General features: G+C 64.9%; 54 protein-coding genes (2 of these 54 cut by a window edge). 19 read left to right on the plus strand and 35 right to left on the minus strand.

All coding sequences use genetic code 11. The annotated features are described in order from the left end of the window. Positions 1–712, plus strand: the 3' portion of a protein-coding gene (locus AB4037_RS11955; RefSeq protein WP_441771657.1) for a hydantoinase/oxoprolinase family protein. 401 nt of this gene lie to the left of the window's left edge; the window shows 712 of its 1,113 coding nt (coding positions 402–1,113); the start codon falls outside the window, past its left edge; its stop codon occupies positions 710–712. 93 nt (positions 713–805) lie between these two features. Here AB4037_RS11955 and AB4037_RS11960 read toward each other — a convergent pair whose 3' ends face one another. From AB4037_RS11960 to AB4037_RS11985, 6 genes are all read right to left on the minus strand, one after another. Beyond that, positions 806–1,381 carry a DUF447 domain-containing protein gene (locus AB4037_RS11960; RefSeq protein ID WP_441771658.1) on the minus strand — a complete coding sequence of 192 codons (576 nt, stop codon included), beginning with the start codon at positions 1,379–1,381 and terminating at the stop codon, positions 806–808. A 2-nt stretch (positions 1,382–1,383) separates the two neighbouring features. Then, the gene (locus tag AB4037_RS11965; protein WP_441771659.1) at positions 1,384–2,778 is read right to left on the minus strand and encodes a DUF6513 domain-containing protein; all 1,395 of its coding nucleotides are present in this window, start codon (positions 2,776–2,778) and stop codon (positions 1,384–1,386) included. After that, positions 2,757–3,314, minus strand: a complete 558-nt coding sequence (locus AB4037_RS11970; RefSeq protein ID WP_441771660.1) for a flavoprotein — start codon at positions 3,312–3,314, stop codon at positions 2,757–2,759. Before AB4037_RS11970 ends, AB4037_RS11965 begins: the two co-directional genes overlap by 22 nt. Continuing rightward, positions 3,311–3,910 carry an amino acid kinase family protein gene (locus AB4037_RS11975; protein ID WP_441771661.1) on the minus strand — a complete coding sequence of 200 codons (600 nt, stop codon included), beginning with the start codon at positions 3,908–3,910 and terminating at the stop codon, positions 3,311–3,313. The genes AB4037_RS11970 and AB4037_RS11975 overlap by 4 nt, the downstream gene beginning before the upstream one ends. After that, entirely contained in the window at positions 3,907–4,605 is a 699-nt protein-coding gene (locus AB4037_RS11980; RefSeq protein WP_441771662.1) for a (5-formylfuran-3-yl)methyl phosphate synthase, read from the minus strand. Before AB4037_RS11980 ends, AB4037_RS11975 begins: the two co-directional genes overlap by 4 nt. Positions 4,606–4,672: 67 nt before the next feature. Continuing rightward, on the minus strand, positions 4,673–5,161 hold the full coding sequence (locus tag AB4037_RS11985; RefSeq protein WP_441771663.1) for a DUF2380 domain-containing protein: 489 nt from the start codon (positions 5,159–5,161) through the stop codon (positions 4,673–4,675). A 295-nt stretch (positions 5,162–5,456) separates the two neighbouring features. On the opposite strand from AB4037_RS11985, the gene AB4037_RS11990 reads away from it, so the two are divergent. The 9 genes from AB4037_RS11990 to AB4037_RS12030 all read left to right on the plus strand — a co-directional run bounded on the left by AB4037_RS11990 (position 5,457) and on the right by AB4037_RS12030 (position 12,677). Then, the gene (locus AB4037_RS11990; protein ID WP_441771664.1) at positions 5,457–6,668 is read left to right on the plus strand and encodes an ABC transporter substrate-binding protein; all 1,212 of its coding nucleotides are present in this window, start codon (positions 5,457–5,459) and stop codon (positions 6,666–6,668) included. Positions 6,669–6,721: 53 nt separating this feature from the next. Further along, positions 6,722–7,696, plus strand: coding sequence for a YVTN family beta-propeller repeat protein (locus tag AB4037_RS11995; protein WP_434960058.1), 975 nt, complete (start codon positions 6,722–6,724; stop codon positions 7,694–7,696). Between the two features lie 59 nt (positions 7,697–7,755). Continuing rightward, on the plus strand, positions 7,756–8,244 hold the full coding sequence (locus AB4037_RS12000) for an SRPBCC family protein (RefSeq protein ID WP_434960059.1): 489 nt from the start codon (positions 7,756–7,758) through the stop codon (positions 8,242–8,244). Between the two features lie 67 nt (positions 8,245–8,311). After that, positions 8,312–9,055, plus strand: coding sequence for an ABC transporter ATP-binding protein (locus AB4037_RS12005; protein WP_441771702.1), 744 nt, complete (start codon positions 8,312–8,314; stop codon positions 9,053–9,055). Further along, positions 9,055–9,900: an ABC transporter permease gene (locus AB4037_RS12010; RefSeq protein WP_434960060.1), complete on the plus strand. Its 846-nt coding sequence runs from the start codon at positions 9,055–9,057 to the stop codon at positions 9,898–9,900. The genes AB4037_RS12005 and AB4037_RS12010 overlap by 1 nt, the downstream gene beginning before the upstream one ends. 32 nt (positions 9,901–9,932) lie before the next feature. Beyond that, on the plus strand, positions 9,933–10,559 hold the full coding sequence (locus tag AB4037_RS12015) for a hypothetical protein (protein ID WP_434960061.1): 627 nt from the start codon (positions 9,933–9,935) through the stop codon (positions 10,557–10,559). A 173-nt stretch (positions 10,560–10,732) separates the two neighbouring features. Beyond that, the gene (locus AB4037_RS12020) at positions 10,733–10,999 is read left to right on the plus strand and encodes a CPCC family cysteine-rich protein (RefSeq protein ID WP_434960062.1); all 267 of its coding nucleotides are present in this window, start codon (positions 10,733–10,735) and stop codon (positions 10,997–10,999) included. Positions 11,000–11,192: 193 nt separating this feature from the next. After that, on the plus strand, positions 11,193–12,080 hold the full coding sequence (gene yghX, locus AB4037_RS12025) for a YghX family hydrolase (protein WP_441771665.1): 888 nt from the start codon (positions 11,193–11,195) through the stop codon (positions 12,078–12,080). Positions 12,081–12,371: 291 nt separating this feature from the next. Further along, the gene (locus AB4037_RS12030) at positions 12,372–12,677 is read left to right on the plus strand and encodes a hypothetical protein (RefSeq protein ID WP_434960064.1); all 306 of its coding nucleotides are present in this window, start codon (positions 12,372–12,374) and stop codon (positions 12,675–12,677) included. A gap of 178 nt (positions 12,678–12,855) precedes the next feature. On the opposite strand, the gene AB4037_RS12035 is transcribed toward AB4037_RS12030, so the two are convergent. The 11 genes from AB4037_RS12035 to AB4037_RS12085 all read right to left on the minus strand — a co-directional run bounded on the left by AB4037_RS12035 (position 12,856) and on the right by AB4037_RS12085 (position 26,031). After that, positions 12,856–13,671: an IclR family transcriptional regulator gene (locus AB4037_RS12035; RefSeq protein WP_434960065.1), complete on the minus strand. Its 816-nt coding sequence runs from the start codon at positions 13,669–13,671 to the stop codon at positions 12,856–12,858. Between the two features lie 235 nt (positions 13,672–13,906). Continuing rightward, positions 13,907–15,106, minus strand: coding sequence for an aminotransferase class V-fold PLP-dependent enzyme (locus tag AB4037_RS12040; protein WP_441771666.1), 1,200 nt, complete (start codon positions 15,104–15,106; stop codon positions 13,907–13,909). Between the two features lie 35 nt (positions 15,107–15,141). Then, the gene (locus AB4037_RS12045; RefSeq protein WP_434960067.1) at positions 15,142–15,633 is read right to left on the minus strand and encodes a RidA family protein; all 492 of its coding nucleotides are present in this window, start codon (positions 15,631–15,633) and stop codon (positions 15,142–15,144) included. A gap of 33 nt (positions 15,634–15,666) precedes the next feature. Then, positions 15,667–16,659 carry an ABC transporter ATP-binding protein gene (locus tag AB4037_RS12050; RefSeq protein ID WP_441771667.1) on the minus strand — a complete coding sequence of 331 codons (993 nt, stop codon included), beginning with the start codon at positions 16,657–16,659 and terminating at the stop codon, positions 15,667–15,669. Next, positions 16,656–17,675 carry an ABC transporter ATP-binding protein gene (locus AB4037_RS12055; protein WP_434960069.1) on the minus strand — a complete coding sequence of 340 codons (1,020 nt, stop codon included), beginning with the start codon at positions 17,673–17,675 and terminating at the stop codon, positions 16,656–16,658. The genes AB4037_RS12050 and AB4037_RS12055 overlap by 4 nt, the downstream gene beginning before the upstream one ends. Next, complete coding sequence (locus AB4037_RS12060) at positions 17,672–18,898, minus strand: amidohydrolase/deacetylase family metallohydrolase (protein WP_441771668.1); 1,227 nt, start codon at positions 18,896–18,898, stop codon at positions 17,672–17,674. The genes AB4037_RS12055 and AB4037_RS12060 overlap by 4 nt, the downstream gene beginning before the upstream one ends. A gap of 3 nt (positions 18,899–18,901) precedes the next feature. Next, complete coding sequence (locus AB4037_RS12065) at positions 18,902–19,765, minus strand: ABC transporter permease (RefSeq protein WP_441771669.1); 864 nt, start codon at positions 19,763–19,765, stop codon at positions 18,902–18,904. Continuing rightward, positions 19,765–20,706 (minus strand): ABC transporter permease, encoded by a 942-nt coding sequence (locus AB4037_RS12070; RefSeq protein WP_441771670.1) that lies wholly within the window; start codon positions 20,704–20,706, stop codon positions 19,765–19,767. The genes AB4037_RS12065 and AB4037_RS12070 overlap by 1 nt, the downstream gene beginning before the upstream one ends. Before the next feature lie 167 nt (positions 20,707–20,873). Then, positions 20,874–22,406: an ABC transporter substrate-binding protein gene (locus AB4037_RS12075; protein WP_434961317.1), complete on the minus strand. Its 1,533-nt coding sequence runs from the start codon at positions 22,404–22,406 to the stop codon at positions 20,874–20,876. Positions 22,407–22,531: 125 nt separating this feature from the next. Further along, positions 22,532–24,151 (minus strand): serine hydrolase domain-containing protein, encoded by a 1,620-nt coding sequence (locus AB4037_RS12080; protein ID WP_441771671.1) that lies wholly within the window; start codon positions 24,149–24,151, stop codon positions 22,532–22,534. A 344-nt stretch (positions 24,152–24,495) separates the two neighbouring features. Then, positions 24,496–26,031 (minus strand): ABC transporter substrate-binding protein, encoded by a 1,536-nt coding sequence (locus AB4037_RS12085; RefSeq protein ID WP_441771672.1) that lies wholly within the window; start codon positions 26,029–26,031, stop codon positions 24,496–24,498. A 330-nt stretch (positions 26,032–26,361) separates the two neighbouring features. Between AB4037_RS12085 and AB4037_RS12090 the strand changes: the two genes are divergently transcribed. Further along, the gene (locus tag AB4037_RS12090; RefSeq protein WP_441771673.1) at positions 26,362–27,123 is read left to right on the plus strand and encodes a potassium channel family protein; all 762 of its coding nucleotides are present in this window, start codon (positions 26,362–26,364) and stop codon (positions 27,121–27,123) included. A gap of 6 nt (positions 27,124–27,129) precedes the next feature. Here AB4037_RS12090 and AB4037_RS12095 read toward each other — a convergent pair whose 3' ends face one another. From AB4037_RS12095 to AB4037_RS12115, 5 genes are read right to left on the minus strand one after another with little or no spacing between them, the layout of a single operon-like run. Next, positions 27,130–28,131: a carbohydrate kinase family protein gene (locus AB4037_RS12095; protein WP_441771674.1), complete on the minus strand. Its 1,002-nt coding sequence runs from the start codon at positions 28,129–28,131 to the stop codon at positions 27,130–27,132. Positions 28,132–28,171: 40 nt separating this feature from the next. Beyond that, on the minus strand, positions 28,172–29,371 hold the full coding sequence (locus AB4037_RS12100; RefSeq protein WP_441771675.1) for a trans-sulfuration enzyme family protein: 1,200 nt from the start codon (positions 29,369–29,371) through the stop codon (positions 28,172–28,174). A gap of 19 nt (positions 29,372–29,390) precedes the next feature. After that, positions 29,391–30,227, minus strand: a complete 837-nt coding sequence (locus AB4037_RS12105; protein WP_441771676.1) for a carbohydrate ABC transporter permease — start codon at positions 30,225–30,227, stop codon at positions 29,391–29,393. 2 nt (positions 30,228–30,229) lie between these two features. Continuing rightward, the gene (locus tag AB4037_RS12110) at positions 30,230–31,144 is read right to left on the minus strand and encodes a carbohydrate ABC transporter permease (protein WP_441771677.1); all 915 of its coding nucleotides are present in this window, start codon (positions 31,142–31,144) and stop codon (positions 30,230–30,232) included. 31 nt (positions 31,145–31,175) lie between these two features. Next, positions 31,176–32,426 carry an ABC transporter substrate-binding protein gene (locus tag AB4037_RS12115; RefSeq protein ID WP_441771678.1) on the minus strand — a complete coding sequence of 417 codons (1,251 nt, stop codon included), beginning with the start codon at positions 32,424–32,426 and terminating at the stop codon, positions 31,176–31,178. A gap of 142 nt (positions 32,427–32,568) precedes the next feature. Here AB4037_RS12115 and AB4037_RS12120 point away from each other — a divergent pair, with 142 nt between their 5' ends. Then, positions 32,569–33,435 (plus strand): MurR/RpiR family transcriptional regulator, encoded by an 867-nt coding sequence (locus AB4037_RS12120; RefSeq protein ID WP_441771679.1) that lies wholly within the window; start codon positions 32,569–32,571, stop codon positions 33,433–33,435. Between the two features lie 12 nt (positions 33,436–33,447). Beyond that, entirely contained in the window at positions 33,448–34,131 is a 684-nt protein-coding gene (locus AB4037_RS12125; RefSeq protein ID WP_441771680.1) for a phosphoribosylanthranilate isomerase, read from the plus strand. A 7-nt stretch (positions 34,132–34,138) separates the two neighbouring features. On the opposite strand, the gene fhuF is transcribed toward AB4037_RS12125, so the two are convergent. From fhuF to AB4037_RS12180, 11 genes are all read right to left on the minus strand, one after another. Further along, complete coding sequence (gene fhuF, locus AB4037_RS12130; RefSeq protein ID WP_441771681.1) at positions 34,139–34,837, minus strand: siderophore-iron reductase FhuF; 699 nt, start codon at positions 34,835–34,837, stop codon at positions 34,139–34,141. After that, the gene (fhuB, locus tag AB4037_RS12135; protein ID WP_441771682.1) at positions 34,834–36,819 is read right to left on the minus strand and encodes a Fe(3+)-hydroxamate ABC transporter permease FhuB; all 1,986 of its coding nucleotides are present in this window, start codon (positions 36,817–36,819) and stop codon (positions 34,834–34,836) included. The genes fhuF and fhuB (AB4037_RS12135) overlap by 4 nt, the downstream gene beginning before the upstream one ends. Then, on the minus strand, positions 36,812–37,720 hold the full coding sequence (locus tag AB4037_RS12140; protein ID WP_441771683.1) for an ABC transporter substrate-binding protein: 909 nt from the start codon (positions 37,718–37,720) through the stop codon (positions 36,812–36,814). The genes fhuB (AB4037_RS12135) and AB4037_RS12140 overlap by 8 nt, the downstream gene beginning before the upstream one ends. Next, positions 37,714–40,146: a TonB-dependent siderophore receptor gene (locus tag AB4037_RS12145; RefSeq protein ID WP_441771684.1), complete on the minus strand. Its 2,433-nt coding sequence runs from the start codon at positions 40,144–40,146 to the stop codon at positions 37,714–37,716. Before AB4037_RS12145 ends, AB4037_RS12140 begins: the two co-directional genes overlap by 7 nt. A 185-nt stretch (positions 40,147–40,331) precedes the next feature. Beyond that, positions 40,332–40,721 carry a type II toxin-antitoxin system VapC family toxin gene (locus AB4037_RS12150; protein WP_441771703.1) on the minus strand — a complete coding sequence of 130 codons (390 nt, stop codon included), beginning with the start codon at positions 40,719–40,721 and terminating at the stop codon, positions 40,332–40,334. Between the two features lie 14 nt (positions 40,722–40,735). Beyond that, the gene (locus AB4037_RS12155; protein ID WP_434960087.1) at positions 40,736–41,014 is read right to left on the minus strand and encodes an antitoxin; all 279 of its coding nucleotides are present in this window, start codon (positions 41,012–41,014) and stop codon (positions 40,736–40,738) included. A gap of 97 nt (positions 41,015–41,111) precedes the next feature. Beyond that, positions 41,112–42,098 (minus strand): FecR family protein, encoded by a 987-nt coding sequence (locus AB4037_RS12160; RefSeq protein ID WP_441771685.1) that lies wholly within the window; start codon positions 42,096–42,098, stop codon positions 41,112–41,114. A gap of 156 nt (positions 42,099–42,254) precedes the next feature. Further along, positions 42,255–42,767, minus strand: coding sequence for an RNA polymerase sigma factor (locus AB4037_RS12165; protein ID WP_441771686.1), 513 nt, complete (start codon positions 42,765–42,767; stop codon positions 42,255–42,257). Between the two features lie 352 nt (positions 42,768–43,119). Continuing rightward, positions 43,120–44,838, minus strand: a complete 1,719-nt coding sequence (locus tag AB4037_RS12170) for an ABC transporter ATP-binding protein (protein WP_434960090.1) — start codon at positions 44,836–44,838, stop codon at positions 43,120–43,122. A 274-nt stretch (positions 44,839–45,112) separates the two neighbouring features. Then, positions 45,113–47,095 (minus strand): Fe(3+)-hydroxamate ABC transporter permease FhuB, encoded by a 1,983-nt coding sequence (fhuB, locus tag AB4037_RS12175; protein ID WP_441771687.1) that lies wholly within the window; start codon positions 47,093–47,095, stop codon positions 45,113–45,115. After that, complete coding sequence (locus AB4037_RS12180; protein WP_441771688.1) at positions 47,082–48,008, minus strand: ABC transporter substrate-binding protein; 927 nt, start codon at positions 48,006–48,008, stop codon at positions 47,082–47,084. Before AB4037_RS12180 ends, fhuB (AB4037_RS12175) begins: the two co-directional genes overlap by 14 nt. A gap of 314 nt (positions 48,009–48,322) precedes the next feature. On the opposite strand from AB4037_RS12180, the gene AB4037_RS12185 reads away from it, so the two are divergent. The 5 genes from AB4037_RS12185 to AB4037_RS12205 are packed head-to-tail and all read left to right on the plus strand — an operon-like array spanning position 48,323 to position 53,607. Next, positions 48,323–50,527, plus strand: a complete 2,205-nt coding sequence (locus tag AB4037_RS12185) for a TonB-dependent siderophore receptor (protein ID WP_441771689.1) — start codon at positions 48,323–48,325, stop codon at positions 50,525–50,527. After that, positions 50,521–51,399: a tonB-system energizer ExbB gene (gene exbB, locus AB4037_RS12190; protein ID WP_441771690.1), complete on the plus strand. Its 879-nt coding sequence runs from the start codon at positions 50,521–50,523 to the stop codon at positions 51,397–51,399. The genes AB4037_RS12185 and exbB overlap by 7 nt, the downstream gene beginning before the upstream one ends. Before the next feature lie 4 nt (positions 51,400–51,403). Continuing rightward, positions 51,404–51,859: a TonB system transport protein ExbD gene (exbD, locus tag AB4037_RS12195; protein ID WP_441771691.1), complete on the plus strand. Its 456-nt coding sequence runs from the start codon at positions 51,404–51,406 to the stop codon at positions 51,857–51,859. Next, positions 51,856–52,767 carry a TonB family protein gene (locus AB4037_RS12200; protein ID WP_441771692.1) on the plus strand — a complete coding sequence of 304 codons (912 nt, stop codon included), beginning with the start codon at positions 51,856–51,858 and terminating at the stop codon, positions 52,765–52,767. The genes exbD and AB4037_RS12200 overlap by 4 nt, the downstream gene beginning before the upstream one ends. A gap of 9 nt (positions 52,768–52,776) precedes the next feature. Further along, positions 52,777–53,607, plus strand: coding sequence for an ATP-binding cassette domain-containing protein (locus AB4037_RS12205; RefSeq protein ID WP_441771704.1), 831 nt, complete (start codon positions 52,777–52,779; stop codon positions 53,605–53,607). 19 nt (positions 53,608–53,626) lie between these two features. On the opposite strand, the gene speB is transcribed toward AB4037_RS12205, so the two are convergent. Continuing rightward, positions 53,627–54,595: an agmatinase gene (speB, locus tag AB4037_RS12210; protein ID WP_441771693.1), complete on the minus strand. Its 969-nt coding sequence runs from the start codon at positions 54,593–54,595 to the stop codon at positions 53,627–53,629. A 51-nt stretch (positions 54,596–54,646) separates the two neighbouring features. Further along, complete coding sequence (locus tag AB4037_RS12215; protein WP_434960099.1) at positions 54,647–56,011, minus strand: MFS transporter; 1,365 nt, start codon at positions 56,009–56,011, stop codon at positions 54,647–54,649. 215 nt (positions 56,012–56,226) lie between these two features. Between AB4037_RS12215 and AB4037_RS12220 the strand changes: the two genes are divergently transcribed. Beyond that, positions 56,227–56,393, plus strand: partial view of a LysR family transcriptional regulator gene (locus AB4037_RS12220; RefSeq protein ID WP_441771694.1) — the 5' end (the start) only. The gene runs 742 nt beyond the window's last position; only the first 167 of its 909 coding nucleotides appear in the window; it begins with the start codon at positions 56,227–56,229; its stop codon lies off the right edge, out of view.

Here is a 56,393-nt window from a genome sequence, read left to right on the forward strand (position 1 = left end):
GACAGCCGCCTTCGTCGCCTCCCGCCTGCCGAATGCCCTGCTGGTCGATATCGGATCCACCACCTCCGACCTCATCCCGATCGAGGAAGGGAGTGTTGCGGGCCTTGGCTACACCGACGCCGAGAGGCTGGCGTCGGGCGAGCTGGTCTATGCCGGCGTGGTGCGTACGCCCCTGATGTCGCTCGCCGACAGACTGCCCTTCCAGGGGCAGGATGTCACGCTGGTCGCCGAGCATTTCGCCACCATTGCCGATGTCCATCGCCTGCTCGGCACCTTGCCCGAGGAGGCCGACCAGCACGACACGGCCGATGGCCGCGACAAGAGCCTCGCCTCCACGCGCACCCGGCTGGCACGCGTTGTCGGCCAGGATGCGGGCGATGCGCCCGATCATGTCTGGAGCGAGCTTGCAGCCCATTTCGCCGAGCTGCAGCTGCGCCGCCTGCACGACGCCGCCGCCCGCATCCTGTCGCGCCGAAAAGGGGAGGCGCGCCCGCCTCTGGTGGGTTGCGGGGTTGGCCGCTTCGTGGCGCAGGCGCTGGCGACCCGCATGGGCCTGGCCTATCACGATCTTGCCGATCTGGTGCCGAGCTCTGACGGATCGAAGAGCTACTGGGCCTCCTCCTGCGCGCCGGCAGTGTCGCTCGCACTGCTCGCCGCCGAACAGACTGTCATCCCCGGCGAGCGAAGCGAAGGAAGGGGATCCAGAAGCTGAAAGACTCCACGCGCGGGCCCTGGATCCCCTTCCCTCGCCACGATGTGGCTCGCCGGGGATGACAGAGCCAGTCTGGGTCCGGGGGACCGCACCTCAGCCGGACGAGCCAGCCGGTTTCAGCCCGGCCAGGATCTTTGCCTCGATCCACTGCCAGGCTTCCAGTTCGGCTTGGCCGGCCGTCTTGCTGATGGCGATGCGCAGATAATCCATCTCTGTGCGGATCTTGTCGGGGCTGAGCATATGCAGCCTCGTCGACAGGATGGCGGCTTCCAGCACGGCCGCCTGGGCCCGGTTGTAACCGCGGAAGGGTTGATGCACGGCCTGGTGGACGACGCGGCAGCGAAAGCGCGGCCTGACCTCGTCGGCAACCACCTCCTCGACTGCGAGCTCCATATGGGCGAAGGCCTCGGCCAGCCTCACGCCCTCGATCCGCTCGCAGGGGCAGGTCGTCCACTCGCGCCGGCCGGTAACGCAGCCGGCGATCACCCTGATGTCGACCGGAGCGGCGGCGGCGAGGAAAGGATGGCGCTCCAGATTGGCGATGGTCGGCGAGGGGCGGAAGGGGGCGACGACATAATGTTCGCCGTCCTCGATCAGGCCGAAGGGCACCAGATGCGCGCTGCCATCGGCATTGAGCGTGGTCACGATGGTTTCGAGAATGCGCGGCATCGTTATTTTTCCTTGCGGCCGGCCAGCGTATGACCCGGTGCCTTGAAGCCGGTGGCGTCCTCGCTCGGCCTGTCTGCGGCGCAGCCGAAGTCGAGCGGCTCGTCCTGGGCGTAACGCTTGCCGAGCCGCCAGGCGGTCTCGGCCTTGGCCAGTTCCGTGCCGAGATAGAAGGCGTGGGCCGCATCGTCGGTGACGCCGAGCTGCGGATAGAAGGCCAGGGCCTCCGTGCCGTGGGCATGGATGGCGCGGTTATAGGTGTGGATGCCGTCATCACTGACTTCGATGCGGAAATTGGCATCGCGCACGGCCTGCGCATTCTGCTGTACCTGCTCCGGGGAGCTCACCACCGGCCGCTTGTCGTGCAAGGCGAGCAGGGCCGAGCCATAGCCCTTGGGCAGGGATCCGTCGGCCTTGGCCGCGAACATCACCCGACGCGCGGCGTCGTGCTCCTGCAGCGTGCGGCGGGTGTGGGCGCTCACCTGGACCACCAACACCTGGCGGATGGCGAGCTCCGAGCAGATCCCCATCAGCAAGGCGGTCAGGCCCAGGCTGTCGGCTTCGGTCAGCTCGGTCAGATTGCCGGTCCCCATCAGGATCTCGGCTTGCGGCTTCAGGCGTCGGAACTCGACATAGCGCGCAAGGGAAGCCGCAAAGCCGAAATGGATGGGATCGAGCACGGGATCGGCGATATAGGGCCGGCCGGCCTGCTCCATGCGATCGACCGCCCGCAGCAGCGAGGCGAGATCGCTGGGCTCCACCGGCACCAGCACCGGGATCGCCTGCGTCCCCAAAGCGAGATCGAGCGTGTGCTCGTTGAGGCTCAGCAGGAAATCGGCGCCGGCCTCGGCGCCGCGCCTGAGTTCGGTGGGCGAAGCGCTGTCGACGCTGACCCTGAAACCATACTGCTTGAGCAATCTTATGCTGTCTTCGAGATGCGGGAAGGGCGTATCTGGAAGCGCGCCGAGATCGATGACGTCGGCGCCCTTGGCCGCCATGGCGCGCGCGCGTTCCAGCAATTGCCCGGGCGAAAGCTGCGAGGCCTCGACGATCTCGGAAAAGATGGTGACGTCGTGGTGCGAAAGATCGGGCGGATGGCCGCCCCTGCCGAGAAAAGCCGGCAGGTCGGCGATCTCGTCGGGGCCGCGGTCCACGGGAAGCCCGAAATGGGCGGAGAGGGCCGCAAGATCGGCCCGGCAGCGGCCGGGCAGCAGCACGCGGGTGATGCCCTCGGGCAGGGTGATGCGCCGGCGGATGATCTCCTCCGTCATCAGGGCGGCGACCTTGACTCCGGCATCGAGGATCGTCCAGTCGAAGGAAGCCGGACCCAGTGCGGTCAGCGTGCGCTCGAGCCTGACACGGCTGAGATGGCCGGTGATCAGGGCGAGGTGTTCACGCATTTCAGCCTTTCCAGCACAGCCTGGCGCAGGCTCTCATAGGTTTCGACCACCGTCGTCGCCTCGAACTCCTTGAGCCTTTCGACATTGTCGAGGTCGATGCGCCTTGGATAGACCTTGACCATGCCGGAGGGAGCCTGCGTCTCCATTTCAGGTGCGGTGTCGCAGGCAAACACGATCGAGGGAATGCGGCATTTGCCGGCCTGCGCATAGACATTGGTGGCGAGTGTATCGGAAATGCCGAAAACACATTTGGCCACGGTGTTCGAGGTCGCCGGCGCCACCACCAGCGTATGGTAATCGCCATGGTAGAAGGCGCCGACCGGGGCGGCGCTCGCCGTGGTGTCCTTGATCAGCCGCGTGCCCTTGGGCAGCGCGTCGAACTGCTTGCGATACATGCGGATCACCTCGGCCGCGGCCCGGGTGACGAAGAGATCGCAGTCACCCACCTCGCGGATCAGTTCCAGGCATTCGGTGAAGTAATGGCCGGAACCGGTGAGGGCCCAGGCAAGGCGTGGCTGCGGTGAACGCCGGCTCATGAGGCCTCGCAGGGAATGGAGAACAGCGCAGCAAGCCTGTCGTCGCTGGAAGGACCAGCCACCATGATGGAGCCGGCAAACCGGGCCGCGTAGCGGGGAAAATGGGCGTCGACGACATCGGCCGCAGCCAGGGCGGCGGGTGTCGAATCGGCTGGCGCGTCGATGGACTTGAGCAGGACGAGCCTGTCGGCGCCCAGTTCGGCAGCCAGCCAGGCAGCCAGGCTGTCCGACGTCACCTCCCAGCTCTCGGTGATGTCCGGATGCCCCGCGCGCAGCTCGGCAGGATGCCAGATCGGGAGCTTGCCCTGCCGGAGGGCGGCGGTGACTCCGGCCCTGTCCCCGACCGCTGTCAGGCGCGGATGCCGGGTTGCCAATATCTCGGCCAAATGTGTCATGGCGTCGAGCGCGAGGCGATGAGCGAGGACGTCGTCGAAGGGCATGGCGGCCTGCACCTGGCGCACCGCATCGGCAAAGGGGCCACCGCCGGCAACCAGCACGAGCGGTGCCTTCGTTTCGCCGGCGAGTTGTTCGAGCAGTCGGTCGAGGCGGGCCGATCCGCACAGGCTGCCACCGATCTTGACCACGGTCAGGCTCATGCGGCCTGCTCGCCATGCCGAATAGCCTGAAGGCGACTGGCGGCGCGGCCGATGGCCAGAGGATCGAGCTGGCCTCGGCGATCGCCCGCCAGGCAGAGCCCGCCGCGAAAGCCGAGATAGTCGGGGCCGAGGGCGGCGAGCGGCTCGACGTCCTCGACGCGCAGGGAGCCGGCAAGCCCGCACATCAGGCCGAGCCGGTGACAGCCCGCCACGAAGGAGGCGATCTGGTCCGCCGTCAGCAGGTCGGGCAGGCGGATGCCTTTCTTCTGCCGCGTATCCAGCATGACTCCGGCGAAACCGGCTTCATGGAGAGATGCCGTCAGTGACAGGGGTGGATCTTCGTCGGCGAACAGCACCGCGATGAAGCGCCCCCGTCCGCCAAGCAGCCGACCGAGCTCGGCGACGGCAGGGGGGCAAGCCGTTGCTCTGCCCAGGCCCAGCTTGATGAAGCTGACCCCGGTTGCCGCGATCGCGAGGGCGCTGTCGGCAAGTTGCCCGATATCCTCGTCATCCCCGGCGACGGCACTGGTGACGGCATCGGCCGGCAGGCAGGCGCAGATAGCGCGGATGGTCTCAAGAGGAAGGGCGCCCAACGCACCGGCCTCAGGATCCTTGGCGTCGATGAAATCGGCGCCTTGCGAATGGGCCAATCGGGCCTCGGCGCTGTCGACGACGCTGACGAGCAAACGGCTCACGATGCGCAACCTTCCCTTTTGTCCTCTACAATGCCCCTATGGGCGTTCGGCGGCAACCGTGCGAAATTTATCGCGGCCGCCGTGCCTCCTCCTGCAACTGGCCCAGAACGAAATCCGTGGCGTGCTGCCAGGCCTCGTTCGTATCGCCTCGGAAGCTGATCTGCCGGAAGAAGATACGCTTGCCGTCCTTGGCATCGAAAACACCGACCCAGATCGCCGAGATCAGGGTGCTGGTCTTGTGCACGGCGCCGGTCAGGATGAGATCCGCACCGGCCTTGCGCGCTTCGTTCAGCAGGCAATCCTGATCGTTGCCGGTACAGGCGATGATTCCTGGCGTTGCCGCAACGATACGATAAAAACCACCTGCCTGCAGGCGGCCGGTCAGATGGTCCGACATTGCCTTCAGCCGGTCTGCGTGGGCTGTCTTCTGGTCGGATGCCTCGCCGGAGGTGTCGAGATAGCCGAAGGGCAGAGTGAGCAGAGCCTTGTCGGCCCCGCCGGCCCGACCCTGCGAAGGGAAGACGGCAGCCGTTGCCAGCAGGACAAGTATTGCCATGCCTGTCTGCCGCAGCTGGCCGCGACGCCTTCCGATCCAATACTTCAGGCTGCGCTGGTGCGTTCCTACAATCAGGGACATCCAATCAAGCACAGTGGTCCCTTCACAAATAAGAATATTCTATGAAAGCATATCATTTCACGTTGCGGTGAAAATTGCCATGAACATGAAAGCCAGTACAGACTGTATTCAGCTTATAATTTCCTTAGGTATATTAAGTTGACGTTCTTCAATTGCAGTGCGTAAGCTTTCCGATGTTCAGGCACGCAGAGGCCTGCGCGTTCGGGAGCGAAATGTGTTACCGGCTGCGAGATCAAAAAGCCTGTCCGGCCTGATGGCGGCGCTGCTGCTTGCCTTTGTGTCTGTGCTGGGTTGCGACACGGCAAGGGCCGCCGAACCGCTCGAAATCCATATCGGCGTCATCACCCACAAGGCGCCGCCGCCCGCTCTCTACGAACTCGATCCCACGCCGGAAGACGAGGCTGCTGCCGGCGCCGGGCTCGCCATCGACGACAACAACACCACGGGCCGCTTTTCCGGCCAGCGCTACGTGCTGGACCAGGCCGTGCTCGACAAGGGCCAGTCGCCGGTGGAGGCAGCCGTGAAGCTGGCCGACGGGGGAGCCAAATATCTCGTCGTCGCTCTTCCGGCGGACGAACTGCTGGCAGTTGCCGATGCCCTCAAGGGGCGTCCGGTCCTGGTGTTCAATGCCGCTGCGCAGGACGATCGGCTGCGTGGCGCCGATTGCCGCGCCAATGTGTTCCACGTCCCGCCGAGCCGGGCCATGGTGACGGACGCACTGGTGCAGTATCTGGCGACCAAGCGCTGGATGAAGCTTTTCCTTACCTATGGGCCAACAGAGGCCGACAAGCTCTATGCCGACGCCCTCAGGCAATCGGCCAAGAAATTCGGCCTTACCCTCGCCGCCGAGAAAGCCTGGACGTTCGGCCCGCTCGCACGCGCCCGCAGCGACAGCATCACCCAATCGGACGCCCTGGTGTTCAGCCGCGGCACGGATTACGACATCATGGTGGTGGCCGATGAGGAGGCCGATTTCGGCGATTATCTGGCCTATCGCACCTGGGACCCCAAGGTCATTGCCGGCACGCAAGGGCTGATCGCCGCGTCCTGGCACCGCGCCCAGGATGCCTGGGGCTCTGCGCAATTGCAGAGCCGCTTCTTCAAGCGCGCCAAACGGACCATGCGGCCGATCGACTATCAAGCCTGGGTGGCGGTGCGCGCCGTCGGGGAAGCGGCCACACGCACCAAATCCGCGGATCCAGCCACGATCTCTACCTTCCTCGTCGATCCGAAATTCCAGCTGGCTGCCTTTAAGGGCGTGCCGGTGAATTTTCGAGGCTGGGACCATCAGCTGCGCCAGCCGGTGCTGATCGCCCAGCCCATGGCGATCGTCTCGGTCTCGCCGCAACCCGGCTATCTGCACCAGCGCAGCGTGCTTGACACGCTTGGCGTCGATCAGCCCGAGAGCCAGTGCCATTTGCCATGAACACCGATTGCCACGAATGCTTGGCGGGAGCCCGCCTAAAGAGGAGCCGGACCATGCCGTATATCGTCAAGGCCGTTTTGCTGGGGCTTGCGACGACCCTTCTGGCCGGGACGGCGCAGGCCTATACGGTCTATGTCTCCAACGAGAAGGGCAATTCGATCACCGTGATCGATTCCGAGACCCAGACCGTGAAGCAGACCGTGCCGACCGGCCGGCGCCCACGGGGCATCACCATCTCCAATGACGGCAAGTCCCTCTATCTGTGCGCCAGCGACGATGACGGCGTCGAGGTGATCGACACGGCGACGATGAAGGTGGCCCGCACCTTGCAATCCGGCCCCGATCCCGAACTCTTCATCCTGCATCCTTCGGGCAATCCCCTTTATATCGCCAATGAGGACGATGCACTGGTGACGGTGGTGGACGTGCAGCAGAACAAGGTGCTCGCCACCGTGCCCGTCGGCGTGGAGCCGGAGGGCATGGGCATCAGCCCCGATGGCAAGATGCTGGTGAATACCTCCGAGACCACCAACATGGCCCATTTCATCGACACCTCGAGCTTCCAAGTTATTGACAGCGTGCTGGTGGATTCGCGCCCCCGTTTTGCCGAGTTCAACAAGGACAATTCCAAGGTCTGGGTCAGCGCCGAGGTCGGCGGCACGGTCACCGTGATCGAGCCGGCGACACGCAAGATCCTCAAGAGGATCGAGTTCCAGGTCCCCGGTGTCACCGCCGAGACGATCCAGCCAGTCGGCGTCCGCGTCACCAAGGACGGCAAGACCGCCTTCGTGGCGCTCGGGCCGGCCAACCGCGTTGCGGTGATCAATGGCGAGACGCTCGAGGTTGAAAAATATCTGCTGGTCGGCCAGCGCGTCTGGCAGCTCGCCTTCACGCCGGACGAAAAATACCTCTACGCTACCAACGGCAATTCCAACGACGTGTCGGTGATCGACGTCGCAAGCCAGAAGGTGATCAAGACCATTCCGGTCGGTGAAGCGCCATGGGGTGTGGTGGTCTCGCCGAACTGATGCCACGCCACGATTCAATCAGCCAGATGAAGCAATTGGAAGATCTTGGGAGGAAGACCATGCGTATCGCGACTCTCGTCGGTACCCTGACGGTACTGGGCCTTGCCTGCAGCCCGGCCCTTGCGGAAAAGAACTCCAATCGTGTCGAGGGCAAGGGCACGCCGGCCAAGGCCTGGGCCCTGATCGGCGATTTCTGTGGCATCAAGACCTGGCATCCGGCCATTGCTTCCTGCGAGCTTTCGGAAAAAGACGGCGCCAAGATCCGCACGCTCACCACCAAGGACGGCGCCAAATTCGTCGAAAAGCTGGTCAAATGGGACGACAAGGACACGTCCTATACCTATGCCATTCTCGAAAGTCCCCTGCCGATCGAGAATTACGTCTCCACGCTGAAGGTGGAAGAGGACGACGAGCCCGGCAAGATCGCCATCACCTGGTCGTCCACCTTCGATCCCAAGGGCGTGACGGGACAGGCCGCCCGCAAGGCGGTCGCGGATATCTATCTGGCCGGCCTGCTCGAGCTCAAGGCAAAGCTCAAAGGCAAGTGATGGCTGCAGCGGTTGCCCGGCCTTGGTGTATCCTGTCGCCCTTTCGGCGCGACGGGGATCGACCATGATGGTTCATTCGGACAAGCCGGCGCTCTCGGTCTCGGCCGTCGGCCATCATTTCGGCAAACGCGAAGCACTGGTCGATGTCTCGCTCGAGGTGCTGGCAGGGCGCTTCGTTGCCTTGCTGGGACCGAACGGTGCCGGCAAGACGACCTTGTTCTCGATCGTGACGCGGCTCTATCAGAACCGCTCCGGCAGCGTCGAGGTCTATGGACAGGATCTGCGCCTCAAGCCGTCGCGGGCCCTGGCCGAACTCGGCGTCGTCTTCCAGGCCCGCACGCTCGATTCCGATCTGACGGTGCGCCAGAACCTTGCCTATCACGCGGCCTTGCACGGCCTCGGCGGGCGGGCGATGCGCGAGCACATCCTGGCGCTTCTGCAGCGCGTCGGCTTGGCCGAGCGGGCCGACGAGAAGGTGCGTACGCTTTCCGGCGGCCAGGCCCGTCGGGTGGAGATCGCCCGCGCTCTGGTGCACAGGCCGCGCCTCCTGCTCCTGGACGAGCCGACCGTCGGCCTCGATCTCCAGGCCCGGGCCGACATCGTCGCCACCGTGCGGCGCCTGGTGGTCGAGGACGGCATCGCAGTGCTGTGGGCCACCCACATCTTCGAGGAGATCGCCGAGAATGACGACGTCTATGTGCTGCATCAGGGACGGATCGTCGCCGAGGGCAAGGCGGCCGTGCTCGCGGCCCGCAGCGGCGCCAGCCTGGCGGAGACTTTCCGCCGCCTGACGGACAAGGAAGCAGCCTGATGTCGGATGCGGCACTCTCCTCGCGGTTGAATTTTTCGGGCTATCTCGTCTGCCTCGGCGGCATAGCGCATCGGGAGATGCTGCGCTTCGTCAACCAGAAGGAACGTTTCCTCTCGGCGCTGGTACGCCCGCTGATCTGGCTCTTCATCTTCGCAGCCGGCTTTCGCAGCGTGCTCGGCGTCTCGATCCAGCCGCCCTACGAGACCTATGTGCTCTACGAGACTTATGTCGTGCCCGGGCTGGCGGTGATGATCCAGCTCTTCTACGGCATGCAGTCCTCGCTTTCGATGGTCTATGACCGCGAAGTCGGCTCGATGCGGGTGCTGCTCACCAGCCCGTTCCCGCGCTGGTCGCTGCTGGCCGCCAAGCTCATGGCCAGCGTGCTGGTGTCGGTGCTGCAGGTCTATGTCTTCCTGGCGATCGCGGCCTGGTGGGATGTCGATGCGCCGGTGCAGGGCTATGTCCTGGCCTTGCCGGCTCTGATCCTGACCGGCCTGATGCTCGGTTCGATCGGCCTCTTCCTGTCTTCGCTGATCCGCCAGCTCGAGAATTTCGCCAGCGTGATGAATTTCGTGATCTTCCCGATGTTCTTTGCTTCCTCGGCACTGTACCCCCTGTGGCGCATCCGCGAGGCGAGCGAGGGGCTCTATCTGACCTGCCTTGCCAATCCGTTCACCCATGGGGTCGAGCTGGTGCGCTTTGCCCTTTATGGCCGGCTCGAGCCGGTCGCGCTGGCGGTGGTTACAGGCACCACGGTCGCGTTCTTTGCCGCTGCGCTCATCGCCTATGACCCGGCCCGTGGCCTGATGGTGCGCCGCGGCGGCCCCAAAGGAGAAGCATCATGAGATCTGGCAGGCCCCCGATATCTGGCAGGTCCATGGTTCGAACCCTTCGGCCGGCCATCGTCGTGGTAATGCTGGCCGGTGGCCTGGATTGGGGTCACGCCGTGCAGGCCCAGCAGCCCCAGCCCGATCCGGATTGGCCCTGCATCCAGCGCAAGGTCGGCACGCTCAGCGCCGGCGTGGTCTGGAGCGGGCCGGACATCGCGGCCGCCGGCGACTGGACCAAGGATTTCGACACGGCCGCGCTGGCGCAGAAGCTCGCTTCGCGCCGGACGCCGATCGAGGAGGTCGACGGCCTGCTCGACGGCTTCGTGCAGCAGGCGGGCGCGGAGAAGGACGCCCGCCTGACCCGCCTGTTCGCCGGCGTGCTCGAACTGGTCAACGAGGAGCGCGACAAGATCCTGGGCGGTATCGGCCGCTATGCGCGCGGCCAGAACAAGCTCGCCGACCGCATCCGCGACGAGAGCGACAAGATCGGCGCCGCCAAGGATTCCCCCAGCGCGGTTGGCAGCAAGGAAACAGATGTTCTCGAGACCCAGCTCAAATGGGACAAGCGCATCTTCGAGGAGCGCGGCCGTTCCCTGACCTATGTCTGCGAGACGCCGGTCTTGCTCGAACGCCGGTTGTTCGATATCGCCCGGCGTATCCAGCAGCGCTTGTGACGGGGGGGCCGGTGGACCAGCCGAAACGGATGCGCGCCGCGATATGTGGGACGGTTGCGGACTCTTAGCCCGCAGGCCCTCTCGGGCTTTTTCCCCCTGTAGTGGAAGGCCGCCATTCGGGGGCGTACCGAAGCCATGTTGACAGTGTTGCGGCAGGCATGCAGCCTTCGCAAATGACTTCTCAACACCCTGTCGGACCCTTGGGCTCCGGTTCCTCCCGGTGTCCTTGTTGTCGCTACCGGACGCCGGGTGAGCGCGGTGGCTATGAGGTTTGCCCAGTCTGTCACTGGGAGGATGATGGCCAGGACGATCATGACGCCGACGAGGTTCGTGGAGGCCCTAACGGCTCCTTGTCGCTTACCCAAGCACGACGGAACTTTGAGCAGTCTGGCGTTTCAGATCCGGAACGCTTCGAGCCAAATCATCCAACGCGTTCGTAAAAACATATTGTTGAGGCCTCCTTACTCGGGGGGGCTTTGTGGCTCAAGGGCGGGCGTTCAACGCGCTGCGGGATGATATTCATGCTCTTCGCGATCTGGCGCCTGCGGAAGCCGAAAATCTCGCCATTGTGAAGACCGCTCTTCCGAAGATCATGTAGGCTTCCGCCTGGGAACGAGAAGGGAGGGGCGACTGATGACACGCATGACGGCCAGGGATTTCCCTCAGGAACTCCTCGAACTCTACGACTTCTATGCGCATGGCAAGATCTCCAAGCGCGAGTTCCTCGATCATGCCGGCAAATTCGCTGTGGGTGGCCTCACGGCAGCAGCCATTCTTGCCTCTCTCAGCCCCAATTACGCCTATGCGCAGCAGGTGCAGTTCACTGACCCGGACATCGTGGCCGAGTACATCACCTATTCCTCACCCAAGGGGAATGGCGAAGTCCGTGGCTATTTCGTGCGCCCGGCCAAGGCGACCGGCCCCGTCCCCGGCGTGGTCGTCGTCCACGAGAACAGAGGCCTCAATCCCTATATCGAGGATGTCGCGCGGCGCGTGGCCAAGGCCGGGTTCGTCGCCCTGGCGCCCGATGGCCTGACTTCGGTCGGCGGCTATCCCGGCAATGACGACAAGGGCCGGGACCTGCAGGCCAAGGTCGATCCGGAAAAGCTGATGAACGATTTCTTTGCGGCAACCGAGTTCCTGATGAAGCACAGTTCGGGGACCGGCAAGGTCGGCATGACCGGCTTTTGCTATGGCGGCGGGGTCGCCAATGCCACGGCCGTGGCCTATCCCGAGCTTGCCGCTGCGGTGCCCTTCTATGGGCGGCAACCCAAGGCCGAGGACGTGCCGCGCATCAAGGCGCCTTTGCTGATCCATTATGCGGAACTGGATACCCGCATCAACGAGGGCTGGCCGGCCTATGAGGCTGCGCTCAAGGCCGGCGGCAAGACCTATGAGGCCCATATCTATCCGGGCGTGAACCACGGCTTCCACAACGACTCCACCCCCCGCTACGACGAGGCGGCGGCCAAGCTTGCCTGGGATCGCACGATCGCCTGGTTCCGGCGCTTTCTGGCTTGAGACATTTTGCCCTAACGTCTTGTTTCGGCGCTTCTTTGCGCGTCCTGCTGCTTCCTGTCAGATGCCAAGGGGGCTCCGGCTGTCCCCGGATATGGCATGGCGCCATCCGCACGCGGGCGCAGCCATTGCCCGCCAGACGAGTTAATCTGACTTTCCGCAATTTCTTTGCTACGGAGTGAAAATTACATAGAAGGTGATTGTATTACTATTTCAACAGGTGCGACACATCCCGCCGTCGACCTGCCCAAGATGCAGCCACCTAGGATATTGTAGAATATTGGGTATTTTACGATGCGGAAGCCGCCAAAGCTGGACCCCGAATTGCTGCGGGACTGCTATCTCTCGGGGCAGATGACAGAGGCTCAATGGCAGGAGCACGTCGCCAATGGCGATGTCGAGGAGCTTGCCGGGGCCAAGGACGATAGCGCCTCGATTTCACCGCTGGAAGCCGCGATGATCCTCGGCAGGGACGCCATGCAGTTGCGCGCCCAGCAATTCATGGACAGGCATCCAGAACTCTCGGTCACCGATCTCATGGTCGAATTCGCGCTGCTCGAGGCCGAGATGCTGATAGCGTCGAAAAACCGGGCGGCCTAGTGACAGGCTCGGTTGTCCCGCAGCCATGGTGATTGCACGCAATCCGCACCCAGCTCCTCGGCGGTAGATTTTTGCCGATAGCCGACCGCAGGACGAAGGAGGATCGCTGGCGCCCCCTTGGAGGCGGAGGGTGGCGATGACGATTGGAAACGATCGTTTCCAATCGCAATTGTCTTATTCAGCGCCGAGCTTGCCAGCCCAGCCGGCTTTCGATGCGTCGCGCGCTGGCCTTGACCAGGGCGATCAGGTCGGGATCCTTCTGCTCGAGCTTCCTGTCCGGCACCACGATCGAGATCGTGGCGCGGCAGGCGCCCTGATTGTCGCGGATCGGAGCGGCGATGCAGGCGACGGCAAAATCGGAGTCGCCGGCCTGGATCGAAAGGCCCTGCTCCAGGGCTTCGGCCGCTATCTTCGCCAGCACATTCTGGTCCGTCTCGGCGCGGCCGGTCGGCGAGGCGATCGCCGAGCGCGCGAAGATCTCGCGCCGCTCCGCTTCCGGCAGATGGCCGACCAGGATGCGGCCGGACGCCGTCCAGTTCAGGGGGCTGCGCGTGCCGACGCGCGAAGTCACCTGGAAATGGTCCTTGCCCTCCTCCATGGCCAGCACGACCATGTGGTCGCCGTCCCGCCCGCAGATCTGGATGGTCTCGCCCGAACTGTGGGCGAGTTCGTGCATCTCCTGCTCCGCCACGTTCAGGAGGTCGAGCGTGCGCGCATAGGTCAGGCCATAGTGATAGAGGCGGGGCCCGAGCCAGAGCAGGCCGCCATCCTGGCGATCGAGCATCTCCTTCTCCACCAGGTCGTCGACGATGACATAGATCGTCGACAGGGGAGCGCCGATGTCGCGCGCGATCTCATAGGCGGTGGCCGGACGCTCGACCTTCTGCAGATAGTCGAGAATCTGCAAGGCGCGGTCGATGCCGCTGGTGCGCGAGCGGCGCCGGGTGGCACCGCCTTCATTGACATCGTCACGCTCAAGGGCTGTCGTGGACATGGGATTCCGAGCTTTCCATCACGTGTCATTCTACGCTGCCGCGGCGGCGTCGAACAAGGTAGCCTCAATCGGCAATTCGCCTCGTTCGTGGAAGGCAGCGTGCCGCTTGTCATTGCCGGGCTTGACCCGGCAATCCAGTTCTTCCGGCGGTCCGTGGCGGCGCCTGGATATCCGGGACGGGCCCGGGTATGACAAAGTCCGAGCCGCTTCCTCCTCTAGCGAACCCATCATGGCGTCAATCGGGCCAATGCAGGATCGCGGCTTCCCGGGCCAGCAGGCGATCATCGAACGGTGTGGCGATCGGGATATTGGATTTGCGAGCCTGTTCGAGTTCCTCGGCGAGGCGCGCCGCCACGATCTCCTCTTCGCCCGGATGCAGGTTGCAGGGATCGAGGAAGAAATAGCCATGCTCGACCTCGTGGTCGCGCACGATCACCGGGCGCTCGCCCGCGGCAAGGCGGTCGGCAAGGTCCCAGGCGGTGATGCGGGCTTCCTGCGGGTCGACGAAGACCTGCAGCCGATCGAGCGGATTGTGGGTCGGATCGGGGACGATCACGACCTTCACACCCTGCTTCCCGTCGAGAGCCTTCACCCAGCAATCGAGAGCCTTGCGTTCGCGGGCGCGGATGCCGTCATGATCGCGGGTCTTCCAGGCCTGCAGGGCAGCGAGCGTGCCGACGATACCTTCCTTGCCGACCTTCATGCCGCGGCCGATGCCACGGTTCTGCAGATAGACGTTGCGCACCAGCTCCTTTGGGCCGGCCACGATGCCGGAGGTCGGCCCGCCGAGAAATTTATGGCCGGAATAGAGGACGAGATCGGCGCCGTCGGCCAGGAAGCCCTGAAGATCATATTCGGAGGCCGCGTCGACGATGACGGGAATGCCGCGCTCATGGGCAACCTTGGCGAAGACCCTGAGCGGGATCTGCGCATAGTCGACCACATGATGGGAGACGACATAGACGGCCGCAGCCGTGCGATCGGTGATGGCGCCGGCCAAATGATAGGCCGAAGCGCTGGTGGCCTGGCCGATGGGCACGACCTTGGCCCCGGCGAGGCGGATCGCCTGCTCGATGGGCGCCCCATAGCTGACCATGTGGCCTGACTGGATGATCACCTCGTTCTTCAGGCCGGTGGTGTCGGGCAGGCGTTCGATGGCGGCAAGGTCGGCGCCGGTCATGGCGGCGGCAACGGCGAGGCTGATGGCCGCCGAGCAAGAGGCGGTGATGAAGCCCGCTTCCGCACCGGTCAGGTTGGCGATCACGGCGTTCGCCTTGCGATGAAGGTCTCCGAGTTCGACGAACTCGCTCAGGATCGCCGAGACCGCTTCCACGGCGGGCGGCACCACGATGGAGGCGCCGAGCGATGTCATGGTTCCCGATGCGTTGATGACGGGCCTCAGGCCGAGGCGGCTGCGAATGTCGTTGGCGGACATGGGTTTGGGCTCCGAAAGGCGAAAATGGAAATGGTTCAGTCGATCGCCACGATGGCTTCGATCTCGACGGTGATCTGGCCGGGCAGCGAACCCTGACCGACCGCCGAACGGGCATGGATGCCGCTGTCGCCGAAGATTTCGATGAACAGGTCCGAGCAGCCATTGATCACGGCCGGATGCTCGGCGAAATCAGGCGCGGCGTTCACCATGCCGAAGAGCTTGACCACTCGGCGCACCCGCGAAAGATCGCCCAGCGCGTCCTGCATGACGGCAATCAGGTTGATGCCGGTCAGGCGGGCGTGCCGATAGGCTTCCTCGACCGATACTTCGGCGCCGACCTTGCCGGTATGGGAGCGGCCCTGGGCATCGTTCGGGCCCTGGCCCGACAGGAACAGCAGCTTGCCCTCCTGCACATGGGTGACGAAATTGGCAATCGGCGTGGGCGCGATCGGAAGCGTGATTCCGAGCGCTGCCAGCCGCTCATAGGGCGAGGCCTGCTGGCGCGGAACGGTCTCGGAAATGGTCATTGAAATACTCCAATCATGCGAAAAGCGCCGTCGTCATGCGAAAAGCTCGGTTTGGCGGATGCAGGCGACGTGGTGCCCGCCGCCGATATGCTCGACCGGCGGAATGGCGGCGGCGCAGGCCGGCGCGGCGGATGGGCAGCGGGTGCGGAACACGCAGCCCGAGGGTGGCGCGATCGGGCTGGGGATGTCGCCCTGCAGCGGCACGCGTATGCGCTGGCGCGTGGGGTCGGGCACCGGCGCGGTCGCCAGCAGCGCCTTGGTATAGGGATGGCGGGGAGCGGCATAGACCTGCCGGCTCGGGCCCCGCTCCATGACACGGCCGAGATACATCACCACCACTTCGTCGCACAGATATTCGACGACCGAGAGGTCATGGGCGATGAACAGCATGGTCAGGCTGAGCTTCTTTTTCAGATCGCCGAGCAGGTTGAGGACCTGGGCCTGGACGGAGACGTCGAGGGCCGAGACGGGCTCGTCGGCCACGATGAATTCGGGCTCGACCGCGATGGCCCTGGCAATGCCGATGCGCTGGCGCTGGCCGCCGGAGAATTCATGCGGAAAGCGCGTGGCATATTCGGGCGGCAGGCCGACCAGGCTGAGCAGTTCGGCGACGCGGTCGGCGCGTGCCTTGCCGCGGGGATAGCCGCAGGTATCGAGCGCCTCGCCGATGATGGCTGATATGCGCATGCGCGGATTGAGGCTGGAAAAGGGATCCTGGAAGACGATCTGCAGCCGGCGTCGATAGGCCAGCATTTCTCTGGCGCTGAGGCCGAACAGGTCGACGCCGTCGAAGATCGCCTTGCCGGAGGTCGGCTCGACCAGGCGCAGCACCGAGCGGCCGGCGGTGGTCTTGCCCGAGCCGGATTCGCCGACCAGGCCCACCGTCGCGCCGCGCTTGACGTCGAAGCTGACGTCCTCGACCGCATGGACGATGCGCCCATTGCGAGCCGGGAAATGCTTGGTGAGGTTCTGCACGCTGAGCAGGGGCGTGTCGGCCGCGGCCTGGAGAGAGGGGGCTGTGGTCATAGCTCGGCGCTCCGGATGCAACGCGAGAAGCTGGCTGCTCCGGTCGCGACCAGGTCGGGAATGGCGGCGCTGCAAGCCTCGAGCGCCAGGGAACAGCGCGGTCCGAAGGCGCAACCCGGTGGCAAAGCGGTGATCGCAGGCACATTGCCCGGGATCGAATGCAGGGCCCGGCGCTCGCCGCTGGCATCGATGTCGCGCGCCGCGTTCGGCGTGCAGGCGAGCAGGCCCCTGGTATAGGGGTGGCGCTGATGGGCGAAGAGATCGATGACGGGCGCCTGCTCGACCACCCGGCCGCCATACATCACCACCACATTATGGGCGATCTCGGCGACCACGCCGAGATTATGGGTGATGAACAGGATGGACATGCCGAATTCGGCCTGGAGGCGGCGCAGCAGGTCGAGGATCTGGGCCTGGATGGTGACGTCGAGGGCGGTGGTCGGCTCGTCGGCGATCAGCAAAGATGGGTTGCAGGACAGGGCCATGGCGATCATCACGCGCTGGCGCATGCCGCCGGACATCTGGTGGGGGTAGTCGTCGAGGCGCGAGGCGGCATCCGGTATCTCGACATGCTTGAGCATGGCGAGCGCCCGGCGGCGGGCCTCCCGGCGGTTGACCGGCTCGTGCAGCGCGATCATCTCGCCGATCTGGTCGCCCACCGTGTAGAGCGGATTGAGGCTGGTCATCGGCTCCTGGAAGATCATGGCGATCTCCCGGCCGCGCATGCGGCGAAACTGGCGGGGCTTAAAGGCGGCGAGGTCGTGCACGCCGCCGGCGCGATCGCGGAACAGGATCTTGCCGCCGGCGATGATGCCGGGCCTGGAGAGCAGGCCCATGATCGACAGGCTGGTGACGGATTTGCCGGAACCGGATTCACCCACCACGGCAAGCGTCTCGCCGCGCTTGAGATCGAAGGTCACCCCATCCACCGCCTTGGCGGTGAAGCGCTTGTTGACGAACCAGGTGCGCAGGTCCTGGACGGACAGGATGGTGTCGGGCGCGGTCGAACCTGTCATGACTGCCATCCGCAATGAGGGCAGGCGTGCTTGCCGGCCGTCGGTGCCTGGGCCGGGACATAGCGCTGGGCGGCAACGACCTCCGCGCCCAGGACGACCTGGCGCGGCTCGAACACCTGGGTGAGCCGGCTGAGCGCGCCCTGCGAGTCCTTGACGGTGAGATCGGCGTCGACGACATCGAACAGCGTGAATTCGGCCGGCTGGCCCTTGTCCAGCAACCCGTCCGCCTTGAGGCCGATGGCCCGGCGCGGCTCTGTGGTCACGGCGGTAACCACCTCTTCCAGCTTCATGCCGAGCGAGAGGAGCTTCGACATGGTGGTGGCCATGTCCCACACCGCCCCGTCCAGCGAGCGGTTGTGCAGGTCCGTGGAGATGGTCCGGGGCGGCAGGCCGCGCGCCAGGGCCGCCTTGGCCACGTCGAAGGAGAAGGAGGCGCCGCCATGGCCGACATCGAGCACGATGCCGCGCTCCGCCGCCTCTTCGGCGAGGCGATAGAGGTCCTCGTCCTCCAGGATCGAGCTGCCGGCCTTGCCGTTGAAGCAATGGGTGACGATGTCGCCTTCGGTCAAGAGGCCGAGGACGTCGTCATAGAGCGGCGGCGGCTCGCCGACATGCACCATCAGCGGCAGCTTGAGAATGCGGCCGAGCTTCTTGGCGAGCTTGACGGGGGTGAGGTCCCAGCCGCCGGTGATGACGTGGCTGGCGCGCACCTTCAGGCCGACGATGACGTCGCGGTTCTGCTCGACGGTGGCGATGATCCGCTCGAAATCGATGGAGCGGATGTCCATGAGTTCACTGACCCGGTTGCAGGCGACCAGGCCGATCGAGCCGAGATTGAGGAAGGCGTAGACGTTCTCGCGCGCCGGCTCGATGATGAACTCGCGCAGGCCGTGGAAATTGGCCTCTCCGGCCGAGCCCGCATCGACCATGGTGGTGACGCCGCGCGCGGCACCGCATTGCTCGGGCTTGAGCGAAATGTCGGTGCCGCCATACCAGACGTGAACGTGAAGGTCAGTCCAGCCCGGTGACAGGAAGCGACCTTCGGCATCGATGACGCGAACGTCGTCGCCGGCCGCGATCGAGGCAGCGGCCTCGGCGATGCGACCCTCGCGGTCGACCAGGATGTCGAGGGGCGTGCCGGACGGCGCGGCGGTGAAGCCGATGGTCCTGGCACCCTTGATGAGCAGCGGCCGGTCGGCCTGAGGGAAACGGTTGCCGATCATGGCTCAGATATCCTTTGCTAGGCGCGGATCGAGGAGATCGCGCAGGCCGTCGCCGACCAGTTGCAGTGACAGCACGGTGACGACGATGGCGGCCCCGGGGAACCACATCAGCCAGCCTGCCTTGTCCATGAATTGGCGCCCGACGCTGATCATGGTGCCCCAGGTGGGCGTGTCGGGCGAAATGCCGACGCCGAGAAAGGACAGGCCCGCTTCGGCGAGGATGGCATTGGCGAAGATGAAGGTGCCCTGCACCAGCAGCGGCGAGGTGACGTTGCGCAGCACGTGGCGCAGCAGGATCTTCCAGGTCGGCACGCCGAGAGCGCGGGCGGCCTCGACATAGGGCAGTTCCCGGATCACCAGAGTGGAGGCGCGCACCACGCGGGCGAGGCGCGGGGCATAGACGATGCCGAGCGCGATGATGACGTTGATGGCCGAGGCACCCAGGGCGGCGACCAGTGCGATCGCCAGGAGGATGTCGGGGAAGGCCATCATCGCGTCGATCACGCGCGAGAGGGGGGTATCGGCCTCCCGGAAGAAGCCCGCGGTGAGGCCGAGCGCAATGCCGATCAACGAGGCCAGCACCACCACGGCGAGGCCGACGGACAGGGAGGTCTGGGCCGCATAGAGCATGCGGGCGAAGATGTCGCGGCCGAGATCGTCAGTGCCGAACAGATGGGCGAGGCTCGGTCCCTTCAGGCGATTGGCGACCGAGAGTTTGGTCGGCGAATAAGGCGCGATCAGCGGCGCGAGGATCGCGGCCAGGGCGATGATGGCAAGAACGGCGAGACCGATGAACGCGGTCGGCCGTCTGATCAGGCGCGACAGCAGGCCGGGCGCTGCCTGGTAGGAGGAGGTGATGGCAGCCATTAGTAGCGCACCCTCGGATCGATGAGCAGATAGAGCATGTCGATGCCGAAATTGACGAGGACATAGAGCCCGGCAATCACCAGCAGCGCGCCTTGGATCACGGGGTAGTCGCGCCGGAGCACGGCGGAGACCACGAGATTGCCGATACCCGGCACGCCGAACACGGTTTCGGTCACCACGGCGCCGGAGATCAGCAGCGCCGCGGTCAGGCCGATGACGGTGAGGATCGGGATCAGCGCATTCTTGAAGGCATGCCTGATCACCACGCGCCATTCGCTCATGCCCTTGGAACGGGCCGTGCGGACATAGTCGTCCGAAAGCACGTCGAGCATCGAGGCGCGGGTGAAACGGGTGATCAGGGCCGAACTGACCACGCCCAGTGCCACCGCCGGCAGCACCAGATGATTGAGGCGCTCGCCGAAGGAGGCGCCTGGTCCGCCATAGCCGGACGTATCGAACCAGCCGAGCTTCACCGCGAAGATCTGCATGAGGACGAGGCCGAGCCAGAAGCTCGGCACGCTGGCGGCGAACATGGCGAGCGTGGTCGCCGCCTGGTCGAACAGCGAGCCGCGCCAACAGGCCGAGAGAATGCCGACCGGCAGGGCTATGGCGCTGGCAATCAGCAGCGAGAACAGCGTGAGGAAGAAGGTCGGCTCGGCGCGGGCGGCGAGAGCCTGCGTCACCGGCTGGTTGAGGAAGATCGACTGGCCGAAATCACCCTGCACAAGGCCGAGGACGTAATAGGCGAACTGGGTGATGATCGGGCCGTCCAGGCCGAGCTTGGTGCGCAAGGCGGCGATGTCCGCCTCGGACGCGTCGGGGCCCAGCATCATGGCGGCCGGGTCGCCCGGCGTGACCCGGACGATGATGAACACGATCGTCACGACGAGGGCCATCACGATGATCATGCCGAGGAGGCGGTGGAGAATCGTGCGCAGCATCTGGGATCCTGGCGTTGTTCGAGGCCGGAGAGCGTGACGAGGCGATGTGAGCGGGATCGCGGGCACCGTCGGTGTCGGCTGGTGCCGGCTCTCAAGCCTCCCCGGGAGAGAAAAGGAGGCTATGTCAGCCCATACAGGCACTGGTCGTTTCAGGGGCCGCAGGGGGCTTACTTGCCTTCCAGATAGGCGTTCCAGAAATAGGGCCAGGGCGCCGGCGTGACGCCCTTCAGGTTGGGGGCTTGGGCGGCAAGGGCGTTGAAATTGCCGACCTTGTAGGCTGGCGCCTCGTCATAGAAGGCCTTCTGGACGGCCGGCCACAGGGCCAGCCGCTTGGCGGGATCGGACTCGGCGTTGAACGCGCCCAGTGCCTCGTGCTTCTTGTCCGAGACCCACCAACCGGGCGAGCTGTCCGACATGAAGCCGGTCAGCGACGGCTCGGGCAGGAAGGGGCTGTGGGTGATGTAGATGTCCCACAATTTGGGATCGGTGCGGTTCTTCGTCAGCGTCGCCCATTCCACCACGTCGAGCTCGACCTTGAAGCCGGCCGCCTTGAGATATTCGGCGGCGACCTGTGCCAGCTTGTAGTGGAACTCGTATTGGCGGCTGGTAAGGATGCGCAGAGGCTTGGAGCCGTCATAGCCCGCCTCCTTCAGCAAGGCGGTCGCCGCCTCGACGTCACCCTCCGGCTTGTAGGGCTCAGTTCCCTCTTCGGTATGCCACTGATAGTCCTTGGGATAGAGGGCGCCGTCGACCGAGAAGAATTCCTCCGAGCCGAAGGCGGCCAGCATCATGTCCTGTGGGGAGAGCGCTGCCTGGATCGCCTTGCGGATGCGGATGTCGGAGGTGAGGCCCTCCTTGTTGTTCATGAAGAGGACCGGCCAGCCGAAGGGTTTCAGCAGGACAGGGGCGGTCTTGCCCTTGGAGATCTTGTCGAAAGCCTCGACGGGCAGGGAGTCGACATAGGCGAACTGGCCTGATGCGGCGCCTTCGACGCGGGTATTGGGATCGGGGACCGGTACGAAGCGGATCTCGTCGAGATATTGCTTGCGCGCGCCGCCATAGCCGTTGGGCTCGCCCGGGCGAGACGCATACTCGTCGAAGCGCGCGAGCTGGATGAACTGGTCGGGCTTGCGCTCCTTGAGCTTGTAGGGTCCGGTACCGATGAAGCTGGTCAGGGGATCCTGCCCGGCATTCTTGGCCGGAATGATGATCGCCGCGGCATTGTTGAAGGCGAGCAAAGCGAGCAGCGGTGCATAGGGTTTCTTGAGCGTGATCTTGACGGTGTGATCGTCGGTTGCGTCGATGGCGGCGATCATCTCGGCCGTCTGCTTGCCGCGCGTGGCGATCTTCGTCCATCGTTGCAGCGAGGCGACGACATCGGCGGAGGTCATCACCGAGCCGTCATGGAACTTGATGCCGGTGCGCAAGGGAATGGTGTAGGTCAACCCGTCGGCCGAGATTTTCGGCATCTCGGCGGCGAGCAGCGGGGTCACGCCCCAGTCCTTGTCGAAGGTGAAGAGCGTTTCGAAGATATGCTGGGAAACGATGCCGACGAGGTCGGCGGTCGAAGCCATCGGGTCGAGCGTAGGCGGTTCACCGACGGTGGCGACATCAATGACGCCACCTTTGGTGGGTTCCGCCCATGCCGGTCCGGCGGCCGGAAGCAATGTCAGTGCAAGCAGGGCAGACAGTCGTGCCAAGCGTCCCATATTGCGTCCCTTTGTTACATTACTATGTAATCTATAACTTATTTATGTATCACTATGCCCTCGATGCCGTGTTTGGTCAAGCCGCTTCGTCTTGGCGGGCCTCTGCAGGGGGCGGTTCAGGCATTGGCCAGGCGGTGAAGCACGATGTCGGCGCTGCGGTCGGAATTGAGGATGATGGCGTCCGCTAGGCAGCGAACGCTGAACAGCCAGGGCAGTTCCCACGGCGCCGCCCGCCAGGCGTCATGCGTCTCCCGGCTGGCCGGATGGGCGAGGAAGAGATCGTGGTCGCAGGGTTCCAGGCCGTGATCGAGCGCCCCGAAAGGCGAGGACAGGCGCAGGCCAGGGCCGTCGGCGGTGCGATGGAAACTCGCCTCCAGCCCGCTCGTCTCGTCGCGATAGCGTCCCGCGGGCAGGACGCTCCGGTCTGGTGGAGTCTCGACGAGCCTGAACCGGCGGCGGCGTCCGAATTTTTCGGTCTCGATGCTGCCATCTGCCTGAACCAGGAGATCATAGGGCGCCAGCCCCGCCCGGGGGCGGAAGCGGCCTTGCGCCACCTCCTCGAGCTCTGCTGCCCCCATGCTGGACACCAGGCTGGGCGTGCCGCTCTCGCTGGCGATACGGATGAGAGCGCTGGTGCCGTCCTCCCGATAGGTGCCCGCGCGCTCGTTGAGCATTGCGATCGCCGCGGGAGACAGGGGCGGCCCGGCCTCCAGGCCGAGGACGATGTCGGCGATGCGCCGGGTGAGGGCATAGGGCGAGAACTCGTCGTGATTGGCGAGGAGGACGATGCCGAGGTCGCGCTCGGGAATGCGGATCGATTCCGAGCGCGAACCGGCGATCCAGCCGCTATGCCCGATGCAGCGAAGCCCGTGGTGAAGGCTGGTGACGAGGCCGAGGCCGTAGGGGGAGGCGATGCCGTTGATCACGGCGCCGGGCGCTTCCATGCGGGCGATCATCGCGGCGTCGCCGACCTTCGGCCGGGCGAGATTGGCCTGCCAGGCCAGCATGTCCTCGAGGCTCGACACCAGCCCGCCCTCGCCGCCGATGGCGATGCCCCAGGCGGCCTTGAGCCAGGCGCCGTCCGGGCCGCGGCGATGATGGGTGACGAGGCGTGGATAGATCTCGTCGTCGCGCAGCATCAGCCTGGTGTCGTGCATGCCGAGCGGGCCGGTGATGCGCTCACGCAGGAGATCGTTGAACGACAAGCCCGAGACCTGTTCGAGGATTTCCGACAGCAGCAGGAAATTGGAGTTGGAGTAGAGCAGGTCCGTATCGGGCGGGAAGTTGAGACCCTTCTGGCGGGCGACGATGGCGCGTGCGGCGGCGCGGGAGGAGGGGGCCAGGATCGGAATGCCGGCCAGGATCATGGTGTCGAGAATGTCGCGCAGGCCGCTGGTATTGGCGGCCAGGTGCCTCAAGGTGATCGGCTGCTCATAGGCGGGCAACCAGGGGCAGTGGTCGCGGACGTCATCGCTGAGGGAGAGCTTGCCCTCGGCTTCCATCATCAAGGTCAGCAGCACGGTGAACTGCTTGCTCTGGGAAGCGATGCGCACGACCGAGGTCGGCGACAACGCGATGCCATGGGCAAGGTCGGCCATGCCGCTGCAGCGCTGATAGACAACGACGCCCCCGAGCGTCACCGCCGCCATGAAGCCCGGCGAGGTCTCGCTGGCCCAGGGCGCGAAGAGGGCATCGATCTCGGCGACGGCGGCCGGGGCAAGGGAAGAGGTGGTCATGGCATGCGACTTTCTGGCAAAGTGGCTTTGGGCATTGAAAACACTGTCATTCCCGACGGTGACTTGCGTCGCAGCAGCTACTCACCCTGTTTGCGCTACGACATGCACACATCTCGACCAAGCCGGCTGGAGCGCGCGAATCCCTCCCCGGCTTCGGGGAGGGTGGGCGAGCGAAGCGAGGTCGGGTGGGGGAGAGTGGTACAAATCCAGCCATCATTGGCGTGGTAGTGCCACCCTTCCCCATCGGTCGCTGCTTTATCTGGAAAGCGTGAGATGTCAGCATGCCGTGGCCTTCTTACAGGGCGGTGCTGCGCGACCTCGACGGCAGCGCCGCCGCAGGCGACTCATTTCTCGAGATAGACGTTCCAGAAGGCCGGCCAGGGCGAGGGCTCGAAGCCCTTCAGCTTGGGCGACTTGGCCGAGAGGGCGTTGAAGTCGCCGATCTTGACGATCGGGGCTTCGGTCATGATCAGCTCCTGCACGCGCTGCCAGTGCTTGACCCGCTCGGCTGGATCGGAGGTGGCGTTGAGGGCATCGACCGCCGCCCGGCTGTCGGGCGTATCCCACCAGCCGACCGAGGCCGGCGCCAGGATGTTGATCAAAGCGGGTTCGGGCAGGAAGGGGCTGTGGGTGATGAAGATGTCCCAGGATGCCGGGTTCTGGATCTGCTGGACCAGTGTTGCCCAGTCGACGACATCCATCTTCACCTTGAAGCCGGCGAGCTTGAGATATTCGGCGGCGACCTGCGCCATCTTGTAGTGGAACTCATATTGGCGGCTGGTGAGGATGCGCAGCGGCACCTCCTCGCCGAGGCCCGCCTTTTTCAGTTCGGCCTTGGCCTTTTCGGCGTCGGCGATATCATAGTTGCCTTCGACGCCAGCATCCGTGCGCCAGGGATAGCCTTGCGGATACATGGCGCCATCGACGGCATAGAATTTGGTGTCGCCAAAGGCGGCCGCCAGCATGTCGCTCTCGCTGAGCGCGAGCTGCACCGCCTTGCGCACGCGCATGTCGGCAAGGACGCCCTGCTTGGCGTTCATGCGGATCATCGGCCAGCCGAAATGTTCGAGAAGCACCGGCTCCGACTTGCCCGACTTGATCCTGTCGAACTGTTCGACGGGCAGCGAGTCCGCATAGCCGAATTGGCCGGAGACCGCGCCTTCGATGCGGGTATTGGGATCGGGAACCGGTACGAAGCGGATCTCGTCGAGATATTGCTTGCGCGCCCCGCCATAACCGTCGGGCTCGCCGTCACGCGAGCGGTAGCCCTCGAAGCGCACGAGCTGGATATATTGATCGGGCTTGCGCTCCTTGAGCTTGTAGGGTCCGGTGCCGATGACCTGCTTGAGCGGCGTGTCCTGGTCCTCGGATGGCAGGATCACGGCGGCCGAATTGTTGAAGGCGAGCAAAGCGGGCAGTGGCGAATAGGGCTGCTTGAGCGTGATGCGCACCGTCAGCGGGGCGGCGGCAGCGATATCGACGACCAGCGGAGCGACCTGCTGGCCGCGGGAGGCAACCGTCAGCCAGCGCTTGAGGGAGGCGACGACATCGGCAGAATCCATCGCGCTGCCGTCGTGGAAGGTGATGCCCTGGCGCAGCTTGATCTCATAGATCTTGCCATCCGGGCTCACCGTGGGCAGCGCTTCGGCCAGCAGCGGCGTGACGTTCCAGTTGCGATCGAAGGTGAACAGGGTTTCGAAGATGTGCTGGCCGACCATGCCGACGATGTCGGTGGCGCTCGCCATCGGGTCGAGCGTCGGCGGTTCGCCGATGGTGGCGACGTCGATGACACCGCCTTTCTCAGGCCCCGCCACCGCCGGGCCGATTGCCGGCAATAACAGCGCAGCAAGAGCCACGGCCAGACTGAACGCACGCTTCATGGATCCTCCCCGGAATTCATTATAATGGAATATATATCTTATTTAGGGACTATGGTTGCATCCCCTTCCGACCTCGTCAAGATGTTACCGGCAGCTTATCGCGCGAGCGCATCTTGCGATGGCGCGGTGCGAGAGCGTGTGTACCGAAGGGGATGGCGAGCTTGCGCAACCTTGTGAGTAAACGGCGCGGATGAACAAGAATCGTAGGGACTCGGCGAAGCGCGACGTTAGGGTAGGGCAGCGTTTCCGCCCAAACGCGCTTTGGCTCCGTCCGAATCCCGCACAATATCCGGTTGGATAAGGAGGCCCGTGGTCGAGAGGAAAAGTGGCATGATCGCGCTTGCTGAGGTCCGCCATACGCTCCGGGGGCTCTATTTCGGCTCAAGCCGGCGCGCCGTCTGCTTCCAGATCCTGCGCTTCGTCATCGATGTCGGCATTCTCGTCTTCTTCATCGCCGGGCCGAGCATGAAGAACGAGACCTGGCATACGGCCATCAATGCCATCGTCGCGGCGATCATCGTGCTCGAACTCGCCGCTAGCGCCCTCGTTGCGCCCAGCCTGAAGAAATGGGCGCTGCGGCCGATGACCTGGATCGATGTCGCCATTCTCGCCACCTTCTTGGTACCCGCATTCTTCTCCAACCTGTTCCTGCGCGTGCTGCGCATCTGGTCGCTGAGCAAGAGCAATCTGTTCACGCTGGCACTGCGCAAGTCGGGCTACCGGCAGATGGAAGACACGTTGCGCGCCGCGATCGATCTCACGGTGTTCCTGTTCCTGATCTCCAGCTTCGTTTACACCATGTTCTACGGCAACGGCTTCGATGGCTATGTCCAGGCCCTGTACTTCACCGTCGCCACGGTGACGACGACGGGCTTTGGCGACATCACCTTGCCCGGCAATCTCGGCAAGCTCACCTCCATCGTCGCCATGATCATCGGCGTGTCGCTGTTCGTGCGCCTTGCCCAGGCGATCGTGCGGCCGCACAAGGTGAATTTCAGCTGCCCCCAATGCGGGCTCTCGCGGCATGAGACGGATGCGGTGCATTGCAAGGCTTGCGGCCATGTCCTGAACATCCCGGATGACGGGGACTGAAGCCGGTCAATCCGGCCTAACGGGTGCGGCACGCAGAAGTGCCGCGATCCTGCCGGCCTGCGAGGACTCGATGCCCATGCTCCCGATCATCGCCAACAGGGTTTGGCGATCGACGGCGTCAGCACCGGAACCGGGGGTCGTGGCCGCGATGGCACCGGCGGCATTGGCAAGGACGCTGGCGCCCGCCGGTGACAAGTCGTTGACGATGCCGAAGAGATAGCCGGCGGCGAAAGCATCGCCGGCACCAGTGGTGTCGACGGCCTCGATCCTGGCGGCCGGCGAGACGAATTTGTGTTGCCGGCTATGGAGGAGCGACCCCCGGGCGCCGCGCTTGATCACGACATTCCTGGCACCCGCCTCGATGAGGTTTCTGGCGACCCGATCGAGAGCTGGCCCATCGGTGGAGGCGCCGAGCAGACGGGCATCAGCCTCGCCGAGGAACAGCGTGTCGATGGTGGGCAGAAGGGCAAGCACCATTTCCTTGATGGTGCCGGTAATGCCGGCGGGGATGTCGAGGCTGACTGGAATACCCGCAGACGCCGCTTGCGCGACCGCGCAAAGGGCGGCCTCGCGCTGCGGCGCCTGCAGCAAGGCATAGCCCGACAGGTGCAGGAGAGCCGTGCCGGCCAGGGCGGCCGGATCGACCTCGTCCGCCCTCAACCGCACATTGGCGCCCCGATAGGCGAACATGGTGCGCTCGCCGCTTGCGCTGACCACCACAACGTTGAGCTGCGTGGGTTCCGCCTCGTCCCGCCGCACCCATCCTGTCTCGACGCCGGCCTGCCTCATCGCACCGAGGCACCAGTCGCCCCAGCTGTCCTTGCCGGTCTTGCCGATGAAGTGCACCGGCAAGCCGAGGCCCGCAAGGATCCGCGCGGTATTGGTGGCAGAGCCGCCCAGGCCATGGCTCTGGCGCTCGGCGATGCCCTCGCCGCCCTCCGGCGGATAGGTGGGGACCTGGAGCGTCAGGTCGACATTGATGTCGCCGAGGACTGCCACTGCCGGCACGATCTCTCCTTGGGCACTCATAGGCTGGGGCGAGGCTATTCTAGACGATGTACATCTGGTCGATGGCCTGGGCGACGTCGGCGATGATGTCGTCGGCATGCTCGATCCCCACCGAGAAGCGCACGAGGCCGTCGACGATGCCCATGGCCTGGCGTTCCTGCGAGGGGATGTCGAGGAAGGCCATGGTGCCCGGCATCTGCGTGGTGGTGCGCAGGCCGCCGAGGCTGGCGGCGAAGGAGCACAGCTTCAGCCGCTTGAGCAGGCGCACCCCGTGCTCCTCGCTCTCCACCTGGAAGGACAGCATCGCGCCGAAATTGCGCAGCTGCTCCTTGGCCGTGGCGTGGTTGGGGTGCGAGGGCAGGCCCGGATAGAACACGCGCTTGACCTTGTCATGCCCTTCCAGATAGCGGGCGAGGGCGGCGGCGTTGGCGCACTGCTTTTCGAGCCGAAGCGCCAGGGTCTGGGCGCCGCGCAGCAGCAGCCAGGCATTGAAGGGCGAGAGTGGTGCGCCCAGCTTGTTGAGCGTGTTCCAGCGTACGTCCTCCAGCCAATCCTTGGGCAGGATCTCGGATTTGAGCGTGATGATGCCGCCGACGGCGTCGTTGTGGCCCCCGATGAATTTGGTGGCACTCTCCACCACCACGTCGACACCGAAGGCGTGCGGCTGGCATACGGCGGGGCTAGCGAAGGTGTTGTCGCAGATCACCGCGATGCCGCGACTATGGGCGAGTTCCACCAGCTTGCGCATCGGGGGCACCTTCATGGTCGGGTTCGCGAGCGCCTCGAAATAGAGCACCTTGGTCTTGTCGGTGAAGGCGCGCTCGACCTGGGTGGGGTCGGTGGTGTCGACGAAGCTCACGGTGATGCCGAAATCGCCGATGCGATGGTCGAAGAATTCGTGCGTGCTGGAATAGGTGGTCAGGTCGGTGACGATGTGGTCGCCTGCCTTGAGGATGCCGAACAGCGCGTGCGAGATCGCGGCCATGCCCGAGGCCGTGGCAAGGCAGGCATCGGCCCCGGTCAACTGCGCCAGATGTTCCTCGAGCTTGTATTCGGTGGGATTGCCGCAGCGGCTGTAGATGTTCACGTCCTTGCGCGCGCCGGCTACGATCTGGTCGTAGATGTCGCCAGCATATTGGAAATTGGCCGACATGTAGATGGGATAGCTGATCGATTGCGATTCCGGCTCGGGCGCATAGAACACGGCGCGGCTGGCGAAATCGAGCTCTTTGGACGACATGCGGGCACTCCTTGAGGTGTCATTCCTTGACGGCGCCGCCGGTCAGGGCGGCGGTGATCTGGCGTTCGAACAGGACGAAGAGGACGAGCGGGGCGAGGGCGGCGATGAAGATGGCGGCCAGCATCACCGGATAGTTGGTGATGTGCTCGCCGACGAAATCGGCCAGGCCGACCGGCAGCGTCTTCCTCGCCGGGGTGTTGATGAAGACGAGCGGGAAGAGGAAGTCGTTCCACACCCAGATCATGTTGACGATCGCGGCGGTGAACATGGCCGGCCGGGCGAGCGGCACCGCGATGCGCCAGAAAATGCCGAATTCGCTGCAGCCGTCGATACGTGCCGCGTCCATCAGTTCGCGCGGCAGGGTGACGAAGAAGGCGCGCATGATGAACAGCGTCACCGGCACGTTGAAGGCCGCCGTCGGCAGGATCACGCCGAGATGGGTGTCGAGCAGGCCCATGGTGCGCAGCACCACCACCAGCGGCACCAGCGCGACATAAGCGGGAATCGCCATGGCGACCATCAATCCGGCCTCGACGCCGGCCAGCCAGCGCGGGCGGTAGACGGCGAGCCCATAGCCGCCGGCCGTGGCGGCGGCGACGGCCAGCAGGGTCGAGCCGGCCATCACGATCAGCGAGTTCAGGGAATAGGTGCCGAGCGCACCATTGCTCCAGGCTTGGGCGAAGGCGTCGAGGCTCGGGGCTGACGGCAGCGACCACACCGAGCGCATGAATTCCTTGTTGGTCTTGAGCGTGCTGTAGGCCATCCAGGCGAAGGGAGACACCACGATCGCCACATGGAGCGACAGGAAGGCGAGGACGCCGAGGCGCGTCGGGCTCCAGCGGGACAGGGCCGGCATGCTCACGCCTCCCTGCCGGTGGCGCTGCTGCGCAGCGAGCGGAAGATGATGAAGGCGCCGATGGCGGTCAGCAGCATCTGGGCAAAGCCGATGGTCGCGGCATAGCCCATCTCGAAGGCGTTGAAGCCGACCTTGTAGAGATAGGTGGAGACCACTTCGCTGGCGTGGTTGGGACCGCCATTGGTCAACACGAAGACCAGGGAGAAGGTCTTCAGCGAGCCGATGATGCAGAGCAGGACATTGGCTCGCACCGTGTCCCACACCATGGGCACGGTGACCGAGACGAAGGAGCGCCAATGGCCGGCCCCGTCGAGCTCGGCCGCCTCGAACACGCTTTCGGGCACGTTGCGGATCGCCGCCACGAACAGGAGCACGTAGAGCCCGAGATAGGTGAAGCTCATCACCGCCACCACGGCGGCGAAGGCGGTTGAGGACTGGCCGAGCCAGCCCGAGGCGAGGCTGCCGAGACCGACGGCCTTCAGCCCGGCATTGAGCAGCCCGAAATAGGGATTGTAGATGAAGCGCCAGAGAAGGCCGATGCACACTTCGCTGACGATCACCGGGACGAGATAGAGAAACAGGAAGAAGCGCCCGGCTGCGCCGACGACACGCACCAGGCAATAGGCGATGGCGAGGGCGAGCAGCACCTGCAGGACGATGGCCGAGACGGCGACGGCGAGGTTTCGGGCGAGAGCCGCCCAGAAGAAGCCGTCACCGGCCAGGCGGACGAAATTGTCGAGGCCGACAAAGACGGGGGCGGCCGAGCCGTTCCACTGGTAGAAGGACAGCACGCCCGAATGCAGCACGGGATAGGCGACGAAGAGGCCGACCAGGATGAGCGTCGGCAACAGGAAGGCGAACGCGTAACGCGCGTCGCGGCCTGCCGACGGGTCCTTTCCTGCTTCCTGCGCTGCCATGAAATGCTCTCTCCTTCCCGGAAGGCGCGTCTTATTTCGCCTTCAGGGCTTCTTCCACGCGCTTGGCGGCATCGGCCGGCGCGACCGAACCGTCGAGCACGCCCTGGAGCGAGGTGTAGTAGGCATCGGTTCCCTTGGGCGGCATGGCGGTATCGTAGAAGGGATCGAGCTTGCCGGCCTTGCTCATCAGATCATTGCTGATGGCATAGAGCACCGGTCCCGCGGCCGCCTGCGTGGTGGCGCCCTTGACGGTGACCATGGTCTTGCGCAGCTCGACATATTTGGTCATCACCGCCGGCGAGGTGAGGAAGCGCAGCAGCGTGACCGCGTCCTTCTTGTTGGCGGTCTTTTCGGCGATGCCGAAGGCCGCCGCGACGCCGCCCAGCACGTCGCCGGGATTGCCCTTGCCGCCGGCCACCGTCGGGAAGGGGAAGAAGCCGAGCTCGAAGCCCTCAGGCGCGTCGGCGGAGGCGCCGATCTGCCAGGTGCCGTTGAGCATCATCGCGGCCTGGCCATTGAGGAAGAGCATATTGGCTTCCTGGTCGCTCATGCCGTTGAAGCCGACGGGGAAATAGCCCCTGGAGGACAGGCTGGCGATGCGGGTCAAGGCCTCGGTGGCCTCCGGACCGAGATCGGCGTCGGCCTTGCCCGCCACGATGTCGGAAACCAGGCCCGACCCCTTCAGGCGCATTTCGAGATATTGGAACCAGAAGGTGGCCGGCCAGGAATCCTTGTTGCCCAGCGCCATCGGCACGAGGCCGTCGGCCTTGATCTTCTCGCACAGGGCCAGGAATTCGTCGTAGCTGGTCGGAACCGCCCAGCCTTTCTCGGCGAACAGAGCCTTGTTGTACCAGAACACGGCGGCATCGATGTCGATCGGCACGGCATAGGCGTGGCCGCCGATGCTGGTCTGCGCCAGGGCCGTCGGCAGGAAGCTCTCGCCCCAGCCATCCTTGGCGAGATCGGCGTCGAGCGCATACATCTGGTGACCGGCCACGAAGGCGCCGAGGAAGCCGCCGGGCAGGGTGTAGAACACGTCCGGCGGGTTGCCGGAGGCCATGGCGGTGTTGAGCTTGGTCTTGTAGGCCGACTGCTCGGCCGCCACCACGTTGAGCTTGATGTCGGGATGGGCCTTGGCGAATTCGTCCAGGGCGTAGGTAATGAAGTCGACCTTGTCCTTCTGCCCCGAATAGGCGTGCCAGAAGGTCAGCTCGCCCGCCAGCGCCGACAGGCTCATCGCCAAGGACGCGGCAACGCCAAGTGCGAGTGCGCGAAAACGCATGTCTTCAATCCTTCCCCACCGGTTCCGAATGCTCGGTTCGATTAATTGCAGTGGTGCCACATTGAAATGAACATGTCTACAGTAGTACCACAAACAAAGCTGTGCTAGGAGCTGGACGGCGAGTGCAAGATTCGAGGCAGGCATGATCGATCAAGCCAAGAGCGCGGCTGGGGGGCAGGCAATGAGCCGGCTGCGTAGCGCGCTGCCCGCACTGTCGGAATCGGAACGGCGGGTGGCGCTGTGGGTCCTCGACCATATCGATCTGGCGATACGCCAATCCATGTCGGCCATCGCCCAGACCGTCGAGGTCAGCGATACCACGGTCCTGCGCATGTGCCGTACCGCGGGCTTTGCCGGCTTCACCGATCTCAAGCTCGCTTTGGTCCGGGATACGGGCGAGCGTTCGATAGCCAGGCCCGATGAGGGCGCAGCCGGAACCGATGGCGACCTCGGCTGGGCCAGCCGGGTCTTCAATGCGAACATCCAGGCCATCAGCGACACCCTGTCGATGCTCGACCAGGGCGACTTCGCTCGCGCTCTCGATCTCGTCTCCGGCGCCCGCCATATCCTGATTGGCGGCATCGGCGGTTCCGGCATCGTGGCCCAGGCCCTCTATCAGCGCTGCTTTCGCCTGGGCCTGCGCTGCGACGCACCGGTCGATTCGCAGCTCCAGCTCATGCACGCCTCCCTGCTCGGGCCGGGGGACCTTGCCGTGGCCATTTCCTATTCCGGCATCACCAACGATCCCGTGCTCCTCCTGCAGGAAGCCAGGACGCAGGGCGCCTCCACCCTGTGCATCACCGGCAACCGGCGTTCGCCCCTGGCGCGCCTTGCCGATGTCGTGCTGGTCAGCGTCTCCCATGAACTGCGCAGCGAGCCGATGGCCGCACAGATCGCGCAGCTGACGCTGGTTGATGCCCTTTATGCCGCTTTGGTCGCGCGTGCGCCCGACACGGCCCAGCTCAACGAGGAGCGCATGGTCAATGCCATCCTCCCCAAATCCATCTGAACAAGGCCAATCATGAAAGTACAGATCTATACGATGCAGACCGCCGCCGAGGCGCTCGAGCTGGCTGCGCTCGGTGTCGATTGCCTGGGCGTGACGCCCTCCAATCGCGGCCTTCCCGGGGAAATCAGCAATGAGGCGGCGCGCGAGATCGTCGATGCCCTCGCGGGCAAGGCGACGCGCGTCGCTTTGTCGGTGGAGGCCGACCCGCAAGCGATCGCCGCCATGGTCGATGCCGTCAGGCCGGACGTGCTGCATCTGTGCGGCGATATCGCCAAGGTCACGCCCGAGGTGGTGAAGGTGTTGCGGAGCGAGCTTCTCCCGCGCCATCCGGGGCTGAAGATCCTGCAGGCGATCCCGATGACGGGCCCCGAGGCGCTCGACCATGCCGCTGCCTTCGAGCCGGTGTCGGATATCTTCATCCTCGATTCGGTGGCCGCCCATATCGGCGGCATCGGCGCGGCCGGCGTGACGCATGACTGGTCGCTCAGCCGTGAGATCGTCGTGCGCAGCAAGCTTCCCGTCATCCTGGCCGGCGGCCTCGGCCCGGACAATGTCGGGGAGGCCATTCGCGCCGTGCGTCCCTGGGCGGTGGATTCGCTCACCCACACCAACAGCCCGCTGGCCTCGGGCGGCTTTCGCAAGGATCCGGCCAAGGTCGCGGCCTTCGTCGCGGCGGCACGGGCGGCTGCTGCCTGAGCAGCCCTCAGTAAAGTGGGCAGGTCTTGCACAGCTTGAGGCCGTCCATGCGATAGCGCAGGCAGCAGATCCGGCGCCTGCGCCCCTTTTCGGCGCTGTAGCGGACGGGCTCGAACAGCGGATTGCTCGCACCGTCTTCCCATCGCCGTGTCGCCAGCAGGGTGCGGGCCTGGGACAACCCTCGATGATCCGTTCCCAAGAATGTCTCGAGCTCGCCCAGGCTGTGCTCGACGATGGTTCCGGCATTGCTCCACAAGACCTTCCGGGGCAGGGCGCTCGCCCGCGAGATCGCCGCGATCATCGGGGTGAGATGGCCATCGACCAGCTCTGCGAAGCGCTCGCGGATCGTGTGCGGGGCAAGACGGTCTCCCGCATCCGGCAGGCGCAGGGCGGCGGTCCGGCCGTCTTCGGAGGTGATCACGCCGATCTCGCCGATTCCGATCGGCAGGCTCCAGTCGGCGATGATATTCGCGGCCAAGACAGGCGGGATCAGGATCGAAAAGTGCCATTTCGACCAGAGCGTCGCTACGGCGATCGGCTCCGGCCTGTCGTAGTTCCCGGCGAATCGGGCCAGCAGCGGCAACAGCCCCTCTCCCTCGACCAGTGCGGCCGCGGGAACGAAGGGGCGGGCGTCGTCGCCAAGCGCCAGATTGTCGGCGAGGAAGGCGAGCGGTCCCCGGAAGATGGTGGCGAGCGTGGTGGTCACCGCTTCCAGGCCGCCATGATGAAATAGGCGCCGCCGAGGCCGGTGGCGATCAGCCCGGCCGGGATCTGCCAGGGAAAGGCGATGGTACGGCCCACCCAGTCAGCGAGGACCATCAGGACGGCGCCGATGAGAGCCGAGCCGTAGATTTCCGCCAATGCGGTCCTGGTTCCCAGAAGTCGCGCCATATGGGGCGCCATCAGGCCGACGAAGCTCAACGGCCCCACGAACAGGGTGGCGATGCCGGTGAGAATGGATACGACCAGCAGGATGGCGAGGCGCGCACCGGCGATAGGCACGCCGAGCGAGCGGCCGACCGGCTCGCCCAGCGGCATAAGGCCGATCCAGCGCACCAGGGGCAAAGGCAACAACAAGGCGAGGGCCGTTGCCAGGGCGATAGCGCGCGCCTCGGCGGCATCGACCGAATAGGTCGAGCCCGACAGCCAGCCGATCACCCGCAGGATACGGGGGTCGCCGATGACGAGCAGGATCGATAGCAGCGAGGCCAGCAATGCGCCGAGGCCCGCTCCGATCAGCAGAAGATGGTCGGGGGCGAAGGCCGAGCGCCGGCCCAGCCAGAGCACGCAGGCCAGAATGGCGAGGCAGGCCAGGCAGGAAAGCGCGGCCGTGCCATAGCGGTCGAGGCTCGGCAGGAACAAGGTTGCCACCAGAAGCATCAGGGCGGTTCCCGACGAAATGCCGAGGAGTTCCGGGCTTGCCATCTCGTTACGGGTCAGGCGCTGGAGCAGGGAGCCCGCCATGGCGAGCATGGCGCCGGCGCAGCAGGCGGCCGTGATGCGCGGCAGCCGCCAGATCGACAGGTCGGTGAGCAGCTTGCCATGGGCGAATTGCCAGCCGTCAGGCCCGGGGCCGAGCATGGCGGCGAGGGCGAAACTCAGAACAAGAGCCGCACCTAGGCCCGTAAAGGCCGGGCCGGTGCCGACCTGCAAACGTATCGGCACGGTCACCATGGCAAGAGCGCTTCTTGCTGCCGGCGCGCGTTGCAACATCCAGAGCAGCAGGGGAATACTGAGGAGCATGGCGGCAATGCCGGCTGGAATCTCGATGCCGCCTGTCAGCGCCAGCAGGGCCTGGTCCGTCAAGGCCAGCAGTCCGGCGGCAATCAGGGGCGCGGCAATCATGCGGGTGGTCAGCCGCCTGGCGCCGGCGCTGCGCGCGATGGCTGCACCGGCAAGACCGAGGAAGCTGATCAGGCCGACCGCGCTCGCGACCAGCGCGCTCAGGCCGACAGCGGCGAAAAGGGTCGCCCCCCTGACCAGCGATGTGCGCACGCCCAGCCGCTCCGCACCTTCGATCTGCATGACCGAGAGAGGAGACAGGAGAAGCAGGACCGCCAGCGACACCAGGCCGAGCTTCGGTGCCAGGGCCAGCAAGGGCCCCCAGCCGTTCTGGATGAGCGAACCGGCCTCCCAGATGTAGAGATCGCCCAGCGCATCGAAATGGGTGAGCACCAGCATGGTGCCGAAAGCGCCGAAGGAGAGCGAGGCGATCAGCCCCACCAGAGTGACCGTAGCCGGTGCAAAATTGGATCGGGCCGAGAACAGCAGCACGATGGCGGCCACGCCGATGCCACCGGCGAGCGCCGGCAGGTCCCAACCCAGGGACAACAGGCCGGGAGCCCAGATGATGGCGGCGGCGATAGCGCATTTTGCCCCGGCAAAGATCCCCAATGTTCCCGGCTCGGCGAGCGGATTGCGAAGCACCTGCTGGAGAACCACGCTGGCCAGTCCCAGCGCGCCGCCGCTGAGGAGACCGACGCAAAAACGGGGCAGCAGCCCATCCCGGGCCATGATCGAGCGCAGGTCGTCGCTGCCGGCCAGCAGGGCCGGCCAACCTGCGGGCGGAACGAGGCGGGCGAGGTTGAGCAGGAACAGGGCCCCTGCCAGGCCGATGAGAGCGCAGCTGGCGAAGCTCCAGCCGAAGATCCTGCCATGGCCGCCGGCGGCTTGTCGGGACTCAGGCATCACGCGGCAGGCTCTCCGCGAGCTGGCGTGCGAAGCGCATCGCCGAGGCGACGCCGCCATTGGGGTAGATCACCGGCATCATCGTCACCCTGTTCATCTTGACGGCGGGCAGTGCTCGCCAGAGCGGATTGTCGGCAAGCCGGGCCAGGGCATTGCTGGTTTCCTCGCCGCGATCGAAATGCACGATCCGGGCCTCGGGATCGCCCGCCAACTGGTCGATACCCACCGAGATCACGCCCGATCCGTTCACCCGGCCCCGCCAGGCATTGATCAGGCCGAGCCGGGACAGGCTGTCGCCGATCAGTCCGGTTCCCCCGAACAGAGCGACCGTGCGGCCGTCCTGGGCAAAGCGGCCGACGTAAAGGGAACGCCGGGTCCGCCCGGCGAGGGCTGCGCGTGCATCGGCGAAGACCGTTTCCAGCTGCGATGTCAGCGCTTGTGCGGCTTCCGTCCGGCCGGTCAGTTCCGCCAGCCGGCCGAGCAATTCGATCGCCTGGCCGACACCGGACTTGCCGGCCGAAGCCGCATCGAGGGGAAACAGCGGCGCGATCTCCCGCAGGCGGCGCAGCGGGCCGGCCTGCCAGGCGGCCAGCACGATGGCATCAGGCCGGATCGCCTGCAGAAGCTCGGCGTTGGGCTCCAGCAGGGGGCCGAGGTCCAGAACTTCCTCGGCCAGCACCGGCTGTGCGACGAGCCTGCGATACAGGGCAACATTGGCCACCGCCACGGGGCTGATGCCGAGCGAGACGAGAAGCTCGGTCGCCAGCAGATCCAGCGCGACCAGGCGAGGCGGGCTCGCCGCACGTGCCGGAGTTCCCATCAGGGCGATGAAAGGGAGAGCCAGAACAGCGCACAGCAGGTCGCGCCGCACGGCCGCCTGCCCTGGCGATAGCGCTACCATTTATAGGACAGCGTCGCGGTTGCCGTCAGCGGTTCTCCATAGCGGCACCCCGTCGAGCCGGCGCAGGTGTAGAACTTCTTGTTGAACAGATTGCGGGCATTGACCGTCAGGCTGGCGCCGTCGAGCTTCTTGTCGATCACGCCGAGATCGTAGCTCGCCATGGCATCGACCAGCAGATAGTCCGGCACGTGGGTCGGCGTTCCCAATACATCGATGCTGTCGGCGATATAGGTTTCCCCGACATAGCGCAGCCCGCCGCCGATCTTCAGCCCTCGCACGCCGAGATCGTCGAACTTGTAGCTTGCCCATAACGCCGCGGAATGCCGGGGCACCAAGTCCACAGGACGGCCCACCGTGGAAGGAACCGCGCTCTGCAGGGTCTTGCTGTCGGTGAAGGCGTAGCTGGCGACGAGGTCGAGATTGCCGAAGGAGGAATGGGCTTCCAGCTCGATGCCACGCGAGCGGACCTTGCCGACCTGGTAGACATCGCCGAAAGCGTCGAAGCTGCTGACATTCTGCTGGGTGAGCTCGTAGACGGCGGCGCTGAGCAGCAGGTTGCTATCCTGCGGCTGGTAGCGCACGCCCGCCTCATATTGCAGGCCCTTGTTGGGCTTGAGCACCGTGCCGCTGCGTGAATCCAGGCCGAGTTGCGGTGCGAAGGACTGGCTGACGCTGACATAGGGCGCGATGCCGTTGTCGAAGCGGTAGACCAGCCCGGCGCGGCCGGTGAAGGCGCTGTCGTCCTGGTTCGTCTTGGCGCCGGTCTGGTAGTTCAGAACCGTTGCACGGCTCCAGTCATGGCGCCCGCCGAGCAATACGGTCAGGTTGCCCAGACGAATCTGGTCCTGCAGATAGATGCCGAACTGGTCGCTGAGATTGTCGCTGCCGCGATCGACGGCATAGTTGATGACCGGGTAACCGGAATAGACGGGGTTGTCGATATTGAGCGGGACGATCGAGCCGCGATAGCGGTGCGAGTCGTAGCTGCGGCGGTAATAGTCGAAGCCGGCCAGGAGCGTGTGGCTGAGCGGGCCGGTCTCGAAGCTCTTTTCGATCGAGGTATCGGCGGTAATACCGTAGGAGCGCTCGGTTCGGGCGCTGGCCCGCCGCGCGAGCTGGCCGTTGGTAACCGGCAGGAGACCTGCCTGCATGTAGTCCCAGCGCACGTCGGAATAGTAGTAGCGGGCATTCTGGCGCAGCTTCAGCGTCTCGTCGAAACGATGCTCGAAGGCATAGCCGATCGTATAGGCATCGCCGACGAAACGATCGAAGGATTCCTCACCCAGGAACAGCTTGCGCGGGATGCGACCGGTCGCGACATCGCTCCAGTAGAGCGGCGTGATGAAGCGCGTATTCACGTGCTGGTAGCTCGCCAGCAGCGTGAGGGACGTCGCTTCGTTCGGCTGCCAGGTGATGGCGGGCGCGATATAGACCTTGTCGTCCGGTATGTGCTTGACCCAGGTATCGGCGTCCCGGACCAGGCCGGTCAGGCGGTAGCGCAGGGTTCCGTCGGCAGTCAGGGCATCGGAGAAATCGAAGGACGCCTGCTTGCGGTCATAGCTGCCATATTCGAGATTGATCTCGTGCAGGGGCGTCGGCGTTGGGCGTTTGGAGATGGCGTTGATGACCCCGCCCGGCGCCAATTGGCCGTAGAGCACCGAGGAGGCGCCGCGCAAGACCTCGACCCTCTCCAGGCCGTAGGGCTCCTGGGAGCTGTCATAGACATTGGACTGCAGCTTCATGCCGTCACGCAGCATGCCGCCATTGCCGGTCGCGACATCGAAGCCGCGCAGCATGACGTCATCCGTCATCCGGCTGAAGGCCTGCGACTGCATGCCGACTCCCGGGGTGTAAGTCAGGACGTCGGAAAGGGAGGTGACCTTCTGGTCCACCATCTGGTCCTTGGTCACGACGGTGATGGACTGGGGCGTCTCGATGATCGGCGTATCGGTCTTGGTGCCCGACGCGCTCTGGCGGGCGACATAGCCCTGCACCGGGGCCCAGGCTGATTGGCCGTAGACGGTCACCGGATCGAGTTCGATGGCATTGGCGTTCTCGGCCCCGCCGATGCTTGCGGTGATGTCGGCGGAAAGGACGGTGACGGTGGTGGCATTGCTGAAGCGATAGTTCAGGCCGGACCCCGCCAGCAGCCTGGCAAGCGCCTGCTGCACCGTCAGCGAACCGCGAACCGGGCGACCGAGCGCTCTGATGGGATTGTTCTCGCGGAAGACCACGGAAAGACCCGAGATGCGCCCGATCTCGTTCAGTGCCTGGGGGATCGGCCGCGCCGGAATGTTGAAGCTGAAACGCTGTCCCGCGGGCTGTTCAGCCCGAGCCGTGGACACTCCCACGCTTGCCGCCGTCGCAGCCAACAGCATGGCGGCCGCCATACTCCCGGCCACACGCCTCACGCCATGCCTACTCATCGCAACCTGTCCCCTCGATCATCGATCACCGGCAAACCGCGGTCTCGGCACCTGCGGATTACCAGCCTCCATGGTCTTCACGTTCGAGGGAGGGGCTCACTGAACCCCTTGGCGAAGATTTTTGTTGCCGCAGGAGATCTGGAACCGAAGTCGATCGGGACAGGCGTCGCTTCTATTAAGGTGCGCTACGCCAACCAATTCTCAAGGACGAGGTGGGGAATGCGTGCGAACTCGTCGATATTGGCCGTGACCAGAGGTATTCCCGCCGCGGAGGCATGGGCGGCGATCAACAAATCATTGGGACCAATCGGGGTGCCTGCCCGTTCGAGGGCAGCTCGAATATCGGCATATTTACCGTCGGCCGGCACATCGAAGGCCAGGATCGTCAATCGTTGCAGGATGGCTTCGACACGTTCCTGCAACCTACCCGAGCCGCGCTTGACGGCTCCAAACCGCAGCTCGCAGGCGGTTATGATACTGACGGCGAGGCCGTGATCACCGATCCCGGCGATGTGCCGGGCGGCTTTCCCATCCGGATGGCGAATGAGATCGGATACGATATTGGTGTCGAGCATGTAGCGCGCATTGCTCAAAGCTCGATATCCTTGAGGGGCAACAAGCCCTTGTCCACATCGGGAAAGTCGTCCTCCTTGCCCAAAGGCGGCTCTTTGACCCAGCCAGAGAGCAATGTCAGCAGGTCATTGCCATCTGTCGGGACCGGCTCGAGAATCAGCCTGTCGCCATCGCGGGTGATCCGCACGCGATCCCCGGGCAGCGCGAACTCAGCCGGGATCCGTACAGCCTGGCTGCGGTTGTTGCGAAAGAGTTTGACCTGCTTCGACGGTGGTGAGGTGAGCGGATGCGCCATACCAGGATCCTCATGCATATGCCATGTATATGCCGGAAACTTGATGGGCGCAAATCAGACTTCGGTGCACTTGTCGTCGCAATAGCAGACCACGTCCTCACGGCCGGATGAACACGACGAGGCCGCCGGGAAGGGTAGTCATCTGAAAGCCGACGCTGGTCTGCAGGGACTGCAGCGCCGCGTCCGTGTCGGCCAGGCTGAAGCTGCCGGTGACGAGCTGGTCGCCCAGGCCCGCACCGGTGACGACGATCCTTCCCTGGCGATAACGCGCGATTTCCTCGATGACTTCGGACAGCCTGGCCCGGTAGAAGACATAGCGTCCCTTGCGCCAGGCCAGCGCATCCTTGAGATCGACCTGTTCGATCTCTCCAAGCCCTTGCCTGTCGAAACGAAGGCGCTGGCCCGGCGCGTCCAGCAGGGCTTCGCCGAGATGCTCGGCCTTGACGGCCACCTTGCCGCTCTCGAGCGTGACGACAGTGCCGTCGTCCCCGAGATTGACGTCGAACCGGGTGCCGATGTCCCTGATGTCGCCATCCGGCACGCGCACGACGAAAGGAGCCTTGCCGGGCGCGACGTCGAAGGAAGCGGTGCCGCGCACGAGCCTCACCTGTCTTTCGGTCTTGTCGAAAGCTTCGTCGAGCGCACTGTCGGCGTCGAGAAGCACTTTCGAGCCATCGGACAGCGTGACGGTGCGCCGTTCGCCACGGCCGGTACTGTGATCGGCCATCAGTTTCTGCAGCAAATGGGGGTTCTGCAGCCAGAGGACGCCGCCCAGGCCGAGGGCCAGCACCAGGGTCGCCGCCGATAGCCGCCGGAAGTTGCGGTGCTGGCGCCGACTCCTGTCGACGGCGTGAAGATAGGGCGCGAGCGCTTCATTTTCGCGAGTGGCAAGTTGGCGAGCGGGCTGCTCGGCGGCGCTCCAGACTTGCTCCATCCTGCGAAGGGCGTCGGCATGAGCGGGATTGGCGCCAAGCCAGCTCTCGAACGCTGCCTGCTCGGCCCGCGACAACCCGCCGAGGCGTCGAACGAACCAGTCTCTGGCCTCCTGTTCGACATCCGCTGGGGAGGATTGGGGGGGCGCCATGATCTGTGGCCTCGAAAACCGCTTTTTCGTCTATGGCACCGTGCGATAGAGAATCGGCACACTATAACCCGACTGCGCCGGGCGTGCCTGCCACACGATGCCCGCCGGCACGTTCGCCGGGGACGAGCGTCTTTGGGGGGATGGGCGGTGGTGGCCTCAGGCTCCTTGCGCGGATCCGCCATCGGTTGGTGTGCATGCGGCGAGCGCTCGCGCCATGTGCTTTGCCACCGTGCGCTCCGATATGCCCAGGGTCGTGGCGATCTCCACGAAACTATGTCCGTGAATACGGTTCAGCAGGAAAATGTGCCGTGTCTGCCGGGGAAGCGCCGCGATCGTATCCTGAAGGGATTGCAGGTTCTGGCGGGCCGACAGGATTTCGAACGGCGTTGCGGGGGAGGCCGCATACTGGGTCGACAGCGTGTCTTCCTGCAGCCGCTCGCGCCTGGATTCCGACCTCAAATGATCGATCGCCGCATTCCGTGCGCAACGGGTCAGGAAGGCTGAAGCGTTGCCGGTCGTGTCGCTGGTGCGCTCCCAGATCCGCAGGAACATGTCCTGGATGAGATCGAGCGCCGCATCCCGGCTCCTGACTTTGCGCCGGAGCGTCCGCTCCAGGCGAGGCCGCTCCGCGGCATAAAGAGTTTCGATGTCGTGGCTGCGGCTGTTCATGGGGCGAATTCTGTGGGCAGGCGGCGATGACCGGGCAAGTGGCCAAGCATTATCCAGAAAAGCAGCGATACTCAATGAAAATGATTTATATCTATTCTAATTTGTACAAATTGTTAGAATGATATAAATATAAGAATTAGTATTTATTAAGAAAATATCGAAAAATATAGTAATTTTACACTGTTTTCTGGTGCGAGCACGATGGCGGGCGCTCATCCCGCTGGTACTCGGCCATGTCGGCCTGCAGAAACACGCATTTAGACGGAAACGTTTGTTTGCTTTGGTTCGCCGTTCTGGCGCGTCCTTGCGATTTCCGTCGATTGCGGCAAATCGCAAGGACGCAAAGGCTGCTTCAGGCAAATTGCGCCCGGTGCAGCCGCCCATAGATTCCGGACTTGTCCAGCAGATCGCTATGGCGTCCCTGTTCGACGATGCCCCCGCCGTCCACGACGAGGATGCGATCGGCATTCTTGATCGTCGCCAGGCGATGCGCGATCACCAGGGTCGTGCGCCCCTTCGAAAGCTCGGCGAGAGCCTGCTGGATGGCGAGCTCCGTTTCGGTATCGAGCGCCGAGGTTGCCTCGTCGAGGATCAGGATCGGCGGGTTCTTCAGGAACATGCGGGCAATGGCGAGGCGCTGCTTCTGGCCACCCGACAGTTTGACGCCGCGTTCGCCGATGAGGGTGTCGAGGCCCTTGGGCAGCGCGGCGATCACGCCGTCGAGGCGGGCGCGGCGGGCTGCCTCGAGGATCTCGTCCTCACCCGCTTCAAGGCGGCCATAGGCAATGTTCTCGCGGATGGTGCCCCCGAACAGGAAGACGTCCTGCTGCACGATGCCGATCTGGCTGCGCAGGGAGCGTAGCGTCAGGTCGCGGATGTCGATGCCGTCGATGGTGATGGCGCCCTGGGTGACATCGTAGAAGCGGGGCAGGAGCGAGCAGATCGTGGTCTTGCCGGCGCCCGACGGCCCGACGAAGGCCACCGTCTCGCCGGCCGCGATCGACAAATCGAGATGGGAGAGGATCTGCCGGTCGGGTGTGTAGCCGAAGCCGACCTTTTCGTAACGGATGGCGCCGGTGAGCATCGGGGCCGGCCGGGCATCGGGGCGATCGGTGATATCAGGCCGGGTGTCGAGAAAGTCGAGATAGCGGCGGAAGCCGGCAATGCCCTTGGGATAGGTCTCGATCACCGCATTGATCTTCTCGATGGGACGGAAGAACACGCCGATCATCAGGAGGAAGCCGACGAAGCCGCCATGGCTGAGCTGGCCGGTCAGCACGAAATAGCTGCCGGCGATCATCACGGCGAGCTGGGTGAGCCGCATGCTCAGATAGCTCAGCGAGTTGGAGGCGGCCATCAGCCAATAGGCCTGCAGCTTGGTGCGGCGATAATCGTGATTGTCGCGCGAGAACAGGGCCCGCTCGTGGTCCTCATTGGCGAAAGCCTGCACCACCCGGATGCCGCCGACATTTTCTTCGATGCGGGTGTTGAAGCTGCCCACGCTGTCGTAGAGAGCACCCCAGTTCTTGGTCATGCGGCCGCCGTAGCGCAGTGTCACCCAGGCCGTCACGGGCACGACCATGGCCGTGATGAGGGTGAGCTCGACATGCAGAGAGAACATCAGGAGGAAAGCGCCGGCCAGCGTCATCACCGCGATGAACAGATCCTCCGGCCCGTGATGGGCGATCTCGCCAATCTCCTCGAGATCCTTGGTGAGCCGCGCGACGAGATGGCCGGTCTTGTTGTTGTCGAAGAACCCGAAGGACAGTTTCTGCAGATGGTCGAACGCCTTGCGTCGCAGCTCGGTCTCGATGTTGATGCCGAGCATGTGGCCCCAATAGGTCACGATCGCCATCAGGCCGGTATTGACGATGTAGACGGCCAGAAGGCCGACACAGGCCAGGGTGATCAGATGCCACTGGCCGGATGGCAGCAGCGTATCGATGAAGATCTTGATCGCGACGGGAAAGCCGAGTTCGAACAAGCCGGAAGCGATCGCGCAGGAAAAGTCCAGCAGGAACAGGCCGCGATGGGGCAAATAATAGGCGGCAAAGCGTTTCAGTAAGGCCATGGTGATCAAGCAACAACGAATGAATGGACGTCGAGAAGGCCGCCGGGGCTCTCCTCGCAAGGCAAGAACATATCAAGCAGCCAGAGCAAAGTGCATTCCTAGCTGAACGTACTTTGCTCCGGCTCTTTGTTTCCAAGCCAATCCAACGGATTGGCCCGAGCGTCTTTGCAATTCTAGGTGGTTCCGTCAAATCGCAAAATGCTTTGGCAGCATATACACCTCGTGCCAGGGAGGGGCCATCGCCACCATTGGGCTGTTCATCGTCTTCAACCCTTCAATGAGCCCTGCGCCCGAGCTGCCAGATCAGATAGGGCAGCCCGATCAGGGCCGCCACGATGCCGGTCGGCAATTCACGGGGCGCGATCACTGTGCGCGCCAGGGCATCGGCGACGACCATGACCAGCGCACCGATCAGCACTGAACCGAGGATTTGCGACCAGGCCCGGCGCAAGCCGAGCAGGCGCGCCATATGGGGCCCGGCCAGGCCGACGAAGGTGAGCGGACCCGTGGCCATGACCGCGACCGAAGTCAGCAGCGCGGCCATGCCCAGTATCGACAGCCGGCTGGTGTGGACCGGCAGTCCGAGAGCCCTGGCCGTGACAGGACCCATCGGCACGATGTCGAGCCATCGCGTCAGCGCCAGGGCGGCCGGCAGCATCAGGGCGGCAAAGGCCGCTGTCGTCAGCACTTTGGTCCAATCGGCATAATAGGTCGATCCGGCCATCCAGGCGAGGACTTGCGGCGCACGGGGATCGCCCAGAGCGAGAAAGGCGACGATGATGACGTCGAGCAGCGCTGAGAGGGCGAGGCCGGTGAGCAGGACCTGGTCGGGGGCAAAGCCGCTGCGCCGGCCGACCGTCAGCACCAGGAAGAGCGCGAGGAAGCCGCCGGCTGCACCGGCAGCCGTATGAGCAGCCAAGCCGGTCGTCTGGCCGAGCATCATCGCAAGGGCCATGCCGAAGGCAACGCCGGTACCGATACCGAGAACCTCGGGCGCGGCCAGCGGATTGCCCGATATCCGCTGCAGCAGCAGGCCCGCGGTGGCGAGCATGGCGCCGGCCAGCGCGGCGATCGCGGCGCGTGGCGCCCGCCAGGGCTCGACCATGGCGAAGTCGGCGGGCGAGATCAGCCGCCAACCGGCGCTGCCATGGCCGATCAGCAGGGCGCCGATCGCTGCAAGGACGAACAGCACGGCAAGGATGGGCAGGAGCCGGGTCCGATCGTGCGTGCCCGTGGCCAGGGAACGCTGCGTGGAGGGCGGCTCGGTGCGGCGCAGCCGCGGCAGAAGCCAGAGCAGGAGCGGTGCCCCCAGCAGGGCAGTTGCCGCGCCCGTTGGCAGGTCGATGATGCCTGCGGCTTCCAGCAGTCCGACGATGGCGTCGACAGCCAGCACAAGCAGGGCACCGGTCAACGGCGCCAGGATCAGCCGGGCGGTGAAACGGCGGGCCCCCGACAGGCGTGCGATCTGCGGTGCCGCCAGCCCGACGAAGCCGATCACCCCGACATGGGCCGTGATCACGGCCGTGAGCAGGGCGGCGATGAGGAGGCCGGCGCCGCGCACCAGGCTGAGCGGTACGCCCAGGGCACGGGCATTTTCCTCATCCAGGGCGAGCAGTTCGAAGGGGCGGCCCAACAGAGCGGCCAGGAGATAGAGCAGGCCGATGGCGGGCGCGAGCGCCGCCGGCGCCATCCAGTCCTGCTGCGCCAGCGAGCCGCCGCCCCACAGGAAGAGGATGGCGACATATTCCTGGTTGAGAAGGCGCAACGCGATGGTGAGGGCACCGCAGAACAAGCCCGCCACCAGGCCGGCCAGCACCAGGGCGACGGACGAGAAGTGGTTACGCGCCGCACAAACCATCACGAAGCCCAGGGCCAGCAGCGTGCCGGCCAGGGCGATCGTCGGGCGTCCGAGCACGAGCAGGCCGGGGGCCGCGACGAGGACGACGGTCAAGGCGAGCTGCGAACCGGCTTCCAGGCCCAGCGTGGTGGGCGAGGCCAGCGGATTGCGCAGGGTCTGTTGCAGCAGGAGGCCGGCCAGGCCCAGCCCCGCACCGGCCAGCAGCGCGGTGAGTGCGCGGGGCAGGGCGGAGAAATGAAAGACGAGCTGCTGCGGATCGTCGAGCCGGGGATGGAGCGCGGCGCCCCACCATTGCAGGGCCGGCAATTGCGTCGTCCAGCACCAGGCGGTCAGCATGACGGCCAGCAGGCCCAGGACCGCGTAGGCAAACAGGGGGCGGCGCGCGTCAGAACCGGGCATTGCCGCCATCCGCCGCGCTGTTTTTGCTGAAGGCATCGACCAGAAGATGGGCAAAGCGCTGCGCTGCCGTGAGATCGCCGAAGGGCCAGGTCGCGGCGAGACGCTTTACGCGGCCCTGCCTTACCGCAGGCAGATTGCCCCACAGGCTGTCCGTATTGGGCGCGAGGCTTGCTTCGGAGGGCAATGGATCGACCACCACGATCTCGGCATCGGCAAAGGCGGCGAGCCTCTCCACGCCCACCAGGGCAAAGCCCCAGCCATTGGTCGGCGCGCTCCAGGCATTGGTGAGGCCGAGCCGTTGCAGCGCACCACCGAACAGGCTGGCGGGGCCGTAGACGCGCACGAAGCGCTTGTCGAGAAACTGGATGACGAGCAGGCGGGGCATGGCCGTACCCGTGAGACGTTGGCGCAGGCTCGCAAACTCGGTTTCGGCCTGCGTGATGACAGCCCGCCCCTGTGCCTCCCGCCCCACTATCTTGGCCAGCGCTTCGAGCTCGGCTTCGGCATGGCGAAGGGGATCGCCCGTTCCGGAGTAGACGGCCACCTCCCGGGTCGGTGCGATGCGTTGCAGCGAGGGGCGCGCGGCAGCGCCGAGCGGGCTGACGATGATGAGGTCCGGCTTGAGGGCTGCGATGGTCTCCAGGCTGGGTGTATCGCGAAGGCCGACATCCGGCGTTCCCCGCGGCAGAGCCGGTTCACCCACCCAGATGCGATAGAGATCGGCATCGCCCACGCCGATGGGATTGATGCCCAATGACCTCACCATGGCTGTCGCCGTCCAGTCCAGGACCACGAGGCGCTCGGGGCATGAGGCAGATTGGGCCCGTGCAACTCCCCCGGCGAACACCAGGCTTGTGAGGATGGCGACACCGAGGCGCCGGGCCGTCCGCTGAAAGGCGGCAAGCGATTTCACGGCGCCTCCGCGCGCAGAAGGAACTGATGTATTGGCGAACCGTGATCGGACGAGAGCGTCCATCGCAATGAAAGGAACTCAATTTTGATCGCGGTGGCTTATGGCACCTGAAGTATATCTATTGCAACAAAGAACATTCCATTGCCCGTGCAGTTTAGAATTTTTATAATTTGTGCAGTCAATAACAAGTATAAATGAATATATATCTGAGTAATGCTATTATAAGTTTGTTTACATGGCAAAGTCCGTTGGTCTAAACGTCTGCGCAATGGCGTTGCGGGCGGTTGACGCTGCGCGATATTATTTTTCATGGGATGGCAGAGGTGATGAACCGGCGGGTTGGAGTTTGCGTCAGGCTGTCCATGGGGACGGCATCGGGCCTGTTGATGCTGGCCGCGGCGACGGCCGCGTGGGCACAGGTGGGGAGCAATGGTGGAACGATCGCGCTCGATCCCGTCGTCGTCAGCGGCGGAACCGGCACGGGGCCGGTGACGGGCTATGTCGCGAAGAAGACCACGGCCGGCTCCAAGACCGACACGCCGATCGAAAAGATTCCGCAATCGGTGACCGTGATCGGCCGCGACCAGCTGGAGGCCCGGCAGCCCCAGAAACTTGACGAAGTCTTCTACTACACCCCCGGCGTGACGGGTGCGCCCTATGGCTACGACCCTCGCACCAATTGGGTGTTCATCCGTGGTTTCGATGCCAGCCAGACCGGCATCTTCCTCGACGGCCTACCGCTCTACCAATATGCCTTTGGCAGTTTTTATGTCGACCCCTATGCTCTGGAGCGTGTGGAAGTGCTGCGTGGCCCTTCCTCGACGCTCTATGGCGGGGGCAATCTCGGCGGTATTCTCAACCTTGTCTCCAAGCGGCCGACCGATGAGCCGCTGCACCGGATCGAGGCGGGCATCAACAGCTGGGGCCAGGCCAGCACGGGCTTCGATTTCGGCGGCAAGATCGACGAGGCCGGCGTGTGGACCTATCGCCTGACGGGCCGGATCGCGGGCGGGCGTTATGAAACCGACAAGGCCAAGGGATTCCAGGGCTTCATCGCCCCGGCCCTGACCTACAAGCCCAATGATGCGACCAGCCTCACACTGCTGGCCAACTACACCAATATGGATCTCGACCATACGGGCGGCTTCCTGCCCTATTACGGCACGGTGAAGCCGACGCGCTTCGGGCGCATCCCTCGCGATTTCTATTCCGCCGAACCCTCGGAGGACCTGTATCGTCGTTCGCAGGCGATGATCGGTTACGAGTTCAAGCATGATTTCAACGATGCGTGGACCTTTAGCCAGAACGTGCGCTACGCCTATCTCGATACGCGCGAGCGCTATGCCTACCCCTATGGCTACTACAATCCCGATGCCGACTATGGCGGAGGAAACCCGCTTCCGCTGACCCCCGGCAATGAGCTTTACCGCACCGGCTTTGCGCACCACACCACGGTCAACACCTTCTCGGCCGACAATCAGCTCGAAGGCCGGTTCGATACCGGGCCGCTGGCGCATGACCTGCTGTTTGGCCTCGATTACAAATACTATGCCATCAACCAGATGCAGGGATTGTTCAACGCCACGCCCATCAGTCCCACCGATCCGGTCTATGGCACGCCGCAGGGCGGGGTCGTCACGCCCTATCTGCGCCAGAAATACACCATGCATCAGCTTGGCGCCTATTTGCAGGACCAGATCAGTTTCGCCGACAATTGGCTGCTGACCCTGAACGGGCGCTATGACCGAGTCTGGACTGATAGTACCGCCTCGGTCGGCAAGGCCAATTTCAATGGCGTCGAGGGTGCCTTCAGCGGCCGCGCCGGCCTTTCCTACGCCTTCGCCAACGGCATCACGCCCTATGTCTCGGTTGCCCGCGGCTTCAACCCGGTGATCGGATCGAATTTTGCGGGCAGTCCCTTCAAGGCGGAGACCGGCGTCCAATATGAAGCCGGCGTGAAATATCGACCGACCTTCTTCGACGGCCTGATCACCGCGGCTTATTACGACCTCACCAAGCAGAATGTGGTGACGCCGGATACGGCGCATCCCTTCTTCAGCAACCAGCTCGGCGAGGTGCGCTCGCGCGGCGTCGAAGTCGAGGTGCAGGCCAACGTCACCGATGCCCTCAAGATGACGGCTGCCTTCAGCGCCTCGCAGATCCGCATCGAGAAGGACACGGATGCAACCGTGGTCGGAAAACGGCCGAACGTGGTGCCGGAAACCACTGCCTCGCTGTGGGCCGACTACACCTTCCAGGAGGGGCTGCTGCAGAATCTCGGCTTGCAGGGCGGCATTCGCTATATCGGCTCGTCCTATGCCGACAACCAGAACCTCTACAAGGTGCCGGCCGTCACCCTTGTCGATCTCGGCATGCACTACAAATACAAGGCATGGGACTTCGCCCTCAACGTGAACAATGTCTTCAACAAGCGTTACGTTGCAGGCTGTTCCGGCATCTATAGCTGCAACTACGGCGCGGGCCGCGTCGCAACCTTGAAGGCCAGCTACACATGGTAGATCTCCGCCGCAACGGGCCGCTGATGGCCATGATTTCGTTTGCCCTGCTGGCACCGGCCCAAGCCTTCGCCCAGGATGCTCAGCCGGCGGCGGCGACCCCGCCGGCCGGCGGCGATGTAGCCGCTACCGCGGCCAGCATTCTGCCGCATGACCTGTCGCCCTGGGGCATGTTCATGCAGGCCGACGTGGTGGTGAAGGGCGTGATGATCGGCCTCGCCTTCGCCTCCCTGGTGACCTGGACGATCTGGCTGGCCAAGGGCATCGAGCTGCTCGCGGCCAAGCGCCGGGCGCAGGCGGCGGCGCGTTTGCTCGAAACCGCCGAGAGCCTGGAGGCCGCGTCCCAGTCCATCGGCGCCCGCCAGTCCGGGAAGGGCGCTGTCGCCGACCTCGTGACGGCCGCCAACCGCGAATTGTTGCGCTCGGACGATTTGCCGGCCGAGGGCATCAAGGAGCGACTGGCGATCGCACTCGCCCGCATCGAGGCGCGCGCCGGCCGTTCGATGACGCGCGGCACCGGCCTGCTCGCCACCATCGGCGCAACAGCTCCGTTCGTAGGCCTGTTCGGCACGGTCTGGGGTATCATGAACTCCTTCATCGGCATCTCGCAGTCGCACACCACCAACCTGGCGGTGGTGGCCCCCGGTATTGCCGAAGCCTTGCTCGCCACCGCCATCGGTCTTGTCGCCGCCATTCCGGCCGTGATCATCTACAACGTCTTCGCCCGCGCCATTGCCGGCTACCGTGCCTTGCTTTCGGACGCCTCGGGCGAGGTGCTGCAGCATGTCTCGCGCGATCTGGAGCGTTTGGAGCGGGATGGCAATGCCGCCCCRGTCCGAGCGCTGGCATCCGCGCGGACGCAGACGGCGGGCTGACGGGATGGGTGTCTCCCTCAAGGATCCACAGGACGGCGACCTGTCGGAAGTCTCCGACATCAATGTCACGCCGTTCATCGACGTCATCCTGGTGCTGCTGATCATCTTCATGGTGGCGGCCCCGCTCTCCACCGTCGATGTCGCCGTCGACCTGCCCGTCTCCAACGCCAAGGTGCAGCCGCGCCCGGACAAGCCGGTCTTCCTCACCGTGAAGAAGGATCTGAGCCTGGCACTCGGTGAAAACAGTGTGCCGCGCGAGCAGATTCAGCCCGCCATCGACCAGCTCACAGGGGCGGACCGCGAGCAGCGTGTGTTCCTGCGCGCCGACGGGGGTGTCGCCTATCGCGACATCATGGGCGTGATGAATCTCCTGCGCAATGCCGGCTATCTCAAGATCGCCCTGGTCGGTCTCGAAGATACCGGCCAGGCCACGAATACGGTCGCCGTGCCCCCGCAATGAACGAGCAGGCGCGTTTCACCAGGTTGGCCAGCAAGGCCTTGTCCCTGCCCAACGTCGCCTTGTGGACGGCAGCGGCGGCCGTGATGCTGCTCGTGCATGGCGCTGGCATCTGGGTGGCCCGCGACTGGCACCCGATCGGGCCGCCTCCCGTCGGTAATCCCGAGCCGGCCATCGAGTTCGATCTGACCCCGCCCACCACCTTGCCTGAAGCGCCACCCCAGGAGGCCGTGAAAGAGATCGTGCCCGATCAGGCGCAGGACACGCTGCCCGACACCGTCCAGCCGCCCGAGCCCGAGCCCGTCGAGCCGCAGACCCAGCCGGTCGAACCCGCGCCGGTGGAGCCTCAGGATGTTCCGGTGCAGACGCCGCCCGAGCTCGAGCCGGTACAGCCGGAAACGGTGGAACCCATCACGCCGCCGGAGCCTGTACCGGAGGTGGTGCCTGACTTGCCGACGAAGGATAAGGCCGAGGTGATCCTGCCGGCCGAGCCCAAGCCACAGCCCAAGTCGAAGAAAGAGAAGAAGCCGGCGCCCCGTAAACAACCGGAGCGGCAGCGCGAGGTCGTGCAGCCCAGGCCGGCCATCGTCGCGCCCCGCCAGCAGGCGGCTCAGGCCACAGCGCCGCGCCAGCCGGGTTCGGCAACGGGCGACGAGCTCGCGGCTTGGGTGAGCGCTGTGAATGCGCGAGTGAAGCGGGCAGCCAACTCCATATCCGTGAACGGGAAAGGTAAAGTCCGCGTAGCCTTCTCAGTCAGCGCAAGCGGGCAGGTTTCTTCTCCCCGTGTTGTCAGCTCGAGCGGCAATCCAAGTGTCGATGCCGGCGGCCTCAGCGCTATTCGCCGGCTTGGCTCGCTGCCGCCGCCGCCGGGCGGTGCGAAAACTCCCACCTTACCCATTACATTCGAGTGACGCATGCCGATGCATATGACCGCTCCGCACGAGAACACACCGGTTCCGGTACCGGTTCTGCCAGATACACCGCTGTTCGCGCTCGAAGAGGTCAGCTTCGCCATCCCTGGACGCGTCCTGCTGCAGCCCCTGACCCTGTCGCTGGCACCGGGCCGGGTGATCGGGCTGGTCGGCCATAACGGCTCGGGCAAGTCGACTTTGGTCAAGATTCTGGCGCGCCAGCAGGCGCCGACCTCGGGTTCCGTGCGGTTTGGCGGGACACCGCTCTCCGACTGGGGCGAGCGGGCCTTTGCGCGCCAGGTCGCCTATCTGCCGCAGCATATTCCGCCGGCGACCAGCCTGCTGTCCAAGGAACTCGTCGCCCTCGGGCGCTATCCCTGGCACGGACCGTTCGGGCGCTTCGGCAAGACCGACTCCGAGAAGGTCGCCGAGGCCATGAAGCTGGCCGATGTCGGCCCCTTCGCCGACCGCCTCGTCGATACCCTGTCGGGGGGCGAACGCCAGCGCGTCTGGCTGTCCATGCTGATGGCGCAGGATACGCGCTGCCTGCTGCTCGACGAGCCGATCTCGGCGCTGGACATCGCCCATCAGGTCGATGTGCTGGCCCTGGTCCAGCGCCTGTCGCGGGAGCGTGGCATCGGCGTCATCGTGGTGCTGCACGACGTCAACATGGCCGCGCGCTATTGCGACGAGCTGGTCGCGCTGCATGGCGGCCGCCTGATCGCCCGCGGCACGCCTGCCGAGATCATGACGCCCGCCTGCCTCAAGTCCATCTATGGCATCGAGATGGGCGTGATACCCCATCCCGAGAGCGGGGGGCCGGTGAGCTTCGTGCTGTAACGGCCGATGGCGGCGGACGTCAGGCTGCGGCCTTGGCCATGCGAGCCTCGAACACGAAGCCGAGGAAATTCAGCAGGATCTGTGCCGCCAGGATCGCGGTGCCCCCGGTATGGTCGTAATCGGGTGCGACTTCGACCAGGTCCATCCCCACCACCTCGTTGCGGCGCGCCAGCGCCTGCAGCATTTCCAGCACCTCGTAATAGAGGAAGCCGCCATGCGAAGGCGTGCCGGTTCCCGGGGCGATGGAGGGGCAGAAGCCGTCAATGTCGAGGGTGACATAGACGCGCGCGCCCGCCGGGATCCGATCGATCACGCCCTTGGCGCCGAGTGCACGCATCTGGCGCACCGACAAGATGTCCGAGCCCATGCGGCGGGCGTCGTCATAGCCCTCCTTGGCGGTGGAAGAGACGTTGCGGATGCCGACCTGGGTGAGGCCGCTGACATAGGCCTTCTCGGCGGCACGGCGCATGGGATTGCCATGGCCGTAGCGCACGCCGTGGCGCTCGTCGACGAAGTCGAGATGGGCGTCGATCTGGAGAATGTGGATGTTGCCGCGACCCGCGAAGGCGTCGATGCAGGGAATGTTGACGGAGTGGTCGCCGCCGATCACCACCGGAAGTGCCCCCGCATCGAGGATGGCGCCGACGCCAGCCTTGATGTTGGCATGGCTCCTTTGCGTGTCGGTGTGAACGATATCGGCATCGCCGATATCGACCATCCTCACCGAGGCGGGCAGATAAATGCGGTCGTCCTCGTGGTCATAGGCACCGGCATGGCCGAAGCTGAATAGGGTGGAGGCTTCGCGCACCGCTCGGGGCCCGAAGCGCGCACCGGCACGGAACTGGGTGCCGAAGTCGAAGGGGGCGCCGAGAATGGCGACGTCGGCGTCGATGTGGCGCCAATCGGCGATATAGGGGCGCTTTGCGAAGGTGGAGATGCCGACGAAGGGCAGGTTCAGCCGCCCGGCTTCGTAGGAGTGTTCGCTCATTATCGATCCTTGCAGTGTTCAGGTGATGGGATGGGCTGCGCCGCGCTGCCTCTAATCGTCGTCGAGGGTGGAGCCGGCGCGGCCGGCCGTCGTCATGGCGATGGCGGCGAGGGTCACCAAGGCGGCGGCCACCAGGAACCAGGCCGGCGCGAGCTTGCTGCCGCTCGCCCCGATCAGCCAGGTGGCGATCAGGGGAGCGGTGCCGCCGAACAGGGCGTTCGCCGCGTTGAAGCTGAGGGCGAAGCCCGAATAGCGCACGCGTGTGGGGAACAATTCGCACAACAGGGTCGGCAGCGTGCCGCCATTCATGGCGAGCAGCGCGCCGAACAGGGACCAGATGCCCAGAATGGCCAGGAAGCCGCCGCTGCCAAGGCCGGTGAAGGCGACGGATGACAGCACCATGAACAGTGGCACGGTGAGGACGGCGAAGAGCAGCGAGCAGGCGATCAGGACCGCCTTGCGGCCGAGGCGGTCCGACAGGGCGCCCATCACGAAGATCGAGGCGAGATAGACCGTCAGCGCGATGGTCGAGCCGAGAAAGGCGGCGGTTTCGCTGATGCCGAGCTCGGTCGCCAGATAGGTCGGCATGTAGCTGAGCACGAGATAGAAGCCGACGGCGTTGAGCAGCGTGCCGCCGAAGGCGATCAGCACTTGGCGGCGGTGCTTGCCGAGGAGCTCGAGCACCGGTGCCGGCGGCACGTGATGGGCGGCCTCCAGGGACTTGAAGTGTCGCGTCTCCTCGAGCCGGCGGCGGATGAAGACGCCGACATAGCCGAAGGGCAGGGCCAAGAGAAAGGGCAGGCGCCAGCCCCATTCCTGCAATTGCTCGGTGGTCAGCAGCGCGTGGAGCAGGGCGACGAAGAGGGAGGCGGCAAGCAGGCCCGCCGCCTCGCCGGCCGGCACCAGGCAGGTATAGATGCCGCGCTTGCGGTCCGGCGCGTGCTCGGCGAGAAACGAGGCGGCTCCGGCATATTCGCCCGAGGCGGCGAAGCCCTGCACGAGGCGGGTGAGCAGGAGCAGCACCGGTGCGGCCAGGCCGGCCGTCTGGTAGGACGGCAGAAAGGCGATGACGAAGGTGGCTGACGACATGATGAAGATCGACAGCGTCAGGGTCGATTTACGGCCGAACTTGTCGCCGAAATGGCCCCAGATCACACCGCCGATCGGGCGGACGATGAAGGACAGGGCGAAGACGCCATAGGTGGCCATCAGGGCGCTGCGCGTGTCGGTCGCCGGGAAGAACACCACGGCGATCACCGTCGCCAGGAAGCCATAGACCGCGTAGTCGAACCATTCGACGAAAGTGCCGATGAAGCTGGCAAAGGCGGCGCGGCGCAGGATCGTGTTCGATGCGGCCGGCTGCTGGCCGGCCTCCAATATGGCCGATGGCGCGGCGGCCGGGTGCGGATTGCTCATGCGGACGTTTCCCCTCTTGGATGAATCTCGGTCATCAAGCTGTCGTCCTGGCCGGTGTCGGTGTTGCTGCCTTCTGCGGGCGTGATGGCGGCCGGACGATTGGCCCGGGACCATGCCGCAACCGGAAGCATTCGTATTTCGAAACTTTCTAATTCTTACATCGGAAAATTTGATGTAATTTACCCCTGTCGAACATTGGCCGGCGTGCGAGGACGATGCGGATCAGCGATTACATGGTGCGGAACCTGCGCACCTTTTGCGCGGTGGTGGAGCATGGCGGCTTTGGCGGGGCCCAGGCCGTTCTAGGCGCGGGCCAGTCGGTGATCTCCACCCATCTCAAGGATCTCGAACTCGCTCTAGGCTTTACGCTGTGCCAGCGTGG

The sequence above is a fragment of the Labrys sp. KB_33_2 genome (genome assembly GCF_052114505.1).
In the GTDB taxonomy this organism is placed as follows: domain Bacteria; phylum Pseudomonadota; class Alphaproteobacteria; order Rhizobiales; family Labraceae; genus Labrys.

Excerpts from the sequence above, each read along its gene's own strand:
- AB4037_RS11960 (WP_441771658.1), bottom strand. The coding sequence starts at position 1,381 with ATGCCGCGCATTCTCGAAACCATCGTGACCACGCTCAATGCCGATGGC.
- AB4037_RS11965 (WP_441771659.1), bottom strand. The coding sequence starts at position 2,778 with ATGCGTGAACACCTCGCCCTGATCACCGGCCATCTCAGCCGTGTCAGG.
- AB4037_RS11970 (WP_441771660.1), bottom strand. The coding sequence starts at position 3,314 with ATGAGCCGGCGTTCACCGCAGCCACGCCTTGCCTGGGCCCTCACCGGT.
- AB4037_RS11975 (WP_441771661.1), bottom strand. The coding sequence starts at position 3,910 with ATGAGCCTGACCGTGGTCAAGATCGGTGGCAGCCTGTGCGGATCGGCC.
- AB4037_RS11985 (WP_441771663.1), bottom strand. The coding sequence starts at position 5,161 with ATGGCAATACTTGTCCTGCTGGCAACGGCTGCCGTCTTCCCTTCGCAG.
- AB4037_RS11995 (WP_434960058.1), top strand. The coding sequence starts at position 6,722 with ATGCCGTATATCGTCAAGGCCGTTTTGCTGGGGCTTGCGACGACCCTT.
- AB4037_RS12000 (WP_434960059.1), top strand. The coding sequence starts at position 7,756 with ATGCGTATCGCGACTCTCGTCGGTACCCTGACGGTACTGGGCCTTGCC.
- AB4037_RS12005 (WP_441771702.1), top strand. The coding sequence starts at position 8,312 with ATGGTTCATTCGGACAAGCCGGCGCTCTCGGTCTCGGCCGTCGGCCAT.
- AB4037_RS12010 (WP_434960060.1), top strand. The coding sequence starts at position 9,055 with ATGTCGGATGCGGCACTCTCCTCGCGGTTGAATTTTTCGGGCTATCTC.
- AB4037_RS12015 (WP_434960061.1), top strand. The coding sequence starts at position 9,933 with ATGGTTCGAACCCTTCGGCCGGCCATCGTCGTGGTAATGCTGGCCGGT.
- AB4037_RS12020 (WP_434960062.1), top strand. The coding sequence starts at position 10,733 with ATGACTTCTCAACACCCTGTCGGACCCTTGGGCTCCGGTTCCTCCCGG.
- yghX (WP_441771665.1), top strand. The coding sequence starts at position 11,193 with ATGACACGCATGACGGCCAGGGATTTCCCTCAGGAACTCCTCGAACTC.
- AB4037_RS12030 (WP_434960064.1), top strand. The coding sequence starts at position 12,372 with ATGCGGAAGCCGCCAAAGCTGGACCCCGAATTGCTGCGGGACTGCTAT.
- AB4037_RS12035 (WP_434960065.1), bottom strand. The coding sequence starts at position 13,671 with ATGTCCACGACAGCCCTTGAGCGTGACGATGTCAATGAAGGCGGTGCC.
- AB4037_RS12040 (WP_441771666.1), bottom strand. The coding sequence starts at position 15,106 with ATGTCCGCCAACGACATTCGCAGCCGCCTCGGCCTGAGGCCCGTCATC.
- AB4037_RS12045 (WP_434960067.1), bottom strand. The coding sequence starts at position 15,633 with ATGACCATTTCCGAGACCGTTCCGCGCCAGCAGGCCTCGCCCTATGAG.
- AB4037_RS12050 (WP_441771667.1), bottom strand. The coding sequence starts at position 16,659 with ATGACCACAGCCCCCTCTCTCCAGGCCGCGGCCGACACGCCCCTGCTC.
- AB4037_RS12055 (WP_434960069.1), bottom strand. The coding sequence starts at position 17,675 with ATGACAGGTTCGACCGCGCCCGACACCATCCTGTCCGTCCAGGACCTG.
- AB4037_RS12060 (WP_441771668.1), bottom strand. The coding sequence starts at position 18,898 with ATGATCGGCAACCGTTTCCCTCAGGCCGACCGGCCGCTGCTCATCAAG.
- AB4037_RS12065 (WP_441771669.1), bottom strand. The coding sequence starts at position 19,765 with ATGGCTGCCATCACCTCCTCCTACCAGGCAGCGCCCGGCCTGCTGTCG.
- AB4037_RS12070 (WP_441771670.1), bottom strand. The coding sequence starts at position 20,706 with ATGCTGCGCACGATTCTCCACCGCCTCCTCGGCATGATCATCGTGATG.
- AB4037_RS12080 (WP_441771671.1), bottom strand. The coding sequence starts at position 24,151 with ATGACCACCTCTTCCCTTGCCCCGGCCGCCGTCGCCGAGATCGATGCC.
- AB4037_RS12085 (WP_441771672.1), bottom strand. The coding sequence starts at position 26,031 with ATGAAGCGTGCGTTCAGTCTGGCCGTGGCTCTTGCTGCGCTGTTATTG.
- AB4037_RS12090 (WP_441771673.1), top strand. The coding sequence starts at position 26,362 with ATGATCGCGCTTGCTGAGGTCCGCCATACGCTCCGGGGGCTCTATTTC.
- AB4037_RS12100 (WP_441771675.1), bottom strand. The coding sequence starts at position 29,371 with ATGTCGTCCAAAGAGCTCGATTTCGCCAGCCGCGCCGTGTTCTATGCG.
- AB4037_RS12105 (WP_441771676.1), bottom strand. The coding sequence starts at position 30,227 with ATGCCGGCCCTGTCCCGCTGGAGCCCGACGCGCCTCGGCGTCCTCGCC.
- AB4037_RS12110 (WP_441771677.1), bottom strand. The coding sequence starts at position 31,144 with ATGGCAGCGCAGGAAGCAGGAAAGGACCCGTCGGCAGGCCGCGACGCG.
- AB4037_RS12115 (WP_441771678.1), bottom strand. The coding sequence starts at position 32,426 with ATGCGTTTTCGCGCACTCGCACTTGGCGTTGCCGCGTCCTTGGCGATG.
- AB4037_RS12120 (WP_441771679.1), top strand. The coding sequence starts at position 32,569 with ATGATCGATCAAGCCAAGAGCGCGGCTGGGGGGCAGGCAATGAGCCGG.
- AB4037_RS12125 (WP_441771680.1), top strand. The coding sequence starts at position 33,448 with ATGAAAGTACAGATCTATACGATGCAGACCGCCGCCGAGGCGCTCGAG.
- fhuB (WP_441771682.1), bottom strand. The coding sequence starts at position 36,819 with ATGCCTGAGTCCCGACAAGCCGCCGGCGGCCATGGCAGGATCTTCGGC.
- AB4037_RS12140 (WP_441771683.1), bottom strand. The coding sequence starts at position 37,720 with ATGGTAGCGCTATCGCCAGGGCAGGCGGCCGTGCGGCGCGACCTGCTG.
- AB4037_RS12145 (WP_441771684.1), bottom strand. The coding sequence starts at position 40,146 with ATGAGTAGGCATGGCGTGAGGCGTGTGGCCGGGAGTATGGCGGCCGCC.
- AB4037_RS12150 (WP_441771703.1), bottom strand. The coding sequence starts at position 40,721 with ATGCTCGACACCAATATCGTATCCGATCTCATTCGCCATCCGGATGGG.
- AB4037_RS12155 (WP_434960087.1), bottom strand. The coding sequence starts at position 41,014 with ATGGCGCATCCGCTCACCTCACCACCGTCGAAGCAGGTCAAACTCTTT.
- AB4037_RS12160 (WP_441771685.1), bottom strand. The coding sequence starts at position 42,098 with ATGGCGCCCCCCCAATCCTCCCCAGCGGATGTCGAACAGGAGGCCAGA.
- AB4037_RS12165 (WP_441771686.1), bottom strand. The coding sequence starts at position 42,767 with ATGAACAGCCGCAGCCACGACATCGAAACTCTTTATGCCGCGGAGCGG.
- AB4037_RS12170 (WP_434960090.1), bottom strand. The coding sequence starts at position 44,838 with ATGGCCTTACTGAAACGCTTTGCCGCCTATTATTTGCCCCATCGCGGC.
- fhuB (WP_441771687.1), bottom strand. The coding sequence starts at position 47,095 with ATGCCCGGTTCTGACGCGCGCCGCCCCCTGTTTGCCTACGCGGTCCTG.
- AB4037_RS12185 (WP_441771689.1), top strand. The coding sequence starts at position 48,323 with ATGGCAGAGGTGATGAACCGGCGGGTTGGAGTTTGCGTCAGGCTGTCC.
- exbD (WP_441771691.1), top strand. The coding sequence starts at position 51,404 with ATGGGTGTCTCCCTCAAGGATCCACAGGACGGCGACCTGTCGGAAGTC.
- AB4037_RS12200 (WP_441771692.1), top strand. The coding sequence starts at position 51,856 with ATGAACGAGCAGGCGCGTTTCACCAGGTTGGCCAGCAAGGCCTTGTCC.
- AB4037_RS12205 (WP_441771704.1), top strand. The coding sequence starts at position 52,777 with ATGCATATGACCGCTCCGCACGAGAACACACCGGTTCCGGTACCGGTT.
- speB (WP_441771693.1), bottom strand. The coding sequence starts at position 54,595 with ATGAGCGAACACTCCTACGAAGCCGGGCGGCTGAACCTGCCCTTCGTC.
- AB4037_RS12215 (WP_434960099.1), bottom strand. The coding sequence starts at position 56,011 with ATGAGCAATCCGCACCCGGCCGCCGCGCCATCGGCCATATTGGAGGCC.